Here is a 57,316-nt window from a genome sequence, read left to right as displayed (position 1 = left end):
CCGGCCTCCAGCCACTCCGCGTACGGGTGCTCGGCGGCGAGGGCGGCCTTGATCTCGTCGTCCTCGATGATGCGGTGCTCGACGGTGTCGACGAGGAACATACGGCCCGGCTGCAGGCGGCCCTTGCGGACGACCTTGGCGGGGTCGATGTCGAGGACGCCGACCTCGGAGCCGAGGACGACGAGGCCGTCGTCGGTGACCCAGTAGCGGCCGGGGCGCAGGCCGTTGCGGTCGAGCACGGCGCCGACCTGGGTGCCGTCGGTGAAGGTGACACAGGCCGGGCCGTCCCAGGGCTCCATCATCGTGGAGTGGTACTGGTAGAAGGCGCGCCGGGCCGGGTCCATGGAGTCGTGGTTCTCCCACGCCTCCGGGATCATCATCAGCACGGAGTGCGGCAGCGAACGGCCGCCGAGGTGGAGCAGCTCCAGCACCTCGTCGAAGGACGCGGAGTCGGAGGCGTCCGGGGTGCACACCGGGAAGATGCGCTCCAGGGCATTGTCGTCGGAACCGCTGCGTCCATGGTCGGCAGAGCCGAACAAGTCGGAGACGAGCTGCGACTCGCGGGCGACCATCCAGTTGCGGTTGCCCTTGACGGTGTTGATCTCACCGTTGTGCGCGACGAAGCGGTACGGGTGCGCGAGCGGCCACGACGGGAAGGTGTTCGTGGAGAACCGGGAGTGCACGAGCGCGATCGCGGAGGCGAACCGGCGGTCGGACAGGTCCGGGAAGAACGGCTCCAGCTGGCCCGTGGTCAGCATGCCCTTATAGACGATGGTGCGCGCGGACAGCGACGGGAAGTAGACACCGACCTCACGCTCGGCGCGCTTGCGCAGCACGAAGGCCTTGCGGTCGAGCGCGATGCCCTCCGAGGTGCCGTCGGCGACGAAGATCTGCCGGAAGGCCGGCATCGTCGAGCGGGCGGTGGCTCCGAGGAGTTCGGGCGCGACCGGAACCTCACGCCAGCCGAGGACCGTCAGGCCCTCCTCACCGGCGATCGTCTCGATCTTCGAGACGGCCTCGGCCGTCTCCTCTTCCGGCAGGAAGGCGATACCGACGGCGTACGCACCGGCCGCGGGCAGTTCGAATTCGGCCACCTCACGGAAGAAGGCGTCCGGCACCTGGGACAGGATGCCCGCGCCGTCACCCGAGTCGGGCTCGGAGCCGGTGGCGCCGCGGTGCTCGAGGTTGCGCAGAACGGTCAGCGCCTGCTCGACCAGCGTGTGGCTCGCCTCGCCGGTGAGGGTGGCCACGAAGCCGACGCCACAGGCGTCGTGCTCGTTGCGGGGGTCGTACATACCCTGCGCAGCAGGGCGAGCATCCATGAACGACCAGTTCTGGCCATGCGCGGAGTGCTGGGACGGCTGGCGCGGCGTACGCATCGGCTCTCCCGTCGTCGTCATGTGGCATATGCAGATTGCCGAGGGACGACGTTGGCCCTCTGCGTGAGTGCAAAATTTCGTGCAGGTTACATGATGGAGCGGTTCTCGGGAACCGGGATACTCCGTTCCAACATGCGGACGCCGCGGTCGCGGCGGGTACCGCGCACGGCGGCGGAAAGTATGTGCGGAAAGCATGTGGGATCCGGCGGAAAAAGATCGATCAGATCGGAGTTCCGTCGGTCCGGTGGCGGGGGAGGCGTCGTCGCCCACCCCGCGAGTGCGCAGCAGGCGTCATTGCCCACAGCGCTTACGGCTCATGCCCGGTGGTCATGCATCCGAAACCAGCGAGTAACGGCTACTTATGCGGCCCAACGCATAAGTTCCAGCCGAGCTATCCTACGGCCGTTCCGAACAAACTGCCCAGGGCGTACGTCACACCGGCCGCGGCACCACCGAGCGCGAGCTGTCGCAGCCCGCTGAACCACCAGGTCCGCGCGGTCACCCTGGCCACCACGGCACCGCACAGGAACAGCCCCAGGAGCGCGAGGAGCACGGCCGGCCACAGCGCGGTGGCGCCGAGCAGATACGGCAGTACGGGCAGCAGGGCGCCCAGCGCGAACGACCCGAAGGACGAGACGGCCGCGACCAGCGGGGACGGCAGGTCACCGGGGTCGATGCCGAGCTCTTCCCGGGCGTGTATCTCCAGGGCCAGTTCGGGATCACGGGAGAGCTGCTCGGCCACGGCCCGCGCGAGCTTCGGCTCGACACCACGGGCCTCGTACAGCGCCGCGAGCTCGGCCTCCTCGTCCTCCGGGTGCTTTCTCAGCTCCCGCCGCTCCACATCCAGCTCGGCCTCGACGAGCTCGCGCTGCGAGGCGACGGAGGTGTACTCACCCGCGGCCATGGAGAAGGCACCGGCGGCCAGCCCGGCGAGGCCGCTCAGCACGACGGTCTGATGGCTGACCGCGCCGCCCGCGACACCGGTCATCAGGGCGAGATTGGAGACCAGACCGTCCATCGCCCCGAAGACGGCGGGCCGCAGCCAGCCGCCGTTCACATCGCGGTGGGTGTGGTTGTCGCGGTGCGCTTCGTGCAGCGGCGCCTCGATCTCGATGATGGCCATGAAGGTCCCCCAGAAACTCAGGTAAGGCTGTCTTTAGACACGTTCTATTCTTCGACAACACCAAATCTACGCCCGGAAATTCCGCCCCGCCAGCAAGGAAAGCCTGGGCTAACCTGCGGTTTTCCCTTAGAACGCTCATTCGTGTATAGGCCCGCACAGATGTCGACCGGGTGACACCGGGGCTTCCGAGGCTCGGGTCAACCGCCGACGGTGGGACATATCCGCAAAGGGCTCCGCGCCCTGGGCGGAGCCCCCGGAGGAAGGCCGCGTATGGCATCGATCGCCTGCATCCCCTCGGTTCCGGCGCCCGGGGACGCCGCCGAGCTCCGCGAACGGGCCCGCGGCGCGCTGCTCGGCCTGGCGGTCGGCGACGCGCTGGGCGCCCCGGCGGAGAACATGAAGCCCTCCGAGATCCGCGCCCGCTGGGGCCGCGTCACCGGCTTCGTCACCGACAAGCCCTCCGGCACGGACGACACCGAGTACGCGATCTTCTCCGGCCTCCTCCTGGCCCGCCATGGCTCGGCCCTCACCCCGGCCCATGTGGAGACGGCGTGGCACGAGTGGATCGCGGACCGGGCGGAAGGCCCCTTCCGGGGCGCGGGCTTCAGCGAACGCGGCACGCTGGAGAACCTCCGCCGGGGCCTGGCCGCCCCCATCTCGGCCCAGCACCGGCACGCCTGGAGCGACGGCCTCGCCATGCGGGCGGCTCCCTTCGGCGTCTTCGCGGCGGGCCGCCCGGCGGAGGCGGCCCGGCTGGTGGCGATCGACGGTTCGGTGAGCCATGACGGCGAGGGCATCTACGGCGGCCAGGCGGTGGCGGCGGGTGTCGCGGCGGCGATGGCCGGGGCGCCGACGATCGCGGTGGTGGCCTCCGCGCTGGCCGTCGTCCCGGACGACTCCTGGACGGCCAGGTCGCTGAGGCGGGCGGTGGCGGTGGCCCACCGAGGCGAACGCGCGGTCCGCTCCGCGGTCGTCATCGGCGGCTACCCGTGGACCGATCTGGCCCCCGAGGCGGTCGCCCTGGCCTTCGGGGCGTACGCGGCGGCGGACGGCGACTTCGTCCAGGCGGTACTGACGGCCGTGAACATGGGCCGCGACGCTGACACGACGGCGGCGGTGGCGGGAGCGCTGGCGGGCGCGACCCAGGGCGAGTCGGCGATTCCGACGGAGTGGGCGGCGGCGATCGGTCCGGCCCGCGGAAGCTGTCTGCCGTCGATGGCGGGACACCATGTGCTGGACGTCGCGGAGCTGCTGACGCCCACGGAGGGCGGGAAGTGGGCAGCGGGGGCACCGGCACCGACGGAGGCGGTCGAACCGGTACGGCAAGAGGCCCCCGCACGCCGCTGCGTCACCTCGCTCACGCGCACCGAGCCGGAGACCCGACCGTGACTCCGCCAAGCCCTTGGGACGAGGGCGGACGCCCGGCCGAGACTCCGGTGCCGGCGGAGCGGGGGGTGGCTGCGGGCTCGGAGGAGGCAGTGGCGGGGACGGGCCCGGAGGGCGTCGGGACTGGGACGAACCCGGAGGACGTACGGGCTGGGACGAACCCGGAAGACGTACGGGCTGGGACGAACCCAGAAGACGTACGGGCTGGGACGAACCCAGAAGACGTACGGGCTGGGACGAACCCAGACGACGTACGGGCTGGGACGAACCCAGAAGACGTACGGGCTGGGACGAACCCAGAAGACGTACGGGCTGGGACGAGCTCGGAGGAACTCGCTTCGGTGACGGCACCAGAGGCACTCGTAACTGCCACACCCCCGGAGGGACCCGCGGCCGCCGAAGGCGAGCACACCCCGCCGGGGCCACCCGCACCCGGCGACGAAAGTCGCACGGGTGGTGCAGGCGGGAAACCCCAGTCCGAAGGCGAAGCCGAGGCCGGTCGACGAACCCTCGGCCTCCTGCTCGGCCTGGCCGCGGGCGACGCCGCCGGCTGGCCCGCCGCCCGCCACCGAGCCGCCCGCATGCCCGAATGGACCCGCCGCCTCACCCGCGAACTCGACACCTTCGCCGAACACAACGCGACCACCACCCTCCCCGTCCCCATCGCCCTCAACCAACCCCCCGAACCCCTCCGCCTGGGCCCCTCCGACGACGCGGAATGGGCCGCCTTCGCAGCCGAGGCGCTCCTGCGCGCCGGCGACGACACCGCCCTCGCCGACCTCAGCCGAGAACGCCGCACCCGAGCCGCCATCGACCTGACCTGGAACGCCGTAGCCGGCGAGGTGGCCGCCGCGGCCGACCGCGCCCCGGAGGTCGAGTCGGCGATCCTCCCCCTGCGCGCCCGCATCTCCGTCCGCGCCGGCCTCGGCAACCTCGCCACCGGCCTGCGTCCACCCGCCACCGGTCACGACAACCCCCACTACTTCGACGACGCGGCCTGCGTACGCGCCTGCGTCCTCGCGGTCGCCCACCCCGGCGACCCCCGGCGTGCCGCCGACCTCGCCGAGTTCGACGCCCGCTACACCCAGGACGGCGACGGCGTACACGGCGCGAGAGCGATGGCGGCGGCCGTGGCACTGGCCCTGACCGGCGCGAAGACCGAGACCTGCGTAGCCGCCGCCCTCACCGAACTCCCCGAGGGGACGGAGATCGGGCGGAACGCCCGCCACGCCCTCGAGCTCGCACAAGCCGCCGACAGCGCCTTCGCCCTGATCCCCCTCCTCGAACACCAAATCGTCGACCACGTCTACAGCTACGGCATCGCCGCAGCCGAAACGGTCCCGGTGGCCCTGGCCCTCACGGTCGCGGCAGGCGGCCGTATCGCCGAGGCGGTTCCCGCGGCCGCGTGCCTCTCCCGCGTCGCCGACTCGGCACCGGCCCTGGCAGGCGCACTGACCGGCGCGTTGGGCGGCGGCGCGGCGATCCCGGCGAGCTGGCGCGACACCTGCCGCACCCTCTCCGGCTGCGTACTCCCCCGTCTCACCGGCACTGACCTGGTGGAACTCGCCGAACTCCTGGAAGCCGCACAACCGGCCCGACCAGGAGGATGATTCGGGGCATGACGCCCAAAGGAAGAGAAAACAGGGAAGAAGGCAGTGAACCGCGTCTCGACGAGCGGATCACCGGCGCCCTGGTCGGCGCGGCGGTCGGCGACGCCCTCGGCGGCCCGGTGGAGGGCTACTCCCCCGACCAGATCCTTCAGCGCCACGGCGGCCGCGTCCACGGCATCGTCGGTCCCTGGAACGGCGACGCCTGGCGCACGGCCCGCCCCATCGCGCCGTACCACAAGGGCGACGGACACGTCACCGACGACACGTTGATGACGCACGCGCTGGTACGGGTCTATGCGCAGGTCCGCGACCACCTGGACGCGTACGCGATCGCCGACCACCTGGTTCCGGACCTGATGACGAACCCGCGCTGGATCCCTGAGCTGGAGGCGGAGGCCCTCCCCCTGCACCGTGTCTTCCTGGCGGAGAAATGGCTGGTGGCCCGCCTCCACTACGGCCACGTGGACCCACGTGAGGCCGGCGTCGGCAACATCGTCAACTGCGGCGCGGCGATGTACATGGCCCCGGTGGGCCTGGTCAACGCGGCCGACCCGCCCGCCGCCTATGCCGAGGCGCTGGACATCGCGGGCGCCCACCAGTCGTCGTACGGCCGAGAGGCGGCGGGCGTCTTCGCGGCGGCGGTGGCGGCGGCGTGCACACCGGGGGCGACACCGGACTCGGTCGTCGCGGCGTGCCTGTCCCTGGCGAAGGACGGCACGCGGACAGCGATCGAGAAGGTCTGTGAAGTGGCGGGCGCCCACTCGGACTTCGAGTCGGCGCTGACTCCGCTCCGGGAGGCGGTCACCCCGTACGACACGGTCGGCCCCGACTACCGCCGCCCCTCCCTCGGCGCCCGCCGCCCCTCCCGCCTCCACGCGATCGAGGAACTCCCCATCGCCCTCGCCATGGTGCTGATCGCGGACGGCGACTACCGCCGGTCGGTGCTGGGCGCGGTGAACTACGGCCGCGACTGCGACTCGACGGCGACGATGGCGGGCGCCCTGGCCGGCGCCCTGGGCTCACCGGTCCCGGAGGAGTGGTCGAAGGCGGTCGCGGAGGCCAGTCGCCTGGACCTGTGGGAGCCGCCCCGCGCGCTGACCGAGGTCGCGAGGGAGATCCACGAGCGGGACGTCCGCCGACGTCGAGCGCACGAGGCGGCGTTCACCGCGTTGGGAGGCCGAGGATGCTCCGACTGACCTGGGTCCAGCCGGAGGACCTGATCGGTCATGAGCTGCGCCAGGCAGCCCTGGACGGCCGAGAACCGTCGGCGATCGCGGCGCGCTGGAGGGCGGCGGGCGGCAGGGAAGCACCGTTGCGCGCGGGGGCGTCACCGGAGCCGGCTTCGAGATATCTGCGGACTCTGGCCGAGGACCTGCTGGATGAACTGGCGGACCTGCCGAGCAGGTTGGCGGACAGGGAACCCACCGACCTCGCGAAGATCAAGGCGAGCTGCCCGTCCTGGCCCGCGCCCGCCCCGGCCGCACCCGCCCCGCCCCGCTACGAAGCGGCCTGGCTGGGCCGAGCAGTCGGCTGCCTCCTGGGCAAACCCGTCGAGAAACTCCCTCTCGAAGCCATCCGCCAACTGGCCGGCTCCACGGGAAACTGGCCCTTGACCACGTACTTCACAGCTCACGGCGTCCCCCCGGACCTCCTCGCCGCCCACCCCTGGAACCGCCGGTCGGCCGCCACCTCCCTCGCCGAGAACATCGACGGCATGCCCGAGGACGACGACCTCAACTACCCCCTCCTCAACCTCCTCCTGCTCCAACGCCACGGCAAGACCTTCACCACCACCGACGTGGCCCGCCTCTGGCTGGACGAACTCCCGCCGGGCCGCACGTTCACGGCCGAACGCATCGCCCACCGCAACCTCCTCCTGGGCCTCGAACCCCCGCACACGGCCCGCCACCGCAACCCCTTCCGCGAATGGATCGGCGCCCTCATCCGCGCGGACGTCCACGGCTGGACCAACCCCGGCGACCCGTCCGCCGCGGCCGAACAGGCCCACCGCGACGCCACCCTCACCCACACCGCGAACGGCGTCTACGCGGCGATGTTCACGGCGGCCGTCATCGCCCGGGCGGCGACGGCGACCGGCCCCCACGACATCCACGCCTGCCTGCGCACCGGCCTCACGGTGATCCCCCCGAGCTCCCGCCTGGCGCAGGCGATCCGGCACGCCGTCCGGCTGTCCCGATCCCACGAGGACTTCGACACGGTCGTCGACGAACTCCACGCCGCCTACTCCCCCGCCCACCACTGGGTCCACGCCATCCCCAACACCGCCCTGATCGCCGCCGCCCTCACCCACGCGAACGGCGACTTCACCGGCTCCATCTGCCGTGCCGTGTCCGGCGGTTGGGACACCGACTCCAACGGTGCGACCGCGGGCAGCATCGCCGCCCTCCTGGCCGGCACGCCCTCCGCCCTCCCCGACCGCTGGACCGCCCCCCTCAAGAACCGCCTCGCCACGTCCGTCGCCGACCTCAACGGCACCGGCTTCGACTCACTGGCCCGGCTCACCCACGAACTCGCCCACAGCCCCGACCACCACCCCGCACCCCCACCCGCCCCCGAAGTCCCCTAGGTCGTGTCCGCAAAGTCCCGTCGTCCGCCCGGAGGGCGGGCCCCGCGGCGTCTGGTGCGCGGGGCAGGCGGGACTTCGCGGACACGGCCTAGGCACTCACCCACCTGGAGGCCACTCACCCATGACCGACATCGTCGTGCTCGGCAGCACGAACATGGACCTCGTCACCTATGTCGCAAAGGCCCCGCAGCGCGGCGAGACCGTGACGGGACGGGAATTCCGCACGATCCCCGGCGGCAAGGGCGCCAACCAGGCGATCGCGGCGGCCCGCGCGGGCGGCGACGTCCTGATGATCGGCGCCGTCGGCAACGACGCCTACGGCGCCCACCTGCGCTCCACCCTCGAACACTCCGGCGTGGACACCGACGACCTGCGCACGGTCGAGGGCCCCTCCGGCACCGCGCACATCGTCGTGGACGACGAGGGCGGCAACGCGATCGTCGTGATCCCCGGCGCGAACGGCACACTCGACCACCTGAGCCCCGGCGACGAGGGCGTCATCGCCTCCGCCGACATCCTGCTGCTCCAGCTGGAGATCCCCCTGGCCGCGGTCCTCGCCGGCGCGCAGGCGGCCCACCGCCACGACGTCCGTACGATCCTCACCCCGTCCCCCGCCCAGCCGCTCCCGGACGAACTCCTCGCCACCATCGACCTGTTGGTCCCCAACGAGCACGAGGCCACCACCCTCACCGGCCGCACCGACCCCCGCGAGGCCGCCACCGCGCTGCTCGACCGGGTGCCCGAGGTCGTCGTCACCCTGGGCGCGGCCGGCAGCCTGTACGCCACGCGCGGCGCCGACCCGCTGACCGTCCCGGCCCCGAAGGTCACCGCCGTCGACTCCACCGGCGCCGGGGACACGTTCGTCGGCGCCCTCGCGGTGGCTCTGGGCGAGGACCGCCCGATGCCGGACGCGCTGGCCTGGGCGGCGGCAGCGGCCGCGCTGTCGGTCCAGCGGGAAGGCGCCTCGGCGTCGATGCCGTACCGCCCCGAGATCGAGGCACGGTACGCGTCATGACCGAAGCAGCCGACACCGCCCCCTTGGCCGGCCTGCGCGTCCTCGACCTGGCCACCCTCTTCGCCGGCCCTCTCGCCGCCACGATGCTCGGCGACTTCGGCGCGGAGGTCGTCAAGGTCGAGCACCCCGAGAAACCGGACCCCTCCCGCGGCCACGGCCCGTCGAAGGACGGCGTGGGCCTGTGGTGGAAGTTCCTCGGCCGCAACAAACGCACGATCACCCTGAACCTCGCCAAGCCCGGCGGCCGCGCCACCCTTCTGCGCCTCGCCGCGACCGCGGACGTCGTGATCGAGAACTTCCGCCCCGGCACCCTGGAGAAATGGGACCTCGGCTGGCCGGAGCTCTCCGCCGCCAACCCGCGCCTGGTCCTCGCCCGCGTCACCGGCTTCGGCCAGTTCGGCCCCTACGCCCACCGCCCCGGTTTCGGCACCCTCGCCGAGGCGATGAGCGGCTTCGCCGCGCTCACCGGCGAACCGGACGCGCCGCCGACGCTCCCGCCCTTCGGCCTGGCCGACTCGATCGCGGGCCTCGCGACCGCGTACGCGGTGCTGACGGCGCTGGCCGCCCGAGAACGCACCGGCGAGGGCCAGGTCGTCGACATGGCCCTCATCGAGCCGATGCTGCTGGCCCTCGGCCCCCAGGCGACCTGGTACGACCAGCTCGGCTACGTCCAGGAACGCACCGGCAACCGCTCCGCCAACAACGCCCCGCGCAACACCTACCGCACCGCGGACGGCACCTGGGTCGCCGTCTCCACCTCCGCCCAGTCGATCGCCGAGCGCGTGATGCACCTGGTGGGACGCCCCGACCTGATCGACGAACCCTGGTTCGCGACGGGCGCCGACCGGGCCCGCCACGCCGACGTCCTGGACCGGGCGGTCGGCGACTGGATCGCCCGCCACACCCGCGCCGACGTCCTCGCCGCATTCGAGAAGGCGGAGGCGGCGGTGGCCCCGATCCAGGACGTACGCGATGTGATGACGGACCCGCAGTACGGGGCCCTCGACACGATCACCACCGTCGACGACCCCGAACTCGGCCCGCTGCGCATGCAGAACGTCCTCTTCCGGCTCTCCGCCACCCCCGGCGCGATCCGCTGGGCGGGCCGCCCGCACGGCGCCGACACCGACGAGATCCTCACCGACCTGGGCCTGACCCCCGCCGAACTGGCGGCCCTGCGCGAGGAGGGTGCCCTGTGACGAGCCAGGCGAAGACCGCCCCGTACCCCCTGACCTGGCTGTACGTCCCCGGCGACCGCCCGCGTGTGGTGGCCAAGGCGTTGGCGTCCGGCGCCGACATCGTCATCGTCGACCTGGAGGACGCGGTCGCCCCGGACCGCAAGGACTACGCCCGGGCGGCCACGGCCGACCTGCTGTCCGAAGCGGAACAGCCCGTCCCGGTCCACGTCCGGGTGAACGCCCTGGGCACCCCACAGGCGGCGCAGGACCTCACGGCACTGGCCGCCCTCCCCGGTCTGTCCGCCCTGCGCCTTCCGAAGGTGATCTCCGCCGAGCAGATCATCCACCTCGCCCAGACGACGCCGACCGACGACCCGGGCACGACCCCGCTGCACGCCCTCCTGGAGTCGGCCGTCGGCATCGAACGCGCACACGCGATCGCCTCGGCCCACCCCTCGCTGCACGGCATCTCGCTGGGCGAGGCGGACCTCCGGGCCGACCTGGGCGTACGGGGCGACGCGGGCCTCGACTGGTCACGCTCCCGGGTCATCGTGGCCGCGCGAGCGGCGGGCCTGCCTCCGCCGGCCCAGTCCATCCACCCGGACATCCTCGATCTGGAGGGCCTCGCGGCGTCCTGCGCGCACGGCCGCGCCCTGGGCTTCCTGGGCCGGGTGGCCATCCACCCCCGCCAGCTCCCCGTGATCGAACGCGCCTACCTCCCCACGGAGCAGGAACTGCAGCAGGCGGAAGCGATCCTCAAGGCAGCCGCGACAGACCAAGGCGCCCAGGCCCTGCAGGACGGAACCTTCATCGACGCGGCGGTGGTGTCAGCGGCCCAGCGAACCCTGTCACTCGCGCGCCGATGCTGACCTGTTCCGTTCCGCCGCGACGGCGAGCACCCCCACGGCGCGTTCCGGCGGTGCCGAACTCACCGAAACCCCTCGCCCACGCACAAGGAGGGGCGCCCGGAGAATTCCGAGCGCCCCTCATCGCCGTACGACGCAGCCTCAGCTCTTCTTCGCCGACCCGGCCTCGTTGCTCGCTGTCTTCTCGTCCTCCGCGTCCGAGGAATCCGCTTCCGCCTCCGGGGAGTCCGCTTCCGCGTCCGAGGAGCCCGCTTCGGCCTTCTCCGCGTCGGCGTCGGTGCCGCCCTCGCCCTCACCGTCGGCGTCACCGCCGGAGGCCTCCGCACCGGGCTCGACCACGGCCTCCCTGCCGGGCCGCTTCTTCGCCGACACCACGATGTACGTCACCGCGAGCAGGAACACGATCAGCGCGGTCCAGTTGTTCAGCCGCAGCCCGAGGATGTGGTGGGCGTCGTCCACCCGCATGTACTCGATCCAGAACCGCCCCGCGCAGTACGCGGCGACATACAGCGCGAACGCCCGCCCGTGTCCCAGCTTGAAGCGGCGGTCGGCCCAGATCACCAGCAGCGCGACACCGATGCACCACAGCGACTCGTACAGGAACGTCGGGTGGTACGTGCCCGGCACCCGCCCGTCCGTCGAGGACGTGATCTCCAGGGCCCACGGGACATCGGTCGGCCGGCCGTACAGCTCCTGGTTGAACCAGTTGCCCCAGCGTCCGATCGCCTGCGCGAAGGCGATGCCGGGCGCGACGGCGTCGGCGTACGCGGGCAGCGGGATGCCCCGCCGCCGGCAGCCGATCCACGCGCCGAGCGCGCCGAGTGCGATGGCGCCCCAGATGCCGAGGCCGCCCTCCCAGATCTTGAAGGCGTCCACCCAGTCACGGCCCTCGCTGAAGTACAGCTGGTAGTCCGTGATCACGTGGTAGAGCCGGCCGCCGATCAGGCCGAAGGGCACGGCCCAGACCGCGATGTCGGCCACCGTGCCGGCCCGCCCGCCCCGGGCGATCCAGCGTTTGTTGCCGAGCCAGACGGCTACGAAGACACCGATGATGATGCAGAACGCGTAGCCGCGCAGCGGAACGGGGCCGAGGTGGATCACCCCGCGCGACGGGCTGGGAATGTAGGCAAGTTCCATGGCAAGGTCGACGCTACCCTGCCGGGCGGCGCCGATGGCAGGCGGCCCGGCTACGGGTCCATAACGGGCAGCGCCCCGAGCGGGCCCCGCCCACGCCGGTTCATCCCTTGGCGTTCGCCTCCACCATCTGCTTCAGCTTGGCCGGCGTCATCGTCTGGTCCTGGTAGATGTTCTTGCCGTTCAGCAGCACCGTCGGCGTACCGCTGAAGCCGCCCTCCTTGAACGCGTCGTTGGACTTGTCGACCCAGCTGTTGTGCGTACCGTTCTCGACGCACTTGCGGAAGGCGGGCGTGTCCAGGCCGTCGACCTTGGCCGCGAGTTCCAGGAGCTTGCTGTTCTTCGCGAAGGCGTCGTCGACCTCCGGCGGCTGGTTCTGGTACAGCACGTCGTGGTACGGCACGAACTTCCCGACGTCCTGGGCGCAGGCCGCGGCGTTGGCGGCGTTGCGGGAGCCGGTGCCGCCCATGTTGCCGTCGATGATCGTCGCCAGGTGGTACTCGACCTTGAGCTTCCCGGAGTCCGTCAGCTCATGGATCGTCGACCTGTACGCGTCCTCGAAGGACTTGCAGGCCGGGCAGCGGAAGTCCTCCCAGACCGTGAGCGTCGACTTGGCGTTCTCCTCGCCGACCGGGATCGCGAGGCCGTCCTTGCCCTGCGCCCCCGAGGGGCCCACGACCGGTCCCGCCTCACTGCTGTCGTCCTTGCCGGCGTTGGCCGCGACGACCCCGACGACCGCCGCGAGTCCCAGCACGCAGACAACGCTCGCGCCGACGATCAGCGCACGGCGCCGCTTGTCGGCGGCCTTCTGCTTCTCGCGCTCGACCGCCAGCCGCTCCCGGGCGGTCCGCTTACCCTCACGATTCTTTTCGCTCACACCCGCAGAACGAACCGGGGAGGCGCAGCGCGCCTCCCCGGCCACAGGTCCACCCGTTCGAGCGACTCGTACGGAAGACCCTTCTTCTGAAGATCTTTCACTCCTGAAGGGGAGCGTCCCTGACACGGAGCGTTCCTGAAGGGGAGCGTCCGTGAGGGTGTGCGTTACGCCTGCCCGCGCACGCCCTTCGCCAGCTCACCGGCGAGCGAGCGCACGGCCTCGACTCCGGCCGCGTGGTCCGGCGCGTCCAGCATGCGCTTGACGAACGCCGAACCGACGATCACGCCGTCGGCGAAGCCGGCGACCTCGGCGGCCTGCTCGGCGTTGGAGACGCCGAGCCCGACGCAGACGGGCAGCTCGGTGCCGGTGGCCCGGGTGCGCTCGACCAGGTCCTGGGCCTGCGCGCCCACGGACTCCCGGGTGCCGGTGACGCCCATCAGCGAGGCGGCGTAGACGAAGCCGCCGCCCGCCGCGGTGATCTGCGCGAGCCGCTCGTCCTTGCTGCTCGGCGCCACGACGAAGACCGTCGCGAGGCCGTGCTTCTCGGCGTGCTCCCTCCACAGGGCCGACTCCTGGACCGGCAGGTCCGGCAGGATGCACCCGGCGCCGCCCGCCTCGGCGAGCTCGGCGGTGAAACGCTCGACGCCGTAGCGGTCGATGGGGTTCCAGTACGTCATGACGAGGACCGGCTTCCCGGTGGCCGCGTGGGCCTCCCGGACCGTGCGCATGACGTCCGCGATCTTGACTCCGCCGCGCAGGGCGATGTCGTCGGCGGTCTGGATGACAGGGCCGTCGAGGACGGGGTCGCTGTGCGGCAGACCGACCTCCACGACATCCGCGCCCCCGTCGAACACGGCCTTGATCGCCTCGATGCCGCCGTCCACGGTCGGGAACCCGGCCGGGAGGTAGGCGATGAGGGCGGAGCGGCCCTCGGCCTTGGCGGCCCGCAGGGTGTCCGTCAACAGCTGGATGTTTCCGCTCACTTGGCGTCCCCCTGGATCTCGGCGGCACCACCGTTGGCGTCGGCGGCGACCTCGGCGTCGGTGTCGTACAGGCCGAAGTACCGCGCGGCCGTGTCCATGTCCTTGTCACCACGGCCGGACAGGTTGACCACGATCAGGCCGTCCTTGCCCAGCTCCTTGCCGACCTCAAGCGCACCGGCGAGCGCGTGGGCGCTCTCGATGGCCGGGATGATGCCCTCAGTCCGCGACAGCAGGCGCAGGGCCTGCATGGCCGCGTCGTCGGTGACCGCGCGGTACTCGCCGCGGCCGCTGTCCTTGAGGTAGGAGTGCTCGGGGCCGATGCCGGGATAGTCCAGACCGGCCGAGATCGAGTACGGCTCGGTGATCTGGCCCTCCTCGTCCTGGAGGACGTAGGAGCGGGAGCCGTGCAGGATGCCGGGCTCACCGGCGGTGAGGGTCGCCGCGTGCTCGCCGGTCTCGACGCCGTGCCCGGCGGGCTCGCAGCCGATGAGGCGTACGTCCGTGTCGGGGATGAAGGCGTGGAAGAGGCCGATGGCGTTGGAGCCGCCGCCGACGCAGGCGATGGCGGCGTCGGGGAGACGTCCGGCGCGCTCCAGGAGCTGGCGGCGGGCCTCGACGCCGATGACGCGGTGGAAGTCGCGGACCATGGCGGGGAAGGGGTGCGGGCCGGCGACCGTACCGAAGAGGTAGTGGGTGTGGTCGACGTTGGCGACCCAGTCGCGGAACGCCTCGTTGATGGCGTCCTTGAGGGTGCGGCTGCCCGACTTCACGGCGATGACCTCGGCGCCGAGCATGCGCATGCGGGCCACGTTGAGGGCCTGGCGGCGGGTGTCGATCTCGCCCATGTAGATCGTGCACTCGAGGCCGAAGAGTGCGCAGGCCGTCGCCGTCGCGACGCCGTGCTGGCCGGCGCCGGTCTCGGCGATGACGCGGGTCTTGCCCATGCGCTTGGTGAGCAGGGCCTGGCCGAGGACATTGTTGATCTTGTGGGAGCCGGTGTGGTTGAGGTCTTCCCGCTTCAGGAAGACGCGGGCTCCGCCGGCGTGTTCGGCGAACCTCGGCACCTCGGTGAGGGAGCTGGGGCGGCCGGTGTAGTTGACCAGCAGGTCGTCGAGCTCCCGGGCGAACTCGGGGTCGTGCTTGGCCTTGTCGTACTCGACGGCCACCTCGTCCACGGCGGCTACGAGGGCCTCCGGGATGAACTTGCCGCCGAAGGCGCCGAAGTAGCCCTCAGCGGTGGGGACTTGACCCTCCGGGTCGGGGATGAAGAAGTCGCTGGGCATGCGTGTACCTCACGGTGAGTGGTGTATGAACAGCACTGATCGCCGTGGGGGCGGAGTTTGTCTGCTGGCTGCGGGCCCGATGTGGCTTTTCGCGCCCGCGCGGCGGTAGCCGCAAATCAAACAGAGCCCCGCGCCCCTAAAGGGCGCGCTGCCATCGACGGCCGTTTACCTGCCCAGGTTCGTCTCCGATGACGTATCGCACGCGACGGCCGTGCACGCGACGTGCCGGCGCGCGGCAGCCACGGGGTCGGCAGCCGCGCGCAAGGCGGGCGTACCGGTCCACGGTCGTCACAGTGCGGTTCATCGGGGTCAGCCTAGCGGGTGATCAGCTTCGGCCGTGCCGCAATGCGGGGTGCTCGCCCGCCGCCACCAGGTCGGCGACCGCCGTCTTCGGGTCCTTGCCCGTGACCAGGGACTCGCCGACCAGTACCGCGTCGGCGCCGGCGTTGGCGTACGCGATGAGGTCGTGCGGGCCTCGGACGCCGGACTCGGCCACCTTGACGAGGCCGGCGGGGATCTCGGGCGCGACGCGCTCGAACGTCCCGCGGTCGACCTCCAGGGTCTTCAGGTTGCGCGCGTTGACGCCGATCACCTTCGCGCCGGCGTCGACCGCACGCTCGACCTCGTCCTCGTCGTGCACCTCGACGAGGGGCGTGAGGCCGATGGAGACGGCGCGCTCGATCAGCGACTCCAGAGCGGGCTGGTCCAGCGCGGCCACGATCAGCAGGGCGAGATCCGCGCCGTAGGCCCGGGCCTCCCACAGCTGGTACGACGTGACGATGAAGTCCTTGCGCAGGACGGGGATGTCCACGCGTGCGCGGACGGCCTCCAGGTCGGCCAGCGAGCCGCCGAAGCGGCGCTGTTCGGTGAGGACGGAGATGACGGCCGCGCCGCCCGCCTCGTAGTCCGCGGCGAGCCCGGCCGGGTCGGCGATCGCGGCCAGCGCGCCCTTGGAGGGGCTGGAGCGCTTGACCTCGCAGATGACCTTGACGCCGTCGCCCTTGAGCGCGGCGAGCCCGTCCTTGGCGGCCGGAGCCTTCGCCGCGCGCTCCTTGAGCTCGTCGAGGCTGACGCGCGCCTGCCGCTCCGCGAGGTCGGCACGGACTCCGTCGATGATCTCGTCGAGCACACTCACGCGAGCGGCCCCCTTCCAGACGGTTGACTGTGAAAGCGGTTCAAAACCTATGGTCACTGCGATGGTATCCGGAGGAGGGCGTAGGCCTCGCATCCGGTTGACGCCGGTCCCACTACCTGGACATTCCCCAGTTGATCAAGGATGCAGCCAGCCACCGAACGGCAGATTCCGGACAACGGTGAAGACCAGCACCAACGCCCCCGCCGCCCACAGGCGCACCGGCGAGAGATCGAGCGCGAGCGGTCGCCCGCGCGCCGCCCGGATCACCCAGACGGTCCACACCACGGCGAAGAGCACATAGCCGACGACAGCGAGTGCGTTGTCCTGGAGAGCCGCCGCGAAGTCCCCGTGGACGACGGCGTGCGCACTGCGCAGTCCTCCGCAGCCGGGGCAGTAGAGGCCCGTGACCTGGAGGAGCGGACAGGCGGGGTAGTGGCCGGGTTCGTTCGGGTCCACGGCGCCCACGTAGCTGAAGGCGCCCACGACGGCCCCGAGGACCCCCGCCGGCACGGCGAGCCGCCCGAACACGCTCCCGGTGCCGGGCCGCGTCATCCCCTGACCGTCGGCGTTCACGCCTCGCATTCTCCCCTCTGCGGACCCCACGCGCGCGTGAGGGGCGGCTTCCGGTACGCGGTGACCGGAAGCCGCCCCTCGACTCGACGCCTACGGGAGGGCCGTACGGAATCAGCTCTGGACGATCAGCTCTGGACGTCCGCCGGCTCGCGCTTCTCCGCGAGGAGCACGTGAGCGTCCTTGGGCTGGCCGAGGCCCATGCCGCGCATGATCCAGCCGACGACGCCACCGAGGGCCGCGATCCCCAGGCCGGCCCAGAAGCCCACGGGCTGAGCCAACACCATGAAGGCGCCCGAGACGCAGAAACCGATGAAGGCGATCGTGACACCGGTCCAGGCGGCCGGGGTGTGACCGTGGCTGCTGCCCGCCATTACTTGCTCCTCGTTGCTGAAGTACGTGTCCGAGCCGGACGCTCGCTGCCATTGTCCCGCACGCGTGCGTACGCGGTGTCAGGGGGTAGCCCGCACGAGTAGACACCGGGAGCTGCAACGCCGCCAGGGGCGCGGGGCTGTGTCGATATGCGGCTACCGCCGCGTGTGCGCCGACCAGCCCCCACCGGCCCGCAGGTGAAACACGGCCTTCCCGACACGGCCTTCCCGACACGGCCTTCCCGACACGCCTTCCCGGCGGAGCCGCTACGCGCCGGTCGGGTCCTCGCCGCGGTCGAGGGCCTTCCACAGTTCCTCGGGCCGGTCGGGGTCGGTGGCCGGGGCCTTGCGGCGCGGACGGGGTGCGCCGCCGCGCTCGTAGCGGCCGGACATCCCGGGCCACAGCCGGCCGTAGCGCAGGGCCAGCAGTCCGGCGAGCAGGATCAGGACGCCGCCGACGGCCGCGACGTACGGCCAGGCGGTGTGCGTGAGGGCCTGGACGGTGGCCGAGGTGTCGCCGGAGGCCTGGGCGGCCTTCTCGTCGAGCGCGGAGCTGTCGGAGGCGCCGAGCAGGGCGGCCACGACGGTGCCGGCGCCGGCGAGCGCGAGCAGGCCGGCGACCACGAAGCGGCCGGCCCGGCGGACGGCGAAGACGGCGACGAGCGCGGCGAGCCCCACTATCGCCAGGGCCGCGGGGACGCCCGTGACGTCGCTGCCCTTGGCGATCAGGGGGAACGGGCCGCCGGCCACCGTCACGGTGCCCTCCGACCAGCGCTGCCGGGTGGAGAGCAGCGCGACGGCCGCGCCGAGCGCCCCGCACAGCAGGGCGACGGCGAGACTCATACGGCCGGCCCGGGCGGAACCGGGGGCTTCGGAACGAGGGTGCGGTACAGCAGTCACGTACTCCACTATCACCCGGACCCCGGACGATCAGTCACCCGGGGTTCGGCTGGGACTGCCGGCCGGGTTCACCCGCGTTCACTTGAGCCGGTTCGCCGTGTGCACCGCGCGCAGTACCGCCGCCGCCTTGTTCCGGCACTCGGTGTCCTCGGCGACCGGGTCCGAGTCGGCGACGATGCCCGCGCCCGCCTGGACGTACGCCGTGCCGTCCCGCAGCAGGGCCGTACGGATGGCGATGGCGGTGTCGGAGTCGCCCGCGAAGTCGAGGTAGCCGACGCAGCCGCCGTACAACCCCCGCCGGGACGGCTCGAGTTCGTCGATGATCTGCATCGCGCGGGGCTTGGGGGCGCCGGAGAGCGTGCCGGCGGGGAAGCAGGCGGTGAGGACGTCGAAGGCCGTACGGCCCTCGGCGACCCGTCCGGTCACCGTCGAGACGATGTGCATCACGTGCGAGTAGCGCTCGATGGACATGAAGTCGACGACCTCGACCGAGCCCGGCTCGCAGACCCGTCCCAGGTCGTTGCGGCCCAGGTCGACGAGCATGAGGTGCTCGGCACGCTCCTTGGGGTCGGCGAGCAGTTCGTCGGCGAGGGCCTGGTCCTCCTGCGGGGTGGCCCCGCGCCACCTGGTGCCCGCGATGGGGTGGACCATCGCCTGCCCGTCCTCGACCTTCACCAGCGCTTCCGGCGAGGAGCCGACGACGTCGAAGCCGTCGAAGCGGAACAGGTACATGTACGGCGAGGGGTTGGTCGCCCGCAGGACCCGGTAGACGTCCAACGCGCTTGCCGTGCACGGCGTTTCGAAGCGCTGGGAGGGGACCACCTGGAAGGCCTCCCCGGCCCGGATGCGCTCCTTGATGTCCTCGACCGCCTCCTGGAAGTCCTCGCCGCCCCACAGAGCCGTGTACTCGGGCAGCTCCGAGGGCGGGAGCACGGCCGCGGGCTGGGCCACCGCGCGGGAAAGGTCGGCCTCCATGGCGTCCAGTCGGGCGACCGCGTCGGCGTAGGCCTCGTCGACGCCGGTGTCGAGGTCGTTGTGGTTGATCGCGTTGGCGATCAGCAGGACGGAGCCCTCCCAGTGGTCCATGACGGCTAGGTCACTGGTGAGCAGCATGGTCAGCTCGGGCAGCTTCAGGTCGTCCCGCTCGCCGGGGCCGATCTTCTCCAGGCGGCGCACGATGTCGTAGCCGAGGTAGCCGACCATGCCGCCGGTGAAGGGCGGCAGGCCCAGGTCGTGGGCGAGGTCGCGCGGGGTGTGCAGGGCCTCGATGGTGGCGCGCAGGGCGGCCAGCGGGTCGCCCTCGACGGGGACGCCGACGGGCGGGGCGCCGAGCCAGTGGGCCTGCCCGTCCCGCTCGGTGAGGGTCGCCGCGGAGCGTACGCCCACGAACGAGTAGCGGGACCAGGACCGTCCGTTCTCCGCGGACTCCAGCAGGAAGGTGCCGGGGCGCTCGGCGGCGAGCTTGCGGTAGAGCGCGACCGGGGTGTCACCGTCGGCGAGGAGCTTGCGGGTGACCGGAATGACGCGGCGGTCGGAGGCCAGCTTGCGGAACGTCTCGAGGTCCATGGCGGCTGACCTTACTGATCGGCTGCCGGTACGCCGGAATCGGCGTCCTTGAGCAGCACATCCTCGTCGAAGCAGGTGCGCGCGCCCGTGTGGCAGGCCGCGCCGACCTGATCGACCCTGACGAGCACGGTGTCGGCGTCGCAGTCCAGAGCGACGGACTTCACCCACTGGAAGTGGCCGGAGGTGTCGCCCTTGACCCAGTACTCCTGCCGGCTGCGCGACCAGTAGGTGCAGCGGCCCGTGGTGAGCGTGCGATGCAGCGCCTCGTCGTCCATCCAGCCGAGCATCAGCACCTCTCCGGTGTCGTACTGCTGGGCGATGGCGGGCAGGAGTCCGTCCGCGCTGTGCTTGAGGCGCGCGGCGATCTCGGGGTCCAGCCGGCTGGGCTGACGGGGCGTACTGGTGGTCATGCCTGCCATTGTGCCGCCTGCCACTGACAGTGACGGTCCGGTGTCCACTGATTGGGAGAGGCGGCGCGACGGGGGCCCCAGGCTTTCGGCTCTGGGGAGTCTCGTCGGGGGGTGGTGGTCGGGTGACGGGTGGGCGGACCTGACGGGCAGTCGTAGGCTTTCTGCATGTCGACCTTCGCCCAGCGTGAACGACTTCTCCTCGCCGACCTCTTGGAGGCCGAGGGCCCCGAGGCCCCCACCCTCTGCGAGGGCTGGCAGACCCGTGATCTCGCCGCGCACGTCGTGGTGCGCGAGCGCCGCCCCGATGCCGCCGCCGGCCTGCTGATCAAGCAGCTCGGGTCCCGCCTGGACAAGGCGATGGAGGAGTTCGCGGCTAAGCCGTACGAGGAGCTGATCCAGCTCATCCGCACCGGCCCGCCGCGCTTCTCGCCCTTCCAGCTCAAGCAGATCGACGAGGCGTCGAACACGATCGAGTTCTACGTCCACACCGAGGACGTCCGCCGCGCCCAGCCGGACTGGACGCCGCGCGAACTCGACCCGGTCTTCCAGGACGCCCTCTGGTCCCGTTTCGAGCGCTCCGCCCGGCTGGTGGGCCGCAGCGCCCCCACCGGCCTGGTGCTGCGCCGCCCCAACGGCCAGACGGCGGTCGCCCACAAGGGCACGCCGGTCGTCACGGTCACCGGCGAGCCTTCGGAGCTGCTGCTGTTCGCCTACGGCCGGCAGAGCGCCGCCAAGGTGGAGCTGGACGGCGACAAGGACGCGATCGCCAAGCTGCACGAGACGAAGCAGCTTGGCATCTGAGGGCAGCTGGGTATCTGAGGGCCCCCGCGCGCGAGGCCGTCAGCGGGGCAGTTCCGCCCGGCGCAGGTCCCGGGCGCACAGGCCGACCACCCCGGCGAGCCCGCAGACGACCGCGCTGGCGACGAAGACCGGGCCGGTGCCCCACAGGCCGATCGCGGCGCCGGTCACGGGGAAGGTGAGCGGGGCGATGCCGAGGCTGAAGAACGTGGACACGGCGGTGACCCGGCCGACGTAGGCCCGGTCGGACTCGGCCTGCAGGAGCGCCCCGCACAGGACACCGTTCAGCCCCGAGATCAGGCCGATGGACAGGGCCACGGCGACGGCGACCGCGAGTTGCGGCATGAAGGCCAGGGAGCCGATCGCGACCGCGCTGACCACGCCGGACACGGACAGCACGAGCCCCGCGCGTGGGAGGCGCCCACGGGCGGTGAGCAGCAGCGAGGCCGCACCCGCGCCCGTGCCGAACCCGGCGAGCACCCATCCGACGCCGCCCGCTCCCCAGCCGCGTTCGTCCGCGAGCAGGGTCAGGCCCACGTTGAGCGGGCCGACGAAACCGAGGTCGCTGAGCGCGATGACGACGATCAGCGGGCGCAGGACGCGGTGGCCGCGTATGTAGCGCAGGCCGCCGGTCAGGTCGCGCCAGGCGCCGGCAAGCGCGCGTGTGTCGTCCGCGGGCTGCTTTCCCACCCGTAGGGCGACGAGGAGCGGCAGCGAGGCCGCGAACAGCAGCCCGGCCAGAGCGAACGCCCCGGCGGTGCCCCCGAGGGCGATGCCGAGTCCGCCGAGCGGGGCGCCGACGACGTTGGCCAGCCGGACGGCGAGTCCCCGCATGCCGTGCACCCGGGCGAGCTGTCCGCGCCCGGTGATGCGGGTCGGCAGGGCGCCGAGGGCCGGCATCATGAGGGCGTCGACGGCCCCGAAGAGCAGCGCCAGCGCGGCCAGCGGCCACAGGCCCGGGCGGCCCACGAGGAGCAGCCCGGCGACCGCCAGGACCGCCGCGCAACGCACGGCGTCGCTGCTGATCAGCACCTTCCGCGGGCCGAACCGGTCGGCGATCACTCCCCCGCCCAGCATGAGCACGGCCCGCGGCACCGCGCTGAGCGCCGTGACCAGACCGGCCTGGGCGGGCGTACCGGCCTGGACGGCGGTCCAGGACAGGGCGAGGTAGTAGACGTTGTCGCCGATGGCCGACGAGGCGTACGCGCCGAGCCAGCGCAGCACGTTGGGGTCACGGTGGGCGGGGCGCTCCGTCGGGGCGGTGGGCGCCGTACCGGTCCGGGTCGCGGGCACGTCGGTCCTCTCAGGTCCGGAACGGGAAGGCGTACGTGTGCACCGCGACGTTCTCGCGGCCCTCGCTGTCGCCCGCGGCGTCGGCGGCCCGGCCGCGCTCGTCGTACCGGCGGACGAGGGTGAGCAACTCGGCGGTCAGCTCGGCCAGTTCGCCCGCCGTCAGCCGCAGCGTCGACTCGGAGGACTCGGCGGCGGAGTTCCACTCCTCGCCCCAGTGGGTCCGCTCGTCGAGGAAGCGGCGGTACATGTCGGCCCGCTGCTCGAAGAAGAGCCGGCTGGCGGCGGTGTGCGCGGCGGCCTTCTCCGGCGCGTCCCGGAAGTCCTCGTCCCGGATGCTCACGCCGTCCGAGGCGGGCTGCCACCAGCGCTCCCGGCCGTCCGCGCTGCGCGGCTCGGCCTCCTCGATGAGCCCGTGCTCGGCGAGCTTGCGCAGGTGGTAGCTGACCAGCGAGACGGCCTCGTCGACCTGCTCGGCGAGCTGGGACGCGGTCGCGACGCGGGCGATGGTGAGTCCGCGGTAGAGCTTCATCCGCAGCGGGTGGGCGAGCGCCTTGAGCGTGCCCACGTCCGTGATCCGGCGGTTCTTCTCCGTGCCTGCCATGCCTCGACCGTAGATGCGAAAGGAAAATTGCACAATAGATTTTGCGCAACTTTCCTTTCCTGTCTCCTCACGAAGAAGCCCCGGCGGCCCGTTCGGGCGGCCGGGGCTCAAGCCGAGCGGAGCGTCACCGCACCGGGTGGCCCGCTTCCCGCAGGGACTGCTTGACCTCGCCGATCCGCAGGTCGCCGAAGTGGAAGACCGACGCCGCCAGCACCGCGTCCGCCCCCGCCCCGACAGCCGGCGGGAAGTCGGCGAGCTTGCCGGCGCCGCCGGAGGCGATCACCGGTACCGTCACGTGCTTGCGCACCGCCCGGATCATCTCCAGGTCGTAGCCGTCCTTGGTGCCGTCCGCGTCCATCGAGTTGAGCAGGATCTCGCCCGCGCCCAGCTCGGCGGCCCGGTGCGCCCACTCGACGGCGTCGATGCCGGTGCCCTTGCGGCCGCCGTGGGTGGTGACCTCGAACGAGCCCGACTCGGTACGCCGCGCATCCACCGACAGCACCAGCACCTGCCGCCCGAACCGCTCGGCGATCTCGCGGATCAGGTCGGGGCGGGCGATGGCGGCGGTGTTGACGCCCACCTTGTCGGCGCCCGCGCGCAGCAGCCGGTCCACGTCCTCGGCGGTCCGCACGCCGCCGCCGACCGTGAGCGGGATGAACACCTGCTCGGCGGTGCGGCGCACCACGTCGTACGTCGTCTCGCGGTTGCCCGACGAGGCGGTGATGTCCAGGAACGTCAGCTCGTCGGCGCCCTCGGCGTCGTACACCTTGGCCATCTCGACGGGATCGCCCGCGTCGCGCAGGTTCTGGAAGTTGACGCCCTTGACGACCCGGCCGTTGTCCACGTCCAGGCAGGGGATGACTCGGACCGCCAGGGTCATGAATCCACGGCTCCTCTGGTTGCTTCCAGCCTCTGAAGGTTTCTGACCTCCACAGGCTTCTGGCCTCTGAAGGCTTCTAACCTCTGAAGGCTTCTATTTCCACTTCGACCAGGATGCGCGGGTCGACGAAGCCCTCCACCACCAGCAGCGTCGAGACCGGCCGCACCGCGTCGAAGATCTCCTTGTGGGCCCGGCCCACCTCGTCCACGTCCCGCAGATGCGTCAGGTACATCCGCGTACGGATCACGGACCCGACGCCGAGACCGAACTCCCCGAGCGCCTCGACCGCGCTGGTGAAGGCCACCTTGGCCTGCTCGTACGGGTCGCCCTCCCCGTGCAGCACCGGCCCCTTGAAGGACGAGGTGCCCGCCACCAGGACGCGGTCGCCCGCCGCGACGGCACGTGCGAAACCGAAGGACTCCTCCCAGGGACTTCCGCTCTGCACGCGCCGCACGGCATCGGACGTCATGACGACACAGCCTCCAGGGCTTCTTCGAGGGTGAACGCCTTCGCGTACAGGGCCTTCCCGACGATGGAGCCCTCGACACCGAGGGGCACCAGCTCCGCAATGGCCCGCAGGTCGTCCAGGGACGAGACGCCGCCGGAGGCGACGACCGGGCGGTCCGTCGCCGCGCAGACGTTCTTCAGCAGCTCCAGGTTCGGGCCCTGGAGGGTGCCGTCCTTGGCGATGTCCGTGACGACGTAACGCGCGCAGCCCTCCTTGTTGAGGCGCTCCAGCGTCTCGTACAGGTCGCCGCCGTCGCGGGTCCAGCCGCGGCCGCGCAGGGTCGTGCCGCGTACGTCGAGACCGACCGCGATCTTGTCGCCGTGCTCGGCGATGACCTTGGCGACCCACTCGGGGGTCTCCAGGGCGGCCGTGCCGAGGTTCACGCGGGTGCAGCCCGTCGCGAGGGCGGCGGCCAGCGAGGCGTCGTCGCGGATGCCGCCGGACAGCTCCACCTTGATGTCCATCGCCTTGGTGACCTCGGCGATCAGCTCGCGGTTGTCACCGGTGCCGAACGCGGCGTCCAGGTCGACCAGGTGCAGCCACTCGGCGCCGGAACGCTGCCAGGCGAGGGCCGCCTCCAGCGGGGAGCCGTAGGACGTCTCGGTGCCGGACTCGCCGTGCACGAGGCGGACGGCCTGGCCGTCGCGGACGTCGACGGCGGGGAGGAGTTCGAGCTTGGCCATGTCTCTACAGGGTTCCGATCCAGTTGGTGAGCAGCTGCGCTCCGGCGTCGCCGGACTTCTCGGGGTGGAACTGGGTGGCCCACAGGGCGCCGTTCTCCACGGCGGCCACGAAGGGCTTGCCGTGCGTGGACCAGGTGACCTTGGGAGCGGTCATGTGCGGGTTGTGCGTCTCCAGGGCCCAGTCGTGGACGGCGTAGGAGTGCACGAAGTAGAAGCGGGCGTCCGCGTCCAGGCCGGCGAACAGCTCCGATCCGGCCGCCACGTCCAGCGTGTTCCAGCCCATGTGGGGCACGATGTCGGCCTGCAACGGCTCGACCGAGCCCGGCCACTCGCCGAGGCCCTCGGTCTCGACGCCGTGCTCGATGCCGCGCGCGAACAGGATCTGCATGCCGACGCAGATGCCCATCACGGGACGTCCGCCGGACAGCCGGCGGTCGATGATCCAGTCGCCGCGGGCCTCGGTCAGCCCCTGCATGCAGGCGGCGAAGGCGCCGACGCCCGGCACCAGCAGGCCGTCGGCGTTCATGGCCTTGTCGAAGTCACGGGTGATCTCGACATCGGCTCCCGCGCGCGCGAGGGCGCGTTCGGCGGAGCGGACGTTGCCGAAGCCGTAATCGAAGACCACGACCGTCTTGGGGTTGGTCAATTCCACACCTCCAGCCTCAGGACGCCTGCGGTGAGACACATCGCGGCGCCTATCGAGAGCAGCACGATGAGGCTCTTCGGCATCTGCTGCTTGACGAAGGAGTAGATGCCGCCGACCAGGAAGAGGCCGACGACGATCAGCAGGGTCGACAGACCGTTCATGGCTTTACAGCGCACCCTTCGTGGAGGGCAGGATGCCGGCCGCGCGCGGGTCGCGCTCGGAGGCGTACCGCAGGGCCCGGGCCAGCGCCTTGAACTGGCACTCCACGATGTGGTGGGCGTTGCGCCCGTACGGCACGTGCACGTGCAGCGCGATCTGGGCCTGCGCGACGAAGGACTCCAGGATGTGCCGGGTCATGGTCGTGTCGTACTCGCCGATCATCGGCGCCATGTTCTCGGGCTCGGTGTGCACGAGGTAGGGGCGGCCGGACAGGTCGACCGTCACCTGGGCGAGGGACTCGTCCAGCGGAACCGTGCAGTTGCCGAACCGGTAGATCCCCACCTTGTCGCCGAGCGCCTGCTTGAAGGCGGCGCCCAGGGCGAGGGCGGTGTCCTCGATGGTGTGGTGGGAGTCGATGTGCAGGTCGCCCTCGGTCTTGACGGTGAGGTCGAACAGACCGTGCCGGCCGAGCTGGTCGAGCATGTGGTCGTAGAAGCCGACGCCGGTCGACACATCGACCTTCCCGGACCCGTCGAGATCGATCTCGACGAGGACCGAGGTCTCCTTGGTGACCCGTTCCACGCGTCCAACGCGGTTCATGTGCTCTGCTCCTTCTTCAACTCACGGACCGCGTCGAGGAACGCGTCGTTCTCTTCGGGGGTTCCGGCGGTCACCCGCAGCCAGCCCGGCACGCCGTTGTCCCGGACCAGGACGCCCCGGTCGAGGATCTGCTGCCAGACGGCATGCGCGTCGTCGAACCGTCCGAACTGCACGAAGTTGGCGTCCGAGGCGGTGACTTCGTAGCCGATGGCGAGCAGCTCGCTCACCAGCCGGTCCCGCTCCGCCTTCAGCTGCTCGACGTACTTGAGCAGCGTGTCGGTGTGTTCGAGGGCGGCCAGCGCGGTCGCCTGGGTGACGGCCGACAGGTGGTACGGCAGTCGTACGAGCTGGACGGCGTCGACCACCGCCGGGTGCGCGGCGAGGTAGCCGAGGCGCAGGCCGGCCGCGCCGAAGGCCTTCGACATCGTCCGGGAGACGACGAGATTCGGCCGACCTTCGAGCAGCGGCAGCAGCGAGTCGCCGTGGCTGAACTCGATGTACGCCTCGTCGACCACGACCATCGACGGCTTCGCCGCCTGCGCGGCCTCGTAGAGCGCGAGGACGGTCTCGGGAGGGACCGCGTTGCCCGTGGGGTTGTTGGGGGTGGTGATGAAGACGACGTCCGGCTTGTGCTCGGCGATCGCCTTCTCGGCTGCGGCGAGGTCGATGGTGAAGTCCTCGTTGCGCGGACCGGAGATCCAGCCCGTGCCGGTGCCGCGCGAGATCAGGCCGTGCATCGAGTACGACGGCTCGAAGCCGATCGCGGTACGGCCGGGTCCGCCGAAGGTCTGCAGCAGCTGCTGGATGACCTCGTTGGAGCCGTTCGCCGCCCACACATTGGCGAGCCCGACCTGGTGACCGGACGTGTCCGTCAGGTACTTGGCGAGCTGGGTGCGCAGCTCGACCGCGTCCCGGTCCGGGTAGCGGTTGAGGTTCCGGGCCGCCTCGCGGACGCGCTCGGTGATCCGCTCGACCAGGGGTTCGGGCAGCGGGTAGGGGTTCTCGTTGGTGTTCAGCCGTACGGGGACGTCCAGCTGGGGCGCGCCATAGGGGGACTTGCCGCGCAGCTCGTCCCGTACGGGCAGATCTTCGATGCCGGTCACTTGCTCTCGGGTACCTTCCAGCCGAACCTCGCCTTGATCGCCGCGCCGTGCGCCGGCAGGTCCTCCGCCTCCGCCAGCGTGACCACGTGGTGCGCGACCTCGGCCAGCGCGTCCTTCGTGTAGTCGACGATGTGGATGCCGCGCAGGAAGGACTGGACGGACAGCCCGGAGGAGTGGCAGGCGCAACCGCCCGTCGGGAGCACGTGGTTGGAGCCCGCCGCGTAGTCGCCGAGCGAGACCGGCGCCCAGGGGCCGATGAAGATCGCGCCGGCGTTCTTCACCCGGTCGGCCACGGCGGCCGCGTCGGCCGTCTGGATCTCCAGGTGCTCGGCGCCGTACGCGTCGACGACCCGCAGGCCCTCGTCGATGCCGTCGACGAGGACGATCGCGGACTGCTTGCCCTTGAGGGCCGGGACGATCCGGTCCTCGATGTGCCTGGTGGCCGCGACCTGCGGTTCCAGCTCCTTCTCCACCGCGTCCGCGAGCTCCACGGAGTCGGTGACGAGGACGGCGGCGGCGAGCGGGTCGTGCTCGGCCTGGCTGATCAGGTCGGAGGCGACGTGCACCGGGTCGGCCGTGTCGTCCGCGAGGATCGCGATCTCGGTCGGGCCGGCCTCGGCGTCGATGCCGATCTTGCCGGTGAAGTAGCGCTTGGCGGCGGCGACCCAGATGTTGCCGGGGCCGGTGACCATCGGGGCGGGCGGGCAGGACTCGGTGCCGTACGCGAACATCGCGACGGCCGTCGCACCGCCGGCCGCGTACACCTCGTCGACGCCGAGCAGCGCGCACGCGGCGAGGATCGTCGGGTGCGGCAGGCCGCCGAAGTCGGCCTGCGCCGGGGAGGCGAGAGCGAGGGACTCGACGCCGGCCTCCTGGGCCGGGACGACGTTCATGATCACGGAGGACGGGTAGACGGCCCGCCCGCCGGGCGCGTACAGCCCGACCCGCTCGACCGGTACCCACTTCTCGGTGACCGAGCCGCCGGGCACGACCTGCGTGGTGTGCGTCGTACGGCGCTGCTCGCGGTGGACGAGACGGGCGCGGCGGATGGACTCCTCCAGGGCCGCGCGCACGGCCGGGTCGAGCTCCGCCAGCGCGCGCGTGAGCGCCTCGGCGGGCACCCGCACCTGGTCGAGCCTGACCCCGTCGAACTTCTCGGCGAAGTCGATCAGCGCCGCGTCGCCACGATGATGCACGGCCTCGCAGATCGGACGCACCTTCTCCAGGGCGGCCTGAACGTCGAAGTCGGCTCGGGGCAGCAGGTCGCGCAGGGCGGGGCCCTCGGGAAGGGCGTCGCCGCGCAGATCGATTCGGGAGATCACGGACTCAATTGTCTCAGACCCGGGTCCGGCGTCGTTCGCGCGTATCAATGGCTGATACAGATCGGCCGCAGATGGGCGCGGGAACTCGGAAGATCAGGGGGGTGTGGGGGGGTCGGGGTGTCGCCCAGCGGGAATGAACAGTTGTACTAAACCCACGAGTAGATGAGGGGGACGGAAGCACCGTGACAGAGGGGGCCGGCATCCGCGACGGAGACCCGCCGGACGATCTGACCGCCGCCGAGATAGGCATGTGGCAGTCCTTCCGCAATGGCACCGTGTACGACCTGAGCAGCGGCGACACGGTCGTCGACGATCCGCACGGCGGGCATCCCTGGGGCGCGGAGCGCACGGTGCGCGCACGGATCGTCTGCTGGCTGCTGCTGGACGGCCCGCCCGCCCTCGCCGGCCGGGTGTCCTCCCTGAAGCTGGTCGGGGTGCGGATCAGCGGCACCATGGACCTCGCGGGCGGCACCGTGGTGCCGTACGTCGAGATGCGCGGCTGCCGCTTCGACCAGGAGATCCGGCTGCCGGAGGCCCACTTCACGACCGTACGGCTGGTGGACTGCCAGGTGCCGCGCCTGGAGGCCGCCCGGGTGCACACCGAGGGCGACCTGCATCTGCCGCGCTGCCGCTTCCACAACGGCATCCGGCTTACCGACGCGCAGATCGGCACGGATCTGCTGCTCAACCAGGCCATCGCCTACCGCGACCGCAGCGGCCGCTCGATCGCCGCGGACGGCATCAGCGTCGGCCAGGACCTGCAGGCCGAGATGCTGGAGTCGCACGGCGAGCTGAGTCTGCGCGGCGCCACCATCGGCGTGTCGCTGAGCCTGCGGGGCGCGCGGCTGGTCAATCCGTACACGCGGCTCGCCCTGAACGCGCCCCAGCTGACCGTCGGGCGCACCCTCTATCTGACCCCGGCGGGCGTCGGCAGCCCGCTGCTGAGCGGCCGTACGCCCGCGCGCGGGACGCGCATCCAGCGGTTCGCGTGCCAGGGCGGGGTGCGCCTGGACGACGGGCGGTTCGGGGACGCCGTCGACCTGGAGCGGGCCCGCTTCACCTTCACCGACAAGCAGGAACTGTCACTGCGCCGCATCCAGACGCCTGAGCTGCGCTTCCTCGGGGAGCGGCCGGAGCGCGGCGGTGTGGTGCTGTCGGGGGCGCGGGTCGTCAACCTGATGGACCGGGCGGACGCCTGGCCGGGCCCGGGTCTGCTGCACATGGGCGGCTTCACCTACGAGAACCTCGTGCCGCGCGGCCCGTTCCCGCTGGAGCGGCGGCTGGAGTGGGTGGCGGCGGCGACCGCCGAGTACAACCCGGAGCCGTACGAGTTGCTGGCCACCGTACTGCGCAACGGCGGGGAGGACGAGGACGCGCGCGAGGTGCTGCTCGCCAAGCAGCGCCGGCGCCGCGAGACGCTGCCGCCCGCGGCCAAGCTCGTGGGGTACGCGCAGGACTGGATGGTCGCCTACGGCTATCGGCCGGGCCGGGCGGCCGTCTGGATGGCGGTGCTGTGGGCGGCGAGTTCGGTGGCCTTCACCTATGCCGACCCGCCGCCGCTCAAGGGTGGCGAGCACCCGGACTGGAGCCCGGCCCTGTTCGCCCTCGACCTGCTGCTGCCGGTGATCGACCTGGGCCAGGTCGGGTTCTGGCAGCTCAGCGGCGCCTGGCAGTGGCTGGCGGCCGCGATGATCCTGCTGGGCTGGATCCTGGCGACGACGGTGGCGGCGGGGGCGACGCGGTTGCTGCGGCGGAGCTGAAACTGGTGGGTTCTGTGAGGTCAGTGGGGTTTCTGAAAACAACGTGACCATGTCCGACAGTTGTTGAACCATTGACCTTTACCGGTTCTTGACCCATCCGCGTACAACTTTCCACGGGTTGCCCGTTCCCTCTGGCGCGGGCGCGACCAGCGGTCTTTCAATGGTCGACACCATGGCTCTGCTGCTCCCGTTCGGCCGCGCGTCCCGGACGCCCAGGACCGTCGAACACCCCGCCGTCGGGCTCCCCACCGACGCCGAGGTGCTCCTCGACGCGCCCGACGACCACCTCGGCCCCGCGCTGGTCGCGGCCGGGCAGGGCGCTTACGAGCCCGCCGCCGAGCTGCTCGCGACCACGCGGCTCACCGCGCGCTGGGAGCACCGCGACGGATACGTGCTGCGTCTGGCGGCCTTCGCGCGCTCGCGGCCGGAGTGGCTGCAGGCCTGGTGCGCGGCCGCCCCGCACGACCCGGACGCGCTGCTGGTCAAGGCCCAGCTCGCGGTGGACCATGCCTGGCGGTCACCGGCCCGGGCCGAACTGCTGCGCGGGGTGAGCCCGCTGATCACGGCCGCCGCACGCGCCGACGACCGCGACCCGGTGCCATGGCGGATCGCCCTGGACCACGCGCGCGGCTCACGCGCCGGGCACACCTACTTCGGGGAGCTGTGGGAGGCGGCGCTGCGCCGCGCCCCGCGCCACTACGGCTGTCATGTGGCGGCCCTGCGCTATCTGGCCTCGTCGTGGCACGGCTCGCACCGGGAGTGCTTCGACTTCGCCGACCGGGCGGCCCAGGACGCCCCGGCCGACTCCCTCATGCAGGCGCTGCCGACCCGGGCCGCCTTCGCCTACCTGACCGACGGCTGCGGCCCGGGCGTTCCGCCCGAGCGGCTGGACGCGGCGGCCGACCGGGCCGTCGCGCTCTCCGCCCGGTTCCCGGCGGCCGACCTGTGGCCGGCCGGGATGCGCAACAAGCTGACGTACGTCCTGGTACGGCTGGGCCGCTGGGAGGACGCCCTGGAGCAGCTGCGCCTGATCGGCCCGTACGCCACGTCCTTCCCGTGGAGCCGGTTCTCGGAGGATCCGCTCGGCCGGTTCCTGGAGGTGCGGGACGAGATCCGGGGGCGGGCGGCCGCCACGGCTTCCGGGCGGGCAGGCGCCGGTGATCCACGGAGTGGGCGCGCCGGACGCGTTCGTCCCGGCGACCACTAGGCTTTGGCGCCGTGACCGTCCGCCTTCCGCTCTTCCCCCTGAACTCCGTGCTCTTCCCCGGGCTCGTGCTGCCTCTGAACGTCTTCGAGGAGCGCTACCGCGCCATGATGCGCGAGCTGCTGAAGACCCCCGAGGAGGAACCACGCCGTTTCGCCGTCGTGACGATCCGCGACGGCCACGAGGTGGCCCCGAGCGCGCCCGGCATGCCCGACCCGACGGCCCTGCCCGACCGGGGGCCTGCGGCGGGCTTCGGCCCCGACCCGGCGAAGTCCTTCCACGGCGTGGGCTGTGTGGCGGACGCGGCGACGATCCGGGAGCGGGCCGACGGCACGTTCGAGGTGCTGGCGACCGGGACGACGCGGGTGCGGCTGGTGTCGGTGGACGCGTCGGGCCCGTTCCTGACGGCGGAGCTGGAGGAACTGCCGGAGGAGCCGGGGGACGAGGCGGGGGCGCTGGCGGAAGGGGTGCTCCGGGCGTTCCGGCAGTACCAGCGGCGGCTGGCCGGGGCCCGGGAGCGCTCGGTGTCCACGGCGGCCGAACTGCCGGACCAGCCGTCGGTGGTCTCCTACCTCGTCGCGGCCGCGATGATGCTGGACACCCCGACGAAGCAGCGCCTGCTCCAGTCCCCGGACACCGCGTCCCGCCTGCGCGACGAACTCAAACTCCTTCGCGCCGAGACCGCGATCATCCGTACGCTGCCGTCGCTGCCCGCGTCGGACCTGACACGGGGTCCGACAAGTCTCAACTGACGCACATCTCTGACACTCAAGACGTTTCTGATGTTTCGCTTCTGACGTTTCGTTTCATTTCTGACGTTTCGTTTCTGACGTTTCACCGACGTCTCACCTCTGGGGAACCGGCCACCATGGCGAAGAAGTCGAAGAAGAGCCAGCAGCAACCGGGCGGCACGCCCGCGACGGTCGCCCTGACGGCCGCGGGCGCCGAGTACACGGTCCACGCCTACGACCACGACCCCGCCCACCCGTCCTACGGCGAGGAGGCCGCGCAGGCCATGGGCGTGTCACCCGACAGGGTCTTCAAGACGCTGGTGGCGGACGTGGACGGCACACTGACGGTGGCCGTGGTCCCGGTGGCGGGCCAACTGGACCTCAAGGCCCTGGCGTCGGCGGTCGGCGGCAAGCGCGCGGCCATGGCCGACCCGGCCCTCGCGGAACGCACCACCGGCTACGTCCGCGGCGGCATCTCCCCCCTGGGCCAGCGCAAGAAGCTCCCGACGGTCCTGGACGCCTCGGCCTCCGCCCACACCACGATCTGCGTCTCGGCGGGCCGCCGCGGCCTGGAGGTCGAACTCTCCCCCGAGGTCCTCGCCAAGCTCACGGAAGCGGTCCTCGCCCCCATCGGCCGTGCGTGACCCCTCGACGAACCCGGTCGCCTCGGTTAAGTACGAGGGACATGTCGAAGAAAACGCGGAAACGCAAGTGGCGCATCAAGAAGGGCCGCTCGAACCACGGACGCCGCCCGGCGTAGCCGTTCAGCCCGAAGCAGCAGTCTGGGGCGGCAGCCCCTGCAGCCCCCAGAAGGAACCGGGGTCGAAGGGGCAGCACCCCTGGAGGACGGGACGGGTAGACGCGGCGGGGGCGAAAACCCCCGGCGCACCGGCACACCCGCACACCCCGGCCCTACGCCGGCGGCGCCCCGTACGGCCCCCGCTGCTGATGCCCCTCCAGATACTGCTGCTGGTACGGATCCGCGTCCCGGGGCCCGAACAACGCCGTCAGCCCCAGATGCACCACCAACGCGGCCAGCGGCCACACCAGCCACACGCCCTTGGCACCCAGCTTCAGCGGCGCCGAGAACGTGACACCCTTGCCCACGTCCTTCGCATGCGCGATCACGTCCTGCGAGGGCCCGAGCCACACACCGGCCTTCCAGGCCAGCAGCGACCCGAGAAACCCGCCCACCGCCAGCCCCACCACCAGGGGCACGCCCCCACGCCGCCGTATGAGAAACACGACGACGGCACTGACCAGGCCGAACGCGAGCGCGAGCAGAGTGAACGTTCCGTCCACGCCGACGGCCTGCTCCCCCTCGGTGTCCTTGAAGTAGACGACCCAGTTGTTGTCGACGACGTCCCCGACCAGCGGCACGCTCGGCGCCAGCCACCACCACAGCACCCCGAGCAGCGCCCCACTGAGCGCCACCACCAGCGCCACCACGGCGCCCTCTCGCACTTCGGTCTTCATCCCGGGACCGTCCTGTTCGTACGAGCCGTGGACGCCGTCGCCGTACATGCCGTGCGGGCCCTGAGGGCCGTACGAGCCGGACGGGGCGCCGTAACCGGCGGCATACGGCGCGGACGCGGCGGGCCCGGCGGCGGGCGGCTGCCACCCGTTGTTCGGGGACTGGTCACGCGGCGGTGGTGGTGGAGTCAGCGGAGCGGTCACTCTGCCATCGTGCCAGGCCGACCTGTGCGGCGCGTCACCGGACGGCCGCCCGGCGGTAGGCCCAGGTGGCGACGGCCAGCGAGACGACGCCGACGACCCCGCACACGGCCAGGTCACCGAGGACGAACGCCCAGTCGGGGTGCGGCCCGAAGGTCCGCGCGAAGGCTTCCACGCCGTACGTCGACGGCAGCAGGTCCCGTGCGAGGCGCACCACCTCGGGCATCCGGTCGGCCGGCAGCACGCCCAGCAGCAGCGCCGCCGACATCCCCAGCTGCCCGAGCAGCGTGGCCAGTTCCGGCCGCGGCGCGAGCAGCCCGAGCGCCGCCCCCAGCCCGGCGAGCGCGGCGCCGGCGAGCGGGATCACCGCGACGAGCACCCACAGATGCGCCACCGGCAGCCCGAACAGCACACAGCCGAAGGCCGCCGTCACCACGGTCCCCGGCACGGTGAAGGAGGCGTACGCCCCCGCCGCCCCGAGCACCACCGCGGCGGGCGGCACCGGCAGCGTGGCGTAGTGGTCGAGCCCTCCGCTCGCCCGTAGCTGCCCGAAGTACTGCGCGAGCAGATTCAGCGCGACGAAGGCGACCACGAGCACCGACGACCCCGCCACCACGGCCTGCGCCTCGGCGCCGCCGTCCACGACCCCGCGCATCAGGATCATGATCCCGATCGACTGGAAGGTCGCCACGAACAGCAGCGGAATGCGTGCGACCCGCGCCCGGGACAACTGCGCCCGGTACACGGCGCACAACGACGGCCACAGCCGCGCACGCGGCCCGAGCTCGGCCGCGGCCGGCGCGGCCGTCTCGTCCACGGCCAGGGCGCTGCCCGGCAGAACCTCGGCGGGTACGACACTCACGTGGCGCTGCTCCCTTTCACACGGGGGTCCACTGGGGAGGTAGCCCTGTTCCGTACGGATACGGACGGGGCGGGCTGTGTGCTCATGACGACGGGAGGCGTGCTCAAGACGACGGACGGTCTGCTCATGCCTTCACCAGCCCTTGCTGCGCGGCCCCGCCCAACGCCAGATACACGTCCTCCAGGCTGGGCGTGGCGAGCGTGAAGTCGTCCAGCGCGGCGAAGGCGGCCCCGCCGGTGACCGTGGCGACGACCGCACGCGCCTCCTCGGGGGCGAGCCGTAGCGTCCAGCGGCGCCCGGACTCAACGGCGCGGTCCTGCAGGGCGGCGACCTCGGGCACCTCCAGGGGCGCCCGGTCCCGCCACAGCAGTTCGACCCGTACCTCGCCCGCGACCCGCTCCTTGAGCCCGGACGGCGTGTCACAGGCGATCACGCGGCCCCGGTCCAGCACCGCGACCCGGTCGAGCACGGTCTCGGCCTCGATGACATTGTGGGTGACGAGCAGGACCGTCGTACCGAGTTCGGCCCGGCGCCGGTCCACGGCGGACCAGACGGCCCGCCTCGCCACCGGGTCCATCGCGGTGGTCGGCTCGTCGAGCACCAGCAGCGGCCGCTCCCCCACCAGCGTGGCGGCGAAGCAGGCCAGCCGGCGCTGCCCACCGGACAGCTTCTTCAGCGGGCGCGCCGCGAGCGGTGTGAGCCCCAGCTCGTCGAGTACGGCGTCCCGCTCGGCCCGCGCCTGCCGTACGTCCAGGCCGCGCAGCCGCCCGGTGGTCTCGGCGGCGAGGGACACGGTCAGCTCGTCGAGGGCGGTCGACTCCTGGCCGAGGTAGGCGAGGATGCGCGCGGCGCGCTCCGGGTGCCGCACGATGTCGTGCCCGAGGATCTCGACGCTTCCCGCGTCGGGGCGCATCAGCCCGGTCAGCTGCCGTACGAGAGTGGTCTTGCCGGCGCCGTTCGGCCCGAGCAGCCCGAAGATCTCGCCGCGCCGGATGTCCAGCCGTACGTCGTCGGTGGCCCGCACCTCGGGTGTCCCGGGCGTCCCGCGCCGTCCCCGCACGGCCGGATAGGTCTTGGTCAGTCCGCGCACGGCACACACGACATCCCCACTGTGCCGAAGTGCCTGTCCCACGCGCGTACTCACAAGGGACGAGCCTACGGGGTCCGGACGCCTGCTCCGCTCCCGGGTGGGCCACTCGGCACAATTCGACCGCTCACGGTCATGAACCCGATCACAAGCGAAGAACCACACCCCGCCCCAAAGCCGCCGGTCACACCCCGAACACTCCGGTCACCTCGGATCCGCCTCAGCTGCGCTCAACCACGATGGCGGATCCCGGCGGTGCCGAACTCACCCCACCCACTCCCGCTCGCCCCGCCCACTCCGGCTCACCCCACCAGGCTCACTCCGCGGCCGGAGCATGCTCGGCCGCGGTCCGCACATCGATCTCCCGCCAGAACCCCGCCCGGATCGCGTACCGGTCGTGCTCGTCGATCTGGTCGTCCTTGTGCGCGAGCAGTCCGAACCGCGCCGCGTACCGCAGCAGCTCCCCGTCGATCCGATGCGGGATCCGCGGGTACATCCCGGACAGCCGCTGCAGATGGCCCTGGTCACCCAGCCGCCCCATCCACCGACGCGCGAACACCTGCCCCACCTCGTAGGGGTCGCCGCCGACCGTCGTGATGTCCTCCTCCCGGTCGGCCCACCGCTGCTCCGCCGTGGTCAGCTGCGCCAGCGTCGGCATGGACGCCGCATCGGGGGGCTCGGCCGCGACGCCGGGCCGGTCGACCCACCCCTTGTCGGAGGACCAGCGCAGCGTCGCGCTGGTGGGGTGCTGGGTCGGCTGCACGCCGGGCGCGCGCAGCGCGGCGAGGTCCTTCGGCGTGGGCACGCCCTTGGGTGCCGGCACCCGCTCCTGCGAGCCGTTCTCGGAGGCGGCGACCGCCGGGGCGTGCTCGCCCTCCTCGGCGGGCCGCTCGGCCGTCGCGCCGAGCGCGGAGTCCGGCAGCGGCGCGGACAGGATCGCGGCGATCTCGGGGCGGGGTGCCGGCGGCGGCGCGCAGACGCCCGTGAGCTCCTTGGCGCGTACGGCCTTGGTGATCCACGTACGGTCGAGCACGCGCCGTTCGTCGGCCTCGGCGACCAGGTCCTCGGACTGGTTGTAGTCGCCGTCGGCGGCCTGCACCGCCCACAGGTGTACGGCGACGCCGTGCTCCTTGGCGGCCATCATGCCCGGCAGCAGATCGCCGTCGCCGGTCACCAGCACCACGTCGGAGCAGGCGCGGTTGCGGGCCAGCTCGGTGAGCTCGGCGTGCATCGCGGCGTCCACGCCCTTCTGCGCCCAGCGGCCGTCGCTGCGGGTCAGGGCGCCGAGCCGGACGGTGACCCGGGGCATCACGCGGAGCCTGCGGTGCTCGGGCTGGGGGACGCGGTCGGGGGCGCCGTCGAACCAGTAGATGCGCAGCAGGGGCTGCTGGGTGTCGGACTCGGCGCGTTCGCGCAGGCCCTGGATGAGGGCGGCGTGGTCGACGGTGATCCGGGACCGGGAGGGTTCCCCGGCGAGGAGGCTCGCGGCGGCCCCCAGCAGATACCCGGCGTCCACCAGGACGATGCAGCGGTCCACGCGACTCACCCTCTTCCTGGGAGGTTTGCTTCGGGCTTCCTTCGAGTCTGCCCGACCACGCGGGGGTTAACGGGGCGAACTCGATCTTCGGCGTGGCGTTTCGGGGCATCGCTCCCGCGACGCGCCATGTCTCGCGCCCCGACAACCGCTGTCACACACGGTAATTATCCGAAATGCGTTCTTTGTAAGCCTATGTGAATCTGGTCGCGGCCCTGGCCCCTAGATCCCCCACAGGAGGCATCACCATGGCCAAGAACAAGAAGCAGGACCGCAAGCAGCCGCAGTCCGAGCGTGGTCAGCAGGCCCAGCACTCCTCGATGGAGGCGCAGGCCGAGCAGCGCATCACGCAGGCGACCCCGGGCGACATGGCCCGCAAGGGCCGGCAGAAGCGCTTCGGTCACAACTGACATCTGCATAACGGGTTGTTGAGACCCAGGCACATGATGAGGGGCGCACCCCGAGCGGGTGCGCCCCTTCCCCGTGTCGACCGGTGGTCGCTCAGCCCGCCAGGCAGGACGGTCCGAGCAGCACCTTCAGGTCACCGAACAGCGCCGGGTCCGGCTTCACCCGGTGCCGGTCGAGGCGCAGCACCGTCGTCTTGGTCGGGCCCTGGAGCTTGATGCGGACCTCGCTCTCGCCCTTGTGGTGGCTGAGGATCTCGCCGAGGCGGCTGACCATCGGCGGGGTGACCCGGGTGGCCGGGATGGTGAGGATCACGGGCGCGTTGGTGCCCGCGTTCGACAGGTCGGGGACCTGGAGTTCCATCGCGACCAGCCGCGGCACGTCCTCCCGCTTGTCGAGGCGGCCCTTGACGAACACCACGGCGTCCTCGACGAGTTGGGTCGAGACGAGCTGGTACGTCGCCGGGAAGAACATGCACTCGATGGAACCGGCGAGGTCCTCGACCGTGGCGATGGCCCAGGCGTTGCCCTGCTTGGTCATCTTGCGCTGGAGGCCCGAGATGATGCCGCCGATGGTGACGACCGCGCCGTCCGCGTGCTCACCGCCGGTCAGCTGGGCGATGCCCGCGTCGGCCTTGTCGGACAGCACGTGCTCCAGGCCGAAGAGCGGGTGGTCGGAGACGTACAGACCGAGCATCTCCCGCTCCTGGGCGAGCAGATAGGTCTTGTCCCACTCCTCGTCGGTGAACTGCACATCGAGTCCGAAGCCGGGCTCGTTGCTCTCCTCCTCGCCCATGCCGCCGAAGAGGTCGAACTGGCCCTCGGCCTCCTTGCGCTTGACCGCGACCACGTTGTCGATCATCGGCTCGTACTGCGCGGTGAGGCCCTTGCGGGTGTGACCCAGCGTGTCGAACGCGCCCGCCTTGATCAGCGACTCGGTGGTGCGCTTGTTGCAGGCGGCCGCGTCGATCTTGTCGAGATAGTCCGGGAAGGAGGCGTACTTGCCCTTGGCCTTGCGGCTCTTGATGATCGACTCGACCACGTTCGTACCGACGTTGCGCACCGCCTCGAGGCCGAAGAGGATCACGTCGTCGCCCTGGGCGGCGAAGTTGTGCACCGACTCGTTGACGTTCGGCGGAAGCACCTTGATGCCCATGCGGCGGCACTCGTTGAGGTAGATCGCCGACTTGTCCTTGTCGTCCTTGACGGAGGTCAGCAGGGCGGCCATGTACTCGGCGGGGTGGTTGGCCTTGAGGTAGGCGGTCCAGTAGGAGACCAGGCCGTACGCGGCCGAGTGCGCCTTGTTGAACGCGTAGCCGGCGAACGGGACCAGCACGTCCCACAGGGCCTGGATGGCCTCGTCGCTGTAGCCGTTCTTGCGGGCGCCGGCCTGGAAGATGACGAAGTTCTTCTCCAGCTCCTCGGGCTTCTTCTTGCCCATGACGCGCCGGAGGATGTCGGCCTCGCCGAGCGAGTAGCCCGCGATGATCTGGGCGGCCTTCTGCACCTGCTCCTGATAGACGATCAGGCCGTAGGTGACGTCCAGGACTTCCTTGAGGGGCTCTTCGAGCTCCTTGTGGATCGGCGTGATCTCCTGCTGGCCGTTCTTTCGAAGGGCGTAGTTGGTGTGGGAGTTCATGCCCATCGGACCCGGCCGGTACAGGGCCGACACGGCGGAGATGTCTTCGAAGTTGTCCGGCTTCATCAGGCGCAGCAGGGAGCGCATGGGGCCGCCGTCGAACTGGAAGACGCCGAGGGTGTCGCCGCGCTGGAGCAGTTCGAAGGTCGTCGGGTCGTCCAGCGGGAGGCTGAGGAGATCGATGTCGATCCCCTTGTTGGACTTCACCATCTTGACGGCGTCGTCCATGATCGTCAGGTTGCGCAGGCCGAGGAAGTCCATCTTCAGCAGGCCGAGCGACTCACAGCTCGGGTAGTCCCACTGCGTGATGGTCACGCCGTCGGTGTGCCTCACCCACACCGGGACGTGCTCGGTGATGGTCTCGCTGGACATGATGACGCCGGCCGCGTGCACGCCCATCTGCCGGACCAGGCCCTCCACGCCGCGTGCGGTGTCGATGACCTTCTTCACGTCCGGTTCGTTCTCGTACATCCCGCGGACCTCGCCGGCCTCGCTGTAGCGCGGGTGCTGCGGGTCGGTGATGCCGGAGAGCGGGATGCCCTTGCCGAGGACGTCGGCGGGCATGGCCTTGGTGATGCGGTCGCCCATGGCGTACGGGTAGCCCAGCACGCGCGCGGAGTCCTTGATCGCGTTCTTGGCCTTGATGGTGCCGTACGTGCCGATCATGGCGACCTTGTCGGCGCCGTACTTCTCCGTCACGTACCTGATCACCTCGACGCGCCTGCGCTCGTCGAAGTCGATGTCGACATCGGGCATGGAGATGCGCTCGGGGTTGAGGAAGCGCTCGAAGATCAGGCCGTGCGGGATGGGGTCGAGGTCGGTGATGCCCATGGCGTAGGCGACGATCGAACCGGCCGCGGAGCCTCGGCCGGGGCCGACCGCGATGCCCTGCTTCTTGGCCCACATGATGAAGTCGGCGACGACGAGGAAGTAGCCGGGGAAGCCCATCGAGATGATGGTGTCCATCTCGTAGTCGGCCTGCTTCTGGCGGTCCTCGGGGATGCCGCCCGGGTAGCGGCGCTCCATGCCGCGGCGGACCTCCTCCTTGAACCAGGTGACCTCGGTGTAGCCCTCGGGGATGTCGAACTTGGGCATGAGGTCGCGCTTCTCGAACATGCCGGTGGTGTCGACCATCTCGGCGACGAGGAGCGTGTTGGCGCAGCCCTGCTGCCAGGCGTCCGAGGAGTCGATGGCGTACATCTCGTCCGTGGACTTCAGGTAGTAGCCGGTGCCGTCGAACTTGAAGCGGTCCGGGTCGGAGAGGTTCTTGCCGGTCTGGATGCACAGCAGCGCGTCGTGGGCGCCCGCCTCGTGCGCGTACGTGTAGTGCGAGTCGTTGGTGACCAGCGGCGGGATGCCGAGCTTCCTGCCGATCTCCAGGAGGCCGTCGCGGACCCGGTGCTCGATGTCGATGCCGTGGTCCATCAGCTCCAGGAAGTACCGGTCCTTGCCGAAGATGTCCTGGTAGTCGGCGGCGGCCTTGAGGGCCTCCTCCTCCTGGCCGAGCCGCAGCCGGGTCTGGACCTCGCCGGAGGGGCAGCCGGTGGAGGCGACGATCCCCTCGGACCACTGGGCGATGGTCTCCTTGTCCATCCGGGGCCACTTCTGCAGCCAGCCCTCGGCGTACGCGTCCGAGGACAGCCGGAAGAGGTTGTGCAGACCCGTCTTGTTGTACGCCCACATCGTCTTGTGGGTGTAACCACCGGAACCGGAGACGTCGTCCCGCTTCTGGTGCGGCTGGCCCCACTGGATCTTGCGTTTGTTGCGCCGGGACTCGGGGGCGACATATGCCTCGATCCCGATGATCGGGGTGATCCCGGCCTTCTTCGCGGAGTGGAAGAAGTCGTACGCCCCGTGGAGGTTGCCGTGGTCGGACATGGCGATGTGCGTCATGCCCATCTCGTTGCACGCGTTGAACATGTCCTTGAGCCGCGCGGCACCGTCCAGCAGCGAGTACTGGGTGTGGACGTGCAGGTGCGTGAACGGCGGCTTTGACACGGCTTGGCCTCCATGGAAAACACTCGGTGACAGGCGGACGGACACTTCTGGGGACAGCGTCGAAGTCTATGCCTCGGGACTGACACTCGCGGGGCTGCCCCGCGTACCTTCACAGCGAGGCCGCGGGCACTTTCCCGCCGGCCCGCCCGTTGGATACGACGGAAACGCTGTCGTACACATGCACCAGGAGGCACCCAGCGATGTCGGTCCCCCAGCTCAACGACGAGCAGCGCGGCGACGAGATCCTCGCCGTCTTCGACACCGCCTTCGGCGAGCTCCTGGCCGCCGACCCGGCCGCGTTCCGCGTGAAGTTCCGCAAGATGGCGGCCTCGGCGTTCGCGTTCTACCGCGGCACGGCGTGCCTCTTCTACCACGACCTCGACACCGAGAACGCCGCCCGGGGTGGCGGGAAGACGATCAGTGGTCCGTACCTGGACGAGCGCACCTCACGCGTGTGGATCCACGGTGACCTGCACGCCGAGAACTTCGGCACCTACATGGACGCCAACGGCCGGCTGATCTTCAACGTCAACGACTTCGACGAGGCGTACGTCGGCCCCTTCACCTGGGACCTGAAGCGCTTCGCCGCCTCGGTCGCCCTCATCGGCTACGCCAAGGCGCTGGGCGACGAGCAGATCAGCGAGCTGGTGCGGATCTACGCGGGCGCGTACCGCGAGCGCGTGCACGCCCTGGCGACCGGCGCCAAGAGCGACGAGGTGCCGCCCTTCACCCTGGACACCGCCCAGGGCCCGCTGCTGGACGCGCTGCGCGACGCCCGCGCGCTGACCCGCTTCGGGCTGCTGGACTCGATGACCGAGATCCGTGACTTCGAGCGCCGCTTCGCCCCGGGCGGCGGCTCCATCGAGCTGGACGCGGCCACGCGCTACAAGGTGCTCGCGGCCTTCGACGGCTATCTGGAGACCCTGCCGGACGCCTCGCTGGCCCGCCCCGACTCGTACCGGGTGAAGGACGTGGTCGGCCGCCGCGGCATCGGTATCGGGTCGGCCGGGCTGCCGTCGTACAACATCCTTCTGGAGGGCCACACCGACGCCCTCGAGAACGACGTCGTGATCTACATCAAGCAGGCCCAGACCCCGGCCGTCTCCCGGCACATCAGGGACCAGGCGCTGCACGACTACTTCCAGCACGAGGGCCACCGCACGGTGATCTCCCAGCGCGCCCTCCAGGCGAACGCCGACCCGTGGCTGGGCTGGACCGAGCTGGACGGCGCGGGCCAGCTGGTCGCCGAGATCTCGCCGTACGCCGTGGACCTGGACTGGGGCGACATCGACGAACCGGAGGAGATCGCGGCGGTCGTCGCCGACCTCGGCCGGGCCACGGCCACGATGCACGCGGCGGCGGACGACACCTCCGGCGAGTCCCTGGTGCCGTTCTCCACCGAGCGGGCCATCGACGCGGCGATCGCCGCCGACGAGGAGGGCTTCGCCGAGCTCCTGGTGGAGTTCGCGCACGGCTACGGCGCACGCGCGCGTGCCGACCACCAGATCTTCGTGGACCTGTTCCGCAACGGCCGCATTCCGGGTCTGTGACGAAAGAGGCAGCTCACAGGCGTTCCGCGGCCGCTCACCGGCGTCCTTTAAGGGTCCCTTACAGGACCACGTGACACACTCTTCTCCGCCATGGACATTTCCGGGACCCAGCTACGAGCCGTACGCGCGGCGCTGTTCACGTCACTCGTCGTGACGCTCAGCACCGCGTCGCACGTGCTGCTGTCCCGGGCGCCGCTGCCGCTGAACACGGTTGCCCTGCTCACGGCGGCCGTGTTCGTGCTCGCGTACGCCCTGGCCGGCCGCGAGGAGCGGACCTACGGCCGGATCGCGGCCCTGCTGATCCCGCTGGAGCTGGCCGCCGACACGATCCTCACCACCGGCCAGCACGTCTGTTACGGCCGGGCGGGCGGCCCCGTCACCGGCCCCCTGCGGTCCGTCGGCTTCGACGTGCTGTGCGGCGACACCGCCGTGGGCACGCCCCTGGCCGGCATGACGGGCACCGACACCCGCCACCTGGCCACCCTCCTCACCACTCAGGCCGACCCGGCGACGCCCTGGCTGCTGCTCGGCGCGCACATCGGCGTCGGTCTCCTGGCCGCCGCCTGGCTGCGGCGCGGCGAGCGGGCCCTGGCCCAGCTGCTGAGCGCGGTGGCGGCGACCACGTTCCGCCCGCTGCTGCTCGCGGTCGCCGCGGTGACGGTGCGCCGGGCCGTGCCGGGCCGGCGCCTGCCGCGCCCCGCCCACCGGACGGCCGGCACCCGCGGCCGCCTCCTCGTGCACTCCCCCGGACGACGTGGGCCACCGTGCTCGCCCGCCTTCACTCACGCGTGAACGGCGTCTGAGCGGCACAGCCCACCCCTACGTATTCCGCACACCACGTGTGCGCGTCCCCATGGAGATCACCAACATGAGCAAGCGGAACAGCCAGGCGGCGAAGACGGCGGCCCGCGAGCGGCTGCGCGCCGAGCGCGAGCGCGAGGCGAAGCGGGCGAAGGCCAGGCGGCAGATCATCGTCGCCTGCTCGATCGTCGGCGTCCTGGCGGCTTCGGGCGGCATCGGCTACGCCATCGTGCAGGCCAACAAGCCCAGTCACTGGGAGGCCGTGAAGGACGACAAGGTCGTCGCCCCGGCCAACACCACGGGCACGAACGGCACAACCGTCGTCATCGGCAAGGACAGCGCCAAGAAGACCCTCAAGATCTTCGAGGACCCGCGCTGCCCGGTCTGCGCCTCGTTCGAGCAGGCCGCCGGCTCGACCGTCGACAAGGACGTCGAGGCCGGCAAGTACAAGATCCAGTTCATCGGCGGCACGTTCCTGGACGGCGACTCGCTGGGCAAGGGCAAGATCGGCTCGGGCGGTGAGGGCTCCAAGAACGCGATGAGCGCCCTGGGCGCCGCGCTGAACGTGAGCCCGGAGGCGTTCCTGGCGTACAAGACCGCGCTCTACTCGGCCGAGTACCACCCCGCGGAGTCCGACGACAAGTTCAAGGACGACGACTACCTGATCGAGGTGGGGGACAGCGTCCCCGCGCTGAAGAACAACGCCAAGTTCCAGAACGCCGTGAAGAAGGGCACGTACGACGCCTGGGCGCTGGCCATGTCGAAGGCCTTCGACACCAACAAGGACGGCGTCACGGGCACCCCCAGCTTCGTCATGGACGGCAAGCAGCTCAAGACCTCGAACCCCAACCAGCCGTGGACGGCGGCCGAGTTCACCAAGGTGGTGGACGCGGCCCTCAAGGGCTGACCGACCGGCTCGGCGGGCGCGGCGGGCGTCACCGCAGTGAAGAGCGGGCGAACTTTCACCAGTTCGCCCGCTCTTGTTCATACCGGCCAGTAACCTGATCGGCTGTGACCAGTCGATACAGATCATCCGAGCAGCACAACTCCCTTGCCCCTCGCCGCCGTACGGTCGTCAAGGCCGCGGCGGCGACGGCTGTTCTGGCCGGTCCGCTCGCCGCCGCGCTGCCCGCCGGCGCCGCCGAAGCGGCCCCCGCCTTCCTGCACGGCGTCGCCTCCGGTGACCCGCTGCCCGACGGTGTCCTGCTGTGGACCCGGGTGACGCCGGTCCCCGAGGCCACCCCCGGCTCCGGGCTCGGCCCCGACACCGAGGTGAGCTGGATCGTCGCCCGGGACAAGGCGCTGACGAACATCGTCGCCAAGGGCTCGACCACGGCGAAGGCCGCCTCCGACCACACCGTCAAGGCGGACATACGGGGCCTGGAACCGGCCACCGACTACTGGTTCCGCTTCTCGGCGGGCCCCACGGACTCCCCGGTGGCGCGCACCCGCACCGCGCCGGCGGCGAACGCGTCCGTGGCGGGCCTCCGCTTCGGCGTCGTCTCCTGCGCCAACTGGGAGGCCGGGTACTTCGCGTCGTACCGCCATCTCGCCGCCCGCGGCGACCTGGACGCCTGGCTGCACCTGGGCGACTACATCTACGAGTACGGCACCGGCGAGTACGGCACGCGCGGCACCGTCGTCCGGCAGACCACACCGGCCCACGAGATCCTCACGCTCGCCGACTACCGCGCGCGGCACGGCAAGTACAAGACGGACCCGGATCTGCAGGCCCTGCACGCGAAGGCACCCGTCATCGCGATCTGGGACGACCACGAGATCGCCAACGACGCCTGGTCGGGCGGCGCCGAGAACCACACCGAGGGCACCGAGGGAGCCTGGGCCGCACGTCAGGCCGCCGCCAAGCAGGCGTACTTCGAGTGGATGCCGGTGCGCCCGGCGATCGCGGGCACCACCTACCGCCGGCTGCGCTTCGGCAAGCTCGCCGACCTCTCCCTGCTCGACCTGCGCTCCTTCCGCTCGCAGCAGGTCTCCGTCGGCGACGGCGAGGTCGACGACCCGGACCGCACGCTCACCGGCCGGGCCCAACTGGACTGGCTGAAGGCGGGACTGAAGTCCTCCGACACCACCTGGCGGCTGGTCGGCAACTCGGTGATGATCTCGCCGTTCGCCGTCGGCAACCTCACCGCGGACCTGCTCAAGCCGCTCGCCAAGCTGCTGGGCCTGCCGCAGGAGGGCCTCGCCCTCAACCCCGACCAGTGGGACGGCTACACCGACGACCGCCGGGAGCTGCTCGCCCACCTGCGCTCGAACGCGATCCGCAACACCGTGTTCCTGACCGGCGACATCCACATGGCGTGGGCCAACGACGTGCCGGTGGACGCCGGTACCTACCCGCTGTCCGCCTCCGCGGCCACGGAGTTCGTCGTCACCTCGGTCACCTCGGACAACCTCGACGACATCGTCAAGGTCCCGGAGGGCACGGTCTCCGCGATCGCCGCGCCGATCATCAAGGCCGCCAACCGGCACGTCCACTGGGTCGACACCGACCGCCACGGCTACGGCGTCCTGGACATCACGGCCGAGCGCGCACAGATGGACTACTACGTCCTGTCCGACAAGACGAAGCAGGGCGCGACGGCGTCCTGGGCCCGTTCCTACCGCACGCGCACCGGTACGCAGAAGGTGGAGCGGACGTACGACCCGGTCTGACGGCTCCTGCGGCGTCCCGAGGGGTTACAGCGTGTCGAGGAAGCCGAGTGCCACCCGCCAGGTGGCCTCGGCGGCCTCCTCGTCGTAGTCCGGCAGGTCCGGGTCCGTGTACAGGTGGCCGGCGCCCGCGTATCTGTACACCTCCACATCGGCGCCCGCTCTGCGCATCTGCAGGTACCAGGCGCTCAGCCAGTCGTCCGTCTCGAACGGGTCCGGCTCGGCGACATGCAGTTGCGCCGGCAGCTCGTCCACCGAGGCGTTCGCCGCGATGTCCGACGTGCCGTGCAGGAGCAGCAGCCCGCGCGCCTTCTCGTCGCCGAGCGCGAGGGTCTGGGCGATGGAGGCGCCGAGCGAGAACCCGGCGTACACAAGGCCGCGCTCCGAGTAGGGCGCGGCGGCGAGCACGGCTCGCTTGAGCAGCTCGTCCTTGCCGATCCGGTCGTTGAACTCCATGCCCTCCTCGACCGTCTCGAACGTACGCCCCTCGAAGAGGTCCGGCGTCCACACCTCGTGTCCGGCGGCGCGCAGCCGGTCCGCGGCCTGGCGCACCGCGGGCCTGAGGCCATAGGTCGAGTGGAAGAGCATGATGTTCATGAGGCCATGGTGCCAGCCGGGTCCGACAACGCCGTGACCACCGCCTCATGTGCGCGCATGTTCATGACCGCCCTCGGGTGGTTACGTTCGAGGGCATGGAGAACATACTCCGCCCGCTGATCGTGATCGGCGGCTCGGTCCTGCTCACCCTGATCATCGGGTGGGCCACCGACCGTCTGATGCGCAAGGCCGACGAACGGCACAGCGAGACACCGCTGTGGGGTCTGCTGCGCCGTGCCCGCGTCCCGTACCAGCTTGTGCTGTGCGCGGCCCTGCTCAGAGGGTCGTACGACGAGGCGGAGCTGCTGCTGGAACACCGGGTCGCGGTCGGCCGGGTGCTGACGCTCGTGCTGATCGGGGCGGCCGCCTGGCTGACGATCCGTATCGCGGCGGCGGTCGTGGAGACCACGTACAGCCGCTACGCCCGCGTCCACCGCGATCCGGCCCGGGTCCGGCGGGTGCGTACCCAGGTGACGCTGATCACGCGCGTGGTGTCGGCGATCGTCGGCGTGGTCGCCGTGGCGGCGATGCTGCTGACGTTCCCGGCGTTCCGCGCCGCCGGTGCCTCGCTGCTGGCCTCGGCCGGCATTCTCGGCATCGTCGCGGGTGTCGCCGCCCAGTCCACGCTGAGCAACATGTTCGCCGGGTTCCAGATCGCGTTCGGCGACATGGTGCGCCTGGGGGACACGGTCGTGGTGGACGGCGAGTGGGGCACGGTCGAGGAGATCACCCTGACGTTCCTGACGGTGCGGACGTGGGACGAGCGCCGGATCACGATGCCCGTGTCGTACTTCACCTCGAAGGCCTTCGAGAACTGGTCGCGCGGCGGCGCACAGATGACCGGCACCGTCTTCCTCCACCTCGACCACTCGGCGCCGATGGAGGCGATGCGCGAGCGGCTGCGCGACATCCTGCGCGCGTGCCCGGCGTGGGACGGCCGCGACTACGGCCTGGTCGTCACCGACTCCACGCCCAGCACGATGGAGGTGCGGGCGCTGGTCACGGCGAAGGACGCCGACGACCTGTGGACGGTCCGGGTCACGGTGCGCGAGCAGCTCATCGGCTGGCTGGCCGAGCGGCACCCGTACGCGCTGCCCCGCGTCAACGCGGCGGACGCGGCCCTGCCGCCCGGCTTTCCCGTCCCCGGCCGCGTCCCGGCCCGCCGCACCCACCAGCACGACCACCAGCCGGCGGCACGCCCGGAGCGGCCCTGACCGATCCCGCCCGTCACGGACCGCACCTGAACGGATCACCTGACGGGCTCCGACGGACACGGTCGCTCGTGACCCGTTCGTGACCGCTCGCGACCGCTTCTGGACGGTTCAGTGACCGCGCTCGGCCCCGCCGTTCACCTGGATGATCTGCGAGGTGATGTGCCCGGCGGCGTGGGACGCCAGCCAGTGCAGGGTCGCGGCGACGTCTCCCGGCGTACCGGCCCGCCCGGTCGAGGTCTCCGCGATCAGCCGGGCACGCCGCTCCTCGTTCATCCCGTCGCCGAAGAACTCGGTGTCCTCGATGAAGCCGGGCGCGACCACGTTCACGGTGATCCCGCGCGGCCCCAACTGCCGGGCCAGATCGTGGGCGTACGGATGCAGCGCCGCCTTGGACCCGGCGTACGCCCCGCTGCCGGATCCCCGGAAGGCGGCGATGGAGCTGAGGAACAGCACCCGCCCGCCGGGGTCCGCGAGCCGGTCCTTGAGGGCCTCGGTGAGCAGGGCCGCGGTCAGGGTGTTGAGCCCGAAGTTGAGGGTCCAGTTGTGCAGGACGACGTCGAGGGGCTCGTCGCTGTCCACCTTGGGCTCCAGATAGCCGCTGCCTCCTGCGCTGTGGATCAGTACGTCCACGGTGCCGAACTCAGCCGCCACGAACCGCTCCACACCTCTCGCGCCGCTCGACTTGCTCAGATCCGCCGCGTAGGTGAGGGCCCCGGGCACCCCGGAGCGCTCCAGCACCTCGGCGCGGCGCCCGAGCAGCAGCACCCGATCGCCGTCCGCCGCGAACAGCTGGGCCGCCGCGAGCCCGATTCCCGTACCGCCACCACTGATGACAACGTTGCGAGCCATGATCAGATCGTACGGACGGACAGCCCTCGGCGCCCAGGTCATCGCAGACTGCGCACGTCCAAATGCCGCAGCACCCGGTCCACCACCTCCGGATCGGCGCCCGGCTCACTGCGCGCCGCCAGCACCTCGTGCCGCGCCGCGCTCAGCAGCTCGCCCTGGATGCGCCGCATCCGCTTCAGCCGCCGGACCCGCTGCTGATGCGCCTCCCGGCGTTCCTCCTCACCCATGTCCGGGCTGATCCGCACCCCGATCTCGAACGCCCGCCGCAGCATCTGCTCGGACAGGTCCTCCGGCAGATCCTCGACGGCCTCGATCTCCTTGAGCCTGCGTTTCGCGGCCTTCGCCGCGCGCACCGCCAGCTGCTTCTCGAACTCCTTCTCCCGCTCGCTGTCGGCGCGCACCCCGAGCCGTCTCACCAGCCACGGCAGGGTCAGCCCCTGCACCACCAGCGTCGCCATGATCACCCCGAACGCGATGAACACGATCTCGTCCCGGTTGGGAAAGGCTTCGCCCGAGTCGGTCTCCAGCGGGATGGCCAGCGCGAGCGCCACGGACGCCACGCCCCGCATCCCCGACCACCACATCACGACGGTCTCGCGCCAGCTCATCGGCACTTCCTCGTCGTAGTCCCGCCTGGCGTGCAGGCGCTTGGTGAGCCAGGTGGCCGGCAGCAGGTACAGCAGCCGCACCAGTACGACGACGCCCACCACCGCGGCCGCCCAGCCGAGCAGCTCGCCCCACCGCCCGGACGCGGTGCGCACCGCGTTGTGCAGTTCCAGTCCGATCAGCCCGAACGCGACGCCGGTGACCAGCGTGTCGACGATGTCCCAGAAGGTGTGCCCGGCGAGCCGTGTCATCACGTCGTCGGCGTCGGTGGCGTACTCGGCGAGGAACAGGGCGGTGACGAGCACGGCGAGCACGCCGGAGCCGTGGAACTCCTCGGCCAGCACGTACGAGGCGTACGGCACGAGCAGGGTGAGCCCGACCTGGAGTGTCGCTTCGTCCAGCAGGTCCATCAGCTTGTTGGCGCCCCACCCGAGGGCGAGCCCGACGGCCAGCGCGACGACGGCGGACAGCACGAGATCGAGTCCCGCCTCCCACGCGGTGAAGCTGCCGCTCACGGCGGCGGCGATGGCCACGTGGTACAGCACGATGGCCGTCACGTCGTTGAAGAGCCCCTCGCCCTCCAGGATGGACACCAGCCTCCTCGGCAGCCCGAGCTGCCCGGCGACGGCGGTCGCCGCGACCGGGTCGGGCGGCGCGACGAGCGCGCCCAGCGCCACCGCTGCGGCCAGGGGCAGCCCGGGCACGATCGCGTGGGCGACCGCGGCCACGCACAGCGTCGTGACGAAGACCAGCGCCACTGCGAGAAGGAGGATGGGCCGTACGTTCGCCGCGAACTGGCGCCAGGAGGTCCGCCGTACGGCCGCGTACAGCAGGGGCGGCAACAGCAGCGGGAGGATCAGATCCGGCGGCACGTCGACGTTCGGCACGAAGTCGAGCAGCGCGAGCAGGATCCCGAGCAGCGTCATCAGCACCGGCGCGGGCAACCCGAACCGGTCACCCACCGGGACACTCACCACGGCCCCGAGCAACAGCACGAACAGCAGGGCCAACTGATCCACGGTCAGCACTCCGGTGATCTCGCGTCCACAGGGCAGACCTCCAGCCTGCCACGCCGCGTCTCTCACCAGCTCATACGGCCCTCGGCCACAGGGCGCGCCAGCTCATACGGCCCCTCGGCTCCTCAAACGGCCCCTCGGCTACAGAGCGCGCCGCATCGCCCGATGCGGTATCCCCGCGTCCGGGAACTCCGGCCCGTACGCCACGTACCCCAGCCGCTCGTAGAACCCCAGCGCATGCGTCTGCGCGTGCAGATCCACGGCCGCGAGCCCACGCGCGCGTGCCGCATCCTCGATGGCCCGCACCAGGGCCGCCCCGACGCCGAGGCCGCGGGCCGCCTGCGTCACCGCGAGCCGGCCCAGCGAGCCCACCGCCGGGTCGCCGCCGGTCTTGGCCGTGGCCGCCTCGCCGTACAGCAGCCGCCCGGTCCCGAGCGGCACGCCGTCCTCCCGCACCGCCAACACGTGCACGGCGGTGGCGTCGTACGCGTCGTACTCGATGTCCTCGGGAACCCCCTGCTCCCCGACGAAGACCTCCTTGCGCACCGCGAAGCACGCCTCGCGGTCGGCGGGGTCCTCGGCGACGCGCACGGCATACGACGGGACAGACGACGGAGAGGTCATGCCCACGTCTCCTCGCGGACCTGGTCCAGGGCCTTCTCCAGGTCGGCCGGGTAGTCGCTCTCGAACTCGACCCACTGCCCGTCCCCGGGGTGCTCGAAGCCGAGCCGTACCGCGTGCAGCCACTGGCGGGTCAGGCGGAGCCGCTTGGCGAGCGTCGGGTCGGCGCCGTAGGTGAGGTCGCCGACGCAGGGGTGGCGGTGGGCCGCCATGTGGACGCGGATCTGGTGGGTGCGGCCGGTCTCCAACTTCACATCGAGCAGGGAGGCCGCGCGGAACGCCTCGATCAGGTCGTAGTGGGTGACCGAGGGCTTGCCTTCGGCGGTGACCGCCCACTTGTAGTCGTGGGTGGGGTGGCGGCCGATGGGGGCGTCGATGGTGCCGCTGGTCGGGTCGGGGTGGCCCTGGACGAGCGTGTGGTACCGCTTGTCGACCGTGCGTTCCTTGAACTGGCGCTTGAGCGACGTGTACGCGTACTCCGACTTGGCGACGACCATCAGCCCCGACGTGCCCACGTCGAGCCGGTGCACGATGCCCTGGCGCTCGGCGGCGCCGGACGTCGAGATCCGGTATCCGGCGGCCGCCAGACCGCCGATGACGGTCGGCCCGGACCAGCCCGGCGACGGATGCGCGGCCACGCCGACCGGCTTGACGATCACCACCACGTCATCGTCGTCGTGCACGATCTCCATGCCCTCGACCGGCTCGGCGACGACCTGCACCGGCGCGGGCGCCTGCGGCATCTCGACCTCGAGCCAGGCCCCGCCGTGCACCCGCTCGGACTTGCCGACCACCGTGCCGTCGACCAGCACCTTGCCCGCCGCGGCGAGCTCGGCCGCCTTGGTGCGGGAGAAGCCGAACATGCGGGAGATGGCGGCGTCGACGCGCTCGCCCTCCAGGCCGTCGGGCACGGGCAGGGTACGGATCTCGGGAACTGTGCTCACCACACGAGTATGCCGGACGGGTCCGACAGCCCCGTACCGAGCCTGTGGACAACCCGCCCACGGGCGCCTCCCGGGCTCCTTGCGGGCCCTACTCGCGGGCTCAGTCCTTGTGCACGGTGCCGTCGGGGTCCAGCCCCCTGAACGACAGCAGCACGATCAGGATGCCGCCGCACACGATCGCCGAGTCGGCCAGGTTGAACACCGCGAAGTGCTTGGGCGCGATGAAGTCCACGACGGCGCCCTCGAAGACGCCCGGCGAGCGGAAGATCCGGTCGGTGAGGTTGCCGAGCGCACCACCGAGCAGCAGGCCGAGCGCGATCGCCCAGGGCAGGCTGTACAGCTTGCGGGCGAGCCGGGCGATCACCACGATCACGGCCGCCGCGATCACCGTGAAGATCACGGTGAACGCCTCGCCGAAGCCGAAGGCCGCGCCCGCGTTGCGGATCGCCTCGAACTTCAGCCAGTCCCCGATGATCTCGATCGGCGGGTGGTGCTCCAGCTTGGCGACCACGATCATCTTGCTGATCAGGTCGAGGGCGTACGCGAACAGGGCGACCCCGAACAGCACGGCGATCCGGCGCCTGCCCCGGGGCCGCTCGGCCGCGGCGGCCTGCGACGCGTCATCGCCGGACGACTCGGCCGACGCCGTGTCCCCGGCGTCGCGGGCGGCCTTCGTGCCCGCGTCGGACTGCTCCGGCCCGGCTCCCGCCGGCTCTGGGGTATCCGGCGTACCGATGATGCGCTCCGCCTCTGCCACGTGAGTCCCTCAACCTAGGTACCTGACTGAGGACGAGAGTACGGCACGTCCGACGACACCCGCCTACCGGTCAGTACCGCCGCTCCTGCTTCTGCTTGCACTCGACGCACAAGGTCGCGCGCGGGAATGCCTGCATCCGGGCCTTGCCGATCGGGTTGCCGCAGTTCTCGCACAGGCCGTAGGTGCCCGCGTCGAGGCGCTCCAGGGCGCGCTCGGTCTGAGTGAGCATCTCGCGCGCGTTGGCGGCGAGCGCCAGCTCGTGCTCGCGCGTGATGTTCTTGGCGCCGGTGTCCGCCTGGTCGTCGCCGGCACCGTCGCCGGAGTCCCGCATCAGGCCGACGAGGGACTCCTCGGACGACGTGAGCTCCTCGCGCAGCCGCATCACCTCGGCCATCAGCTCGGCCCGCGCCTCCTCCACCTCCTCCTCGGTCCAGGGGTCCTCACCGGGGCGCACCGCGAGCTCGCCGGGCTCCACCGCCCCGGCGAGACGCGCCTTGGGAACGGCGGTCTTCGCCGCCGTGGCCGTGCCAGGAGTCTTCTTCGCAACCACTGTCGTGGCTCCCGTCTGCTCCGCGGCCTGCGCCGCGCCCGCCATATTGGCCCTGCTCTCGGCGACCGCGCCCTTCCTGGCCGCCGCCTGCGCGCCCACGCTCCGTTTGGCCGCGGCCGCGCTCTTCCTGGAGGCGCCCTTCTCAGAGACGCTCTTCCTCTCGGCACCTTTCTTGGCGCTCTTCCCGGAGGCGCTTTGCTCGGCCGGGCTCTTCTCAGGAACGCCCTTCTCAGGAACGCCCTTCTCAGAGACGCCCTTCTCAGAGACGCCCTTATCCGGGACATCTGTCTTCGATGCGCTCCCTTTGGAGGTGCCCTTCTCGGCAGCGCCCGCCTCCACCCCGGCGCGGTGCTTGCCGGAGGCCCTCCTGCCCGCCGTCTCCTTACCGGCCGTCTCCCTACCGGCCCCTGCCTTCGCGGCCGTCTTCTTGACAGCGCTCTCCTCGGCCGCCCTGCCCTCGGCAGTTCTCCTCCTGGCAACCGCCTTCTCGGCTGCCGCGCCCTTGGCCGCCGCCTCCTTGGCCACCTTCTTCGCCGCAGCCTTCGTCGCCACTGCCTTCTTCGCCACTGCCTTCTTGCCGGCCGCCTTGGGAGCCTCCGTCCCGGCAGCGACCGCTTTCTTCCCGGCCGCCTGCTTCCCAGCCGCCTGCTTCCCAGCCGCCTGCTTCCCAGCGGCCCGCTTGCCACCCTCCTTCTTCCCGGCCCCCTTCTCCCCGGCCGCCTTCTTCGCCGCCGACTTCCCAGCCGCCCGCGAGCCCTCCTCCTTCTCCTTCACGCCCTTCTTCGCCGCCGCAACCCCCGCACCCCCCCGAACCGTCTTCACCGGCTTCTCTCCGGCCGCCCCCGTGGCACCCCCCTGCGCCCCCTTCTTCCCGCCCGCACCCTTGGCCGCACCGCCGGAGGCACCCGCACGCGCATGTGTGGGCCCGCTCGACGCCGACTGCTGTACGGCGGTCTCTTTCGCCACCATGCCGCGGCCCCTTCACATATTGTGATCTTGCTCGCGAATCGTGCTGGGACGATAAATCGACTTGAGTCCCGCGGCAACGGGGCACACCGCCCGATTCGCCCGCCTCGCGCATGTCTCGCGCCAGACCTGCATGCGTTGTGCCCAGCTCCCCGCCGGGTATGCCGCCGAGCCGAACGTCCCAGATTCCGAACACACGTACCGCTCCATTCGGGTCAGCACGACCGGAACCGCGTCCCCGTCCCCAGGGCCCGGGAAATCCAGTCGGCCGCTGTCCGCGCGGCGCCGTACACTGGGCGGAGCGAAAAGCGTGGATGGGGACGAGTAGCGGCGTACGCAGCCCAGAGCGACCCGGGGACGGTGGAAGCCCGGGGGCGAGCGCGGCGTGAAGATCACCCCGGAGCCGCCGGAAGAAAGCCGCAGCCGAAGGGCGGCGGCGAGTAGAACCGGCATCGCGACCCCAATGAGGGGGCTCACCGACGCACACCCCGCGTCGGAGGGCCAAGGAGGGTGGTACCGCGGGAGCGCGCCGAAACCGGCGTACGGAAGGATCGGCTCTCGTCCCTCCGGACGGAAGGCTGCAAGTCCGCCGGAGGAAGCTCGCTGATGACAACGCCGACGTACCGCCAGGTGCCCGCCCAGGTCGACCTGCCCGCCCTCGAGCACGCCGTGCTCGACTTCTGGCGCGAGCAGAAGATCTTCGCCAAGAGCCTGGAGCAGTCCGAGGGCCGCCCCGAGTGGGTGTTCTACGAGGGCCCGCCCACCGCCAACGGCATGCCCGGCGCCCACCACATCGAGGCCCGCGTCTTCAAGGACGTCTTCCCCCGATTCCGCACCATGCGCGGCTACCACGTGGCCCGCAAGGCCGGCTGGGACTGTCACGGCCTCCCGGTCGAGCTCACGGTCGAGAAGGAGCTCGGCTTCAGCGGCAAGCAGGACATCGAGGCGTACGGCATCGCCGAGTTCAACGCCAAGTGCCGCGAGTCCGTGCTGCGCCACACCGACGCCTTCGCCGAGCTGACGAACCGCATGGGCTACTGGGTCGACCTCGACGAGGCGTACGTGACCATGGAGCCCGAGTACATCGAGTCCGTCTGGTGGTCGCTCAAGGAGATCTTCAACAAGGGCCTGCTGGTCCAGGACCACCGCGTCGCACCTTGGTGCCCGCGCTGTGGCACCGGCCTGTCCGACCACGAGCTGGCGCAGGGCTATGAGACGGTCGTCGACCCCTCGGTGTACGTCCGTTTCCCCCTCACCTCCGGTCCGCTGGCCGGCGAGGCCGCGCTCCTGGTGTGGACGACCACGCCCTGGACCCTCGTCTCCAACACGGCCGTGGCCGCGCACCCCGAGGTCACCTACGTCGTGGCGACCAACGGCGAGGAGAAGCTCGTCGTCGCCGAACCGCTCGTCGCCAAGGCCCTCGGCGAGGGCTGGGAGACCACCGGGCAGACCTTCACGGGCGCCGAGATGGAGCGCTGGACGTATCAACGACCGTTCGAGCTGGTCGAGTTCCCGGCAGAAGCCCATTTCGTCGTCAACGCCGAGTACGTCACGACCGAGGACGGCACGGGTCTGGTCCACCAGTCCCCCGCCTTCGGTGAGGACGACCTCAAGGTCTGCCGGTCGTACGGCCTGCCGGTGGTGAACCCGGTCCGCCCGGACGGCACCTTCGAGGAGGACGTCCCCCTGGTCGGCGGCGTCTTCTTCAAGAAGGCGGACGAAAAGCTCACCGAGGACCTCCAGCAGCGCGGCCTGCTCTTCAGGCACATCCCGTACGAGCACAGCTACCCGCACTGCTGGCGCTGCCACACCGCGCTCCTCTACTACGCGCAGCCGTCCTGGTACATCCGTACGACGGCCGTCAAGGACCGCCTCCTCGAGGAGAACGAGAAGACCAACTGGTTCCCGGACACGGTCAAGCACGGCCGCTTCGGCGACTGGCTGAACAACAACATCGACTGGGCGCTGTCCCGCAACCGCTACTGGGGCACCCCGCTGCCGATCTGGCGCTGCGAGGACGACCACCTCACCTGCGTCGGCTCCCGCGCGGAGCTCACCGAGCTGACCGGCACCGACCAGTCCGCCCTGGACCCGCACCGCCCGTACATCGACGACGTGACCTTCGCCTGCCCCCAGTGCGAGAAGACGGCCGCGCGCGTGCCGGAGGTCATCGACGCCTGGTACGACTCGGGCTCGATGCCGTTCGCGCAGTGGGGCTACCCGCACAAGAACAAGGAGCTCTTCGAGAGCCGCTACCCGGCGCAGTTCATCAGTGAGGCCATCGACCAGACCCGCGGCTGGTTCTACACGCTGATG

Annotated in this window: 54 protein-coding genes (2 of these 54 running past the window's edge); 19 read left to right on the top strand and 35 right to left on the bottom strand. The window is 71.2% G+C overall.

What is annotated here, in order from left to right:
• Both gltB and ACIBAG_RS16925 read right to left on the bottom strand, forming a co-directional pair.
• Positions 1–1,379, bottom strand: partial view of a glutamate synthase large subunit gene (gene gltB / locus ACIBAG_RS16930; protein WP_399106316.1) — the 5' portion only. 3,244 nt of this gene lie to the left of the window's left edge; only the first 1,379 of its 4,623 coding nucleotides appear in the window; it begins with the start codon at positions 1,377–1,379; the stop codon falls past the left edge of the window.
• Between the two features lie 391 nt (positions 1,380–1,770).
• Positions 1,771–2,502 (bottom strand): VIT1/CCC1 transporter family protein, encoded by a 732-nt coding sequence (locus ACIBAG_RS16925; protein WP_399105680.1) that lies wholly within the window; start codon positions 2,500–2,502, stop codon positions 1,771–1,773.
• A 270-nt stretch (positions 2,503–2,772) separates the two neighbouring features.
• Between ACIBAG_RS16925 and ACIBAG_RS16920 the strand changes: the two genes are divergently transcribed.
• From ACIBAG_RS16920 to ACIBAG_RS16890, 7 genes are all read left to right on the top strand, one after another.
• Positions 2,773–3,891, top strand: a complete 1,119-nt coding sequence (locus ACIBAG_RS16920) for an ADP-ribosylglycohydrolase family protein (protein ID WP_399105678.1) — start codon at positions 2,773–2,775, stop codon at positions 3,889–3,891.
• Between the two features lie 338 nt (positions 3,892–4,229).
• Positions 4,230–5,498, top strand: coding sequence for an ADP-ribosylglycohydrolase family protein (locus tag ACIBAG_RS16915; protein ID WP_399105676.1), 1,269 nt, complete (start codon positions 4,230–4,232; stop codon positions 5,496–5,498).
• 8 nt (positions 5,499–5,506) lie between these two features.
• Positions 5,507–6,694: an ADP-ribosylglycohydrolase family protein gene (locus tag ACIBAG_RS16910; protein ID WP_399105674.1), complete on the top strand. Its 1,188-nt coding sequence runs from the start codon at positions 5,507–5,509 to the stop codon at positions 6,692–6,694.
• Positions 6,682–8,085 (top strand): ADP-ribosylglycohydrolase family protein, encoded by a 1,404-nt coding sequence (locus ACIBAG_RS16905; RefSeq protein ID WP_399105673.1) that lies wholly within the window; start codon positions 6,682–6,684, stop codon positions 8,083–8,085. Before ACIBAG_RS16910 ends, ACIBAG_RS16905 begins: the two co-directional genes overlap by 13 nt.
• Positions 8,086–8,206: 121 nt before the next feature.
• Complete coding sequence (gene rbsK / locus ACIBAG_RS16900; RefSeq protein ID WP_399105671.1) at positions 8,207–9,100, top strand: ribokinase; 894 nt, start codon at positions 8,207–8,209, stop codon at positions 9,098–9,100.
• On the top strand, positions 9,097–10,299 hold the full coding sequence (locus ACIBAG_RS16895; RefSeq protein ID WP_399105669.1) for a CaiB/BaiF CoA transferase family protein: 1,203 nt from the start codon (positions 9,097–9,099) through the stop codon (positions 10,297–10,299). The genes rbsK and ACIBAG_RS16895 overlap by 4 nt, the downstream gene beginning before the upstream one ends.
• Positions 10,296–11,147, top strand: a complete 852-nt coding sequence (locus ACIBAG_RS16890) for an HpcH/HpaI aldolase/citrate lyase family protein (protein ID WP_399105667.1) — start codon at positions 10,296–10,298, stop codon at positions 11,145–11,147. Before ACIBAG_RS16895 ends, ACIBAG_RS16890 begins: the two co-directional genes overlap by 4 nt.
• Positions 11,148–11,285: 138 nt before the next feature.
• Here ACIBAG_RS16890 and lgt read toward each other — a convergent pair whose 3' ends face one another.
• The 11 genes from lgt to hisI form a co-directional block, all read right to left on the bottom strand.
• On the bottom strand, positions 11,286–12,281 hold the full coding sequence (gene lgt, locus ACIBAG_RS16885) for a prolipoprotein diacylglyceryl transferase (RefSeq protein ID WP_399105665.1): 996 nt from the start codon (positions 12,279–12,281) through the stop codon (positions 11,286–11,288).
• A gap of 100 nt (positions 12,282–12,381) precedes the next feature.
• Positions 12,382–13,155, bottom strand: a complete 774-nt coding sequence (locus ACIBAG_RS16880) for a DsbA family protein (protein WP_399105662.1) — start codon at positions 13,153–13,155, stop codon at positions 12,382–12,384.
• 164 nt (positions 13,156–13,319) lie between these two features.
• Positions 13,320–14,138: a tryptophan synthase subunit alpha gene (gene trpA / locus ACIBAG_RS16875; RefSeq protein WP_399105660.1), complete on the bottom strand. Its 819-nt coding sequence runs from the start codon at positions 14,136–14,138 to the stop codon at positions 13,320–13,322.
• Complete coding sequence (trpB, locus tag ACIBAG_RS16870) at positions 14,135–15,421, bottom strand: tryptophan synthase subunit beta (RefSeq protein WP_399105658.1); 1,287 nt, start codon at positions 15,419–15,421, stop codon at positions 14,135–14,137. Before trpB ends, trpA begins: the two co-directional genes overlap by 4 nt.
• Positions 15,422–15,557: 136 nt before the next feature.
• Entirely contained in the window at positions 15,558–15,725 is a 168-nt protein-coding gene (gene trpM / locus ACIBAG_RS16865) for a tryptophan biosynthesis modulator TrpM (protein ID WP_369270424.1), read from the bottom strand.
• A 21-nt stretch (positions 15,726–15,746) separates the two neighbouring features.
• Positions 15,747–16,556: an indole-3-glycerol phosphate synthase TrpC gene (gene trpC, locus ACIBAG_RS16860; protein ID WP_399105656.1), complete on the bottom strand. Its 810-nt coding sequence runs from the start codon at positions 16,554–16,556 to the stop codon at positions 15,747–15,749.
• Between the two features lie 135 nt (positions 16,557–16,691).
• Positions 16,692–17,138 carry a DUF2752 domain-containing protein gene (locus ACIBAG_RS16855; protein ID WP_399105654.1) on the bottom strand — a complete coding sequence of 149 codons (447 nt, stop codon included), beginning with the start codon at positions 17,136–17,138 and terminating at the stop codon, positions 16,692–16,694.
• A 116-nt stretch (positions 17,139–17,254) separates the two neighbouring features.
• On the bottom strand, positions 17,255–17,500 hold the full coding sequence (locus ACIBAG_RS16850) for an HGxxPAAW family protein (protein WP_399105652.1): 246 nt from the start codon (positions 17,498–17,500) through the stop codon (positions 17,255–17,257).
• Positions 17,501–17,764: 264 nt separating this feature from the next.
• The gene (locus ACIBAG_RS16845; protein WP_399105650.1) at positions 17,765–18,406 is read right to left on the bottom strand and encodes a TIGR02234 family membrane protein; all 642 of its coding nucleotides are present in this window, start codon (positions 18,404–18,406) and stop codon (positions 17,765–17,767) included.
• A 69-nt stretch (positions 18,407–18,475) separates the two neighbouring features.
• Positions 18,476–19,963, bottom strand: coding sequence for an anthranilate synthase component I (locus tag ACIBAG_RS16840; protein WP_399105648.1), 1,488 nt, complete (start codon positions 19,961–19,963; stop codon positions 18,476–18,478).
• An 11-nt stretch (positions 19,964–19,974) separates the two neighbouring features.
• Entirely contained in the window at positions 19,975–20,373 is a 399-nt protein-coding gene (gene hisI / locus ACIBAG_RS16835) for a phosphoribosyl-AMP cyclohydrolase (protein ID WP_399105646.1), read from the bottom strand.
• A 165-nt stretch (positions 20,374–20,538) separates the two neighbouring features.
• Between hisI and ACIBAG_RS16830 the strand changes: the two genes are divergently transcribed.
• The gene (locus ACIBAG_RS16830) at positions 20,539–21,174 is read left to right on the top strand and encodes a TIGR03085 family metal-binding protein (protein WP_399105644.1); all 636 of its coding nucleotides are present in this window, start codon (positions 20,539–20,541) and stop codon (positions 21,172–21,174) included.
• Positions 21,175–21,213: 39 nt separating this feature from the next.
• Here the strand turns inward: ACIBAG_RS16830 and ACIBAG_RS16825 are convergent, their stop codons facing one another.
• The 10 genes from ACIBAG_RS16825 to hisD form a co-directional block, all read right to left on the bottom strand.
• Positions 21,214–22,464 (bottom strand): MFS transporter, encoded by a 1,251-nt coding sequence (locus tag ACIBAG_RS16825; RefSeq protein WP_399105642.1) that lies wholly within the window; start codon positions 22,462–22,464, stop codon positions 21,214–21,216.
• Positions 22,465–22,474: 10 nt separating this feature from the next.
• On the bottom strand, positions 22,475–23,065 hold the full coding sequence (locus ACIBAG_RS16820) for an ArsR/SmtB family transcription factor (RefSeq protein ID WP_399105640.1): 591 nt from the start codon (positions 23,063–23,065) through the stop codon (positions 22,475–22,477).
• A gap of 124 nt (positions 23,066–23,189) precedes the next feature.
• Positions 23,190–23,945 (bottom strand): imidazole glycerol phosphate synthase subunit HisF, encoded by a 756-nt coding sequence (hisF, locus tag ACIBAG_RS16815; RefSeq protein ID WP_399105638.1) that lies wholly within the window; start codon positions 23,943–23,945, stop codon positions 23,190–23,192.
• 76 nt (positions 23,946–24,021) lie between these two features.
• The gene (locus ACIBAG_RS16810; RefSeq protein WP_399105636.1) at positions 24,022–24,414 is read right to left on the bottom strand and encodes a RidA family protein; all 393 of its coding nucleotides are present in this window, start codon (positions 24,412–24,414) and stop codon (positions 24,022–24,024) included.
• Positions 24,411–25,136 carry a bifunctional 1-(5-phosphoribosyl)-5-((5-phosphoribosylamino)methylideneamino)imidazole-4-carboxamide isomerase/phosphoribosylanthranilate isomerase PriA gene (gene priA, locus ACIBAG_RS16805; protein ID WP_390681660.1) on the bottom strand — a complete coding sequence of 242 codons (726 nt, stop codon included), beginning with the start codon at positions 25,134–25,136 and terminating at the stop codon, positions 24,411–24,413. Before priA ends, ACIBAG_RS16810 begins: the two co-directional genes overlap by 4 nt.
• 4 nt (positions 25,137–25,140) lie before the next feature.
• Complete coding sequence (gene hisH, locus ACIBAG_RS16800) at positions 25,141–25,782, bottom strand: imidazole glycerol phosphate synthase subunit HisH (protein ID WP_399105634.1); 642 nt, start codon at positions 25,780–25,782, stop codon at positions 25,141–25,143.
• The gene (locus tag ACIBAG_RS16795; protein ID WP_194047265.1) at positions 25,779–25,943 is read right to left on the bottom strand and encodes a hypothetical protein; all 165 of its coding nucleotides are present in this window, start codon (positions 25,941–25,943) and stop codon (positions 25,779–25,781) included. Before ACIBAG_RS16795 ends, hisH begins: the two co-directional genes overlap by 4 nt.
• A 4-nt stretch (positions 25,944–25,947) precedes the next feature.
• Positions 25,948–26,541: an imidazoleglycerol-phosphate dehydratase HisB gene (hisB, locus tag ACIBAG_RS16790; protein WP_015661105.1), complete on the bottom strand. Its 594-nt coding sequence runs from the start codon at positions 26,539–26,541 to the stop codon at positions 25,948–25,950.
• On the bottom strand, positions 26,538–27,644 hold the full coding sequence (locus tag ACIBAG_RS16785) for a histidinol-phosphate transaminase (protein ID WP_399105631.1): 1,107 nt from the start codon (positions 27,642–27,644) through the stop codon (positions 26,538–26,540). Before ACIBAG_RS16785 ends, hisB begins: the two co-directional genes overlap by 4 nt.
• Positions 27,641–28,966 carry a histidinol dehydrogenase gene (hisD, locus tag ACIBAG_RS16780; RefSeq protein ID WP_399105629.1) on the bottom strand — a complete coding sequence of 442 codons (1,326 nt, stop codon included), beginning with the start codon at positions 28,964–28,966 and terminating at the stop codon, positions 27,641–27,643. Before hisD ends, ACIBAG_RS16785 begins: the two co-directional genes overlap by 4 nt.
• Positions 28,967–29,148: 182 nt before the next feature.
• Between hisD and ACIBAG_RS16775 the strand changes: the two genes are divergently transcribed.
• The 4 genes from ACIBAG_RS16775 to ybaK all read left to right on the top strand — a co-directional run bounded on the left by ACIBAG_RS16775 (position 29,149) and on the right by ybaK (position 33,305).
• Positions 29,149–30,726, top strand: coding sequence for an oxidoreductase (locus tag ACIBAG_RS16775; protein WP_399105627.1), 1,578 nt, complete (start codon positions 29,149–29,151; stop codon positions 30,724–30,726).
• Positions 30,727–30,886: 160 nt separating this feature from the next.
• The gene (locus tag ACIBAG_RS16770) at positions 30,887–31,933 is read left to right on the top strand and encodes a hypothetical protein (RefSeq protein WP_399105625.1); all 1,047 of its coding nucleotides are present in this window, start codon (positions 30,887–30,889) and stop codon (positions 31,931–31,933) included.
• Positions 31,934–31,944: 11 nt separating this feature from the next.
• Positions 31,945–32,682 carry an LON peptidase substrate-binding domain-containing protein gene (locus tag ACIBAG_RS16765; protein WP_399105623.1) on the top strand — a complete coding sequence of 246 codons (738 nt, stop codon included), beginning with the start codon at positions 31,945–31,947 and terminating at the stop codon, positions 32,680–32,682.
• A gap of 116 nt (positions 32,683–32,798) precedes the next feature.
• A complete protein-coding gene (gene ybaK / locus ACIBAG_RS16760; RefSeq protein ID WP_399105621.1) occupies positions 32,799–33,305 on the top strand; it encodes a Cys-tRNA(Pro) deacylase in 507 nt (168 codons plus the stop codon).
• A 268-nt stretch (positions 33,306–33,573) separates the two neighbouring features.
• On the opposite strand, the gene ACIBAG_RS16755 is transcribed toward ybaK, so the two are convergent.
• From ACIBAG_RS16755 to ACIBAG_RS16740, 4 genes are all read right to left on the bottom strand, one after another.
• Positions 33,574–34,338: an AAA family ATPase gene (locus ACIBAG_RS16755; protein WP_399105619.1), complete on the bottom strand. Its 765-nt coding sequence runs from the start codon at positions 34,336–34,338 to the stop codon at positions 33,574–33,576.
• Positions 34,339–34,372: 34 nt separating this feature from the next.
• A complete protein-coding gene (locus tag ACIBAG_RS16750; protein WP_399105617.1) occupies positions 34,373–35,197 on the bottom strand; it encodes an ABC transporter permease in 825 nt (274 codons plus the stop codon).
• Between the two features lie 124 nt (positions 35,198–35,321).
• On the bottom strand, positions 35,322–36,296 hold the full coding sequence (locus ACIBAG_RS16745) for an ABC transporter ATP-binding protein (RefSeq protein WP_399105615.1): 975 nt from the start codon (positions 36,294–36,296) through the stop codon (positions 35,322–35,324).
• A gap of 304 nt (positions 36,297–36,600) precedes the next feature.
• Complete coding sequence (locus ACIBAG_RS16740) at positions 36,601–37,821, bottom strand: NYN domain-containing protein (RefSeq protein WP_399105613.1); 1,221 nt, start codon at positions 37,819–37,821, stop codon at positions 36,601–36,603.
• Between the two features lie 245 nt (positions 37,822–38,066).
• On the opposite strand from ACIBAG_RS16740, the gene ACIBAG_RS16735 reads away from it, so the two are divergent.
• Positions 38,067–38,228, top strand: a complete 162-nt coding sequence (locus ACIBAG_RS16735) for a hypothetical protein (RefSeq protein WP_399105611.1) — start codon at positions 38,067–38,069, stop codon at positions 38,226–38,228.
• Between the two features lie 91 nt (positions 38,229–38,319).
• On the opposite strand, the gene dnaE is transcribed toward ACIBAG_RS16735, so the two are convergent.
• Positions 38,320–41,859 carry a DNA polymerase III subunit alpha gene (gene dnaE, locus ACIBAG_RS16730; RefSeq protein ID WP_399105609.1) on the bottom strand — a complete coding sequence of 1,180 codons (3,540 nt, stop codon included), beginning with the start codon at positions 41,857–41,859 and terminating at the stop codon, positions 38,320–38,322.
• 200 nt (positions 41,860–42,059) lie between these two features.
• On the opposite strand from dnaE, the gene ACIBAG_RS16725 reads away from it, so the two are divergent.
• The 4 genes from ACIBAG_RS16725 to ACIBAG_RS16710 all read left to right on the top strand — a co-directional run bounded on the left by ACIBAG_RS16725 (position 42,060) and on the right by ACIBAG_RS16710 (position 46,883).
• Positions 42,060–43,409, top strand: coding sequence for a DUF2252 domain-containing protein (locus ACIBAG_RS16725; RefSeq protein ID WP_399105607.1), 1,350 nt, complete (start codon positions 42,060–42,062; stop codon positions 43,407–43,409).
• A 90-nt stretch (positions 43,410–43,499) separates the two neighbouring features.
• Positions 43,500–44,201, top strand: a complete 702-nt coding sequence (locus ACIBAG_RS16720; RefSeq protein ID WP_399105605.1) for a hypothetical protein — start codon at positions 43,500–43,502, stop codon at positions 44,199–44,201.
• A 76-nt stretch (positions 44,202–44,277) separates the two neighbouring features.
• Entirely contained in the window at positions 44,278–45,117 is an 840-nt protein-coding gene (locus ACIBAG_RS16715) for a thioredoxin domain-containing protein (protein ID WP_399105603.1), read from the top strand.
• Positions 45,118–45,221: 104 nt separating this feature from the next.
• Positions 45,222–46,883 carry an alkaline phosphatase D family protein gene (locus tag ACIBAG_RS16710; RefSeq protein ID WP_399105602.1) on the top strand — a complete coding sequence of 554 codons (1,662 nt, stop codon included), beginning with the start codon at positions 45,222–45,224 and terminating at the stop codon, positions 46,881–46,883.
• Positions 46,884–46,907: 24 nt separating this feature from the next.
• Here ACIBAG_RS16710 and ACIBAG_RS16705 read toward each other — a convergent pair whose 3' ends face one another.
• Positions 46,908–47,477 carry a dienelactone hydrolase family protein gene (locus tag ACIBAG_RS16705; RefSeq protein ID WP_399105600.1) on the bottom strand — a complete coding sequence of 190 codons (570 nt, stop codon included), beginning with the start codon at positions 47,475–47,477 and terminating at the stop codon, positions 46,908–46,910.
• A 95-nt stretch (positions 47,478–47,572) separates the two neighbouring features.
• On the opposite strand from ACIBAG_RS16705, the gene ACIBAG_RS16700 reads away from it, so the two are divergent.
• Positions 47,573–48,691 (top strand): mechanosensitive ion channel family protein, encoded by a 1,119-nt coding sequence (locus tag ACIBAG_RS16700; RefSeq protein ID WP_399105598.1) that lies wholly within the window; start codon positions 47,573–47,575, stop codon positions 48,689–48,691.
• A 108-nt stretch (positions 48,692–48,799) separates the two neighbouring features.
• Here ACIBAG_RS16700 and ACIBAG_RS16695 read toward each other — a convergent pair whose 3' ends face one another.
• The 6 genes from ACIBAG_RS16695 to ACIBAG_RS16670 all read right to left on the bottom strand — a co-directional run bounded on the left by ACIBAG_RS16695 (position 48,800) and on the right by ACIBAG_RS16670 (position 54,808).
• On the bottom strand, positions 48,800–49,540 hold the full coding sequence (locus ACIBAG_RS16695) for an SDR family NAD(P)-dependent oxidoreductase (protein WP_399105596.1): 741 nt from the start codon (positions 49,538–49,540) through the stop codon (positions 48,800–48,802).
• A gap of 38 nt (positions 49,541–49,578) precedes the next feature.
• Complete coding sequence (locus ACIBAG_RS16690) at positions 49,579–51,165, bottom strand: Na+/H+ antiporter (RefSeq protein ID WP_399105594.1); 1,587 nt, start codon at positions 51,163–51,165, stop codon at positions 49,579–49,581.
• A gap of 138 nt (positions 51,166–51,303) precedes the next feature.
• Positions 51,304–51,786: a GNAT family N-acetyltransferase gene (locus tag ACIBAG_RS16685; RefSeq protein WP_399105592.1), complete on the bottom strand. Its 483-nt coding sequence runs from the start codon at positions 51,784–51,786 to the stop codon at positions 51,304–51,306.
• The gene (locus tag ACIBAG_RS16680; protein WP_399105590.1) at positions 51,783–52,727 is read right to left on the bottom strand and encodes an RluA family pseudouridine synthase; all 945 of its coding nucleotides are present in this window, start codon (positions 52,725–52,727) and stop codon (positions 51,783–51,785) included. The genes ACIBAG_RS16685 and ACIBAG_RS16680 overlap by 4 nt, the downstream gene beginning before the upstream one ends.
• A 100-nt stretch (positions 52,728–52,827) precedes the next feature.
• The gene (lspA, locus tag ACIBAG_RS16675) at positions 52,828–53,484 is read right to left on the bottom strand and encodes a signal peptidase II (RefSeq protein ID WP_399105588.1); all 657 of its coding nucleotides are present in this window, start codon (positions 53,482–53,484) and stop codon (positions 52,828–52,830) included.
• A gap of 70 nt (positions 53,485–53,554) precedes the next feature.
• Positions 53,555–54,808, bottom strand: coding sequence for a TraR/DksA C4-type zinc finger protein (locus tag ACIBAG_RS16670; RefSeq protein ID WP_399106314.1), 1,254 nt, complete (start codon positions 54,806–54,808; stop codon positions 53,555–53,557).
• Positions 54,809–55,606: 798 nt separating this feature from the next.
• On the opposite strand from ACIBAG_RS16670, the gene ileS reads away from it, so the two are divergent.
• Positions 55,607–57,316, top strand: partial view of an isoleucine--tRNA ligase gene (gene ileS, locus ACIBAG_RS16665; protein ID WP_399105586.1) — the 5' portion only. It continues 1,428 nt past the right edge of the window; 1,710 of the gene's 3,138 nt are visible here — the first part of the coding sequence; the start codon lies at positions 55,607–55,609; the stop codon falls past the right edge of the window.

It is taken from the genome of Streptomyces sp. NPDC051243 (genome assembly GCF_044455405.1).
GTDB lineage: Bacteria > Actinomycetota > Actinomycetes > Streptomycetales > Streptomycetaceae > Streptomyces.
The sequence above is the reverse complement of the archived record's forward strand: the minus strand, read 5'-3'. Positions and strand labels throughout refer to the sequence as shown.

Coding starts and splice junctions, on each gene's coding strand:
- ACIBAG_RS16820 (WP_399105640.1), bottom strand. CDS start 23,065: ATGGCAGGCACGGAGAAGAACCGCCGGATCACGGACGTGGGCACGCTC.
- ACIBAG_RS16920 (WP_399105678.1), top strand. CDS start 2,773: ATGGCATCGATCGCCTGCATCCCCTCGGTTCCGGCGCCCGGGGACGCC.
- ACIBAG_RS16720 (WP_399105605.1), top strand. CDS start 43,500: ATGGACATTTCCGGGACCCAGCTACGAGCCGTACGCGCGGCGCTGTTC.
- ACIBAG_RS16770 (WP_399105625.1), top strand. CDS start 30,887: ATGGTCGACACCATGGCTCTGCTGCTCCCGTTCGGCCGCGCGTCCCGG.
- trpM (WP_369270424.1), bottom strand. CDS start 15,725: ATGAACCGCACTGTGACGACCGTGGACCGGTACGCCCGCCTTGCGCGC.
- ybaK (WP_399105621.1), top strand. CDS start 32,799: ATGGCGAAGAAGTCGAAGAAGAGCCAGCAGCAACCGGGCGGCACGCCC.
- ACIBAG_RS16855 (WP_399105654.1), bottom strand. CDS start 17,138: ATGCGAGGCGTGAACGCCGACGGTCAGGGGATGACGCGGCCCGGCACC.
- ACIBAG_RS16735 (WP_399105611.1), top strand. CDS start 38,067: ATGGCCAAGAACAAGAAGCAGGACCGCAAGCAGCCGCAGTCCGAGCGT.
- lgt (WP_399105665.1), bottom strand. CDS start 12,281: ATGGAACTTGCCTACATTCCCAGCCCGTCGCGCGGGGTGATCCACCTC.
- ACIBAG_RS16925 (WP_399105680.1), bottom strand. CDS start 2,502: ATGGCCATCATCGAGATCGAGGCGCCGCTGCACGAAGCGCACCGCGAC.
- hisF (WP_399105638.1), bottom strand. CDS start 23,945: ATGACCCTGGCGGTCCGAGTCATCCCCTGCCTGGACGTGGACAACGGC.
- rbsK (WP_399105671.1), top strand. CDS start 8,207: ATGACCGACATCGTCGTGCTCGGCAGCACGAACATGGACCTCGTCACC.
- hisI (WP_399105646.1), bottom strand. CDS start 20,373: ATGACCACCAGTACGCCCCGTCAGCCCAGCCGGCTGGACCCCGAGATC.
- ACIBAG_RS16705 (WP_399105600.1), bottom strand. CDS start 47,477: ATGAACATCATGCTCTTCCACTCGACCTATGGCCTCAGGCCCGCGGTG.
- ACIBAG_RS16700 (WP_399105598.1), top strand. CDS start 47,573: ATGGAGAACATACTCCGCCCGCTGATCGTGATCGGCGGCTCGGTCCTG.
- ACIBAG_RS16830 (WP_399105644.1), top strand. CDS start 20,539: ATGTCGACCTTCGCCCAGCGTGAACGACTTCTCCTCGCCGACCTCTTG.
- ACIBAG_RS16810 (WP_399105636.1), bottom strand. CDS start 24,414: ATGACGTCCGATGCCGTGCGGCGCGTGCAGAGCGGAAGTCCCTGGGAG.
- trpB (WP_399105658.1), bottom strand. CDS start 15,421: ATGCCCAGCGACTTCTTCATCCCCGACCCGGAGGGTCAAGTCCCCACC.
- ACIBAG_RS16795 (WP_194047265.1), bottom strand. CDS start 25,943: ATGAACGGTCTGTCGACCCTGCTGATCGTCGTCGGCCTCTTCCTGGTC.
- ACIBAG_RS16685 (WP_399105592.1), bottom strand. CDS start 51,786: ATGACCTCTCCGTCGTCTGTCCCGTCGTATGCCGTGCGCGTCGCCGAG.
- ACIBAG_RS16905 (WP_399105673.1), top strand. CDS start 6,682: ATGCTCCGACTGACCTGGGTCCAGCCGGAGGACCTGATCGGTCATGAG.
- priA (WP_390681660.1), bottom strand. CDS start 25,136: ATGGCCAAGCTCGAACTCCTCCCCGCCGTCGACGTCCGCGACGGCCAG.
- ACIBAG_RS16840 (WP_399105648.1), bottom strand. CDS start 19,963: ATGGACCTCGAGACGTTCCGCAAGCTGGCCTCCGACCGCCGCGTCATT.
- ACIBAG_RS16850 (WP_399105652.1), bottom strand. CDS start 17,500: ATGGCGGGCAGCAGCCACGGTCACACCCCGGCCGCCTGGACCGGTGTC.
- ACIBAG_RS16895 (WP_399105669.1), top strand. CDS start 9,097: ATGACCGAAGCAGCCGACACCGCCCCCTTGGCCGGCCTGCGCGTCCTC.
- ACIBAG_RS16725 (WP_399105607.1), top strand. CDS start 42,060: ATGTCGGTCCCCCAGCTCAACGACGAGCAGCGCGGCGACGAGATCCTC.
- hisB (WP_015661105.1), bottom strand. CDS start 26,541: ATGAACCGCGTTGGACGCGTGGAACGGGTCACCAAGGAGACCTCGGTC.
- ACIBAG_RS16910 (WP_399105674.1), top strand. CDS start 5,507: ATGACGCCCAAAGGAAGAGAAAACAGGGAAGAAGGCAGTGAACCGCGT.
- ACIBAG_RS16695 (WP_399105596.1), bottom strand. CDS start 49,540: ATGGCTCGCAACGTTGTCATCAGTGGTGGCGGTACGGGAATCGGGCTC.
- ACIBAG_RS16715 (WP_399105603.1), top strand. CDS start 44,278: ATGAGCAAGCGGAACAGCCAGGCGGCGAAGACGGCGGCCCGCGAGCGG.